The organism is Spirillospora sp. NPDC052269 (genome assembly GCF_040679435.1).
GTDB lineage: Bacteria > Actinomycetota > Actinomycetes > Streptosporangiales > Streptosporangiaceae > Spirillospora.
On the sequence record NZ_JBFAUU010000006.1, the window covers coordinates 372,033 to 429,703 of the forward strand.

Here is a 57,671-nt window from a genome sequence, read left to right on the forward strand (position 1 = left end):
CCCCCGAACCGACCTCGGCCAGTTCGTCCTCCAACCGCGCCCGGACGGACGGATCGGTGCCGGGGAACTCCATCTCGTCCAGCGCCGCGCGCACGTATAGGCCGGACCCGCCGACCAGCACCGGCACCCGCCCACGCCCGCGCACCTCGGCGAACGCCTCGGCGCTGAGCCGCTGGAACTCGGCGACGCTCGCGGTGACCGTGACGTCCCAGATGTCGAGCAGGTGGTGCGGAACGCCGCGCATCTCGTCCGCCGACAGCTTCGCGGTGCCGACGTCCATGCCCCGGTAGAACTGCATGGAGTCGGCGTTCACCGCCTCGCCGGGCAGCCGCAGCGCCAGTTCGACGGCCAGATCGGACTTCCCGGCGGCGGTCGGGCCGACCACGGCGATCACATCAGGAGAGCTCACGGGCTAATTCTGGCAACTCAGTGGGTATGGATCGGACTGTACGGGCGCCGCAGGCCGCCTCCCACCACTTGGGGGCCGCGACGCCGGACGACCTCGGGGGAGGATTCCCATGTCGATCATCGACAAGGTGAAGGAGATGCTCGGCCAGCATCCCGACCAGGCCAAGAAGGGCGTGGACAAGGCCGGGGACACGGTCGACGAGAAGACCGGCGGCAAGTACGCCGACAAGGTCGACAAGGGCCAGGAGAAGGCGGGCCAGTACATCGACCACTCGTCCGGTCAGGGCCAGCAGGGCCAGCGCCAGGACGGCGCGCAGGGCGACCAGGGCGGCCAGCAGGGGTCCTGACGCGCCACGCGGCCTTCCCGGCCGTCCAGAGGCGTTTCAAGGGCGTCCCGGTGAACCTGGGACGCCCTTGACGCACGCCTCAGACGAGGAGGGGGCTCACGGGCAGGTGGAGCAGCCCGTGGACGCCTCTGCCGGAGCCGCGGGACGCCCGATGGACGGCATGCCCAGCGCGACGCCCTTGGCGCCCTCCGGCTGGGCCTGACGGGCCTCCCAGGCGTCGCCCGCGCGCGTGCGGCGCACGGAGAACGACTTGTCGGCCACCAGGTGGTGCGGCGCGGCGTAGGTGACCTCGACGGTCACCATGTCGCCCGGGCGGACGGCCTCGTCCGGCACGGCGAAGTGGACGAGCCGGTTGTCGGCGGCCCGGCCGGACAGCCGCCGGGTCGCGTCGTCCTTGCGGCCCTCGCCTTCGGCGACCAGGACCTCCAGGGTGCGGCCGAGCTGCTTCTTGTTCTCCGCCCAGGAGATCTCCTCCTGGAGCGCGACCAGCCGCTCGTACCGCTCCTGGACGACCTCCTTGGGGATCTGGCCGTCCATGGTCGCGGCCGGGGTGCCGGGCCGCTTGGAGTACTGGAAGGTGAACGCCGAGGCGAACCGGGCCTCGCGGACGACGTGCAGGGTCTGCTCGAAGTCCTCCTCGGTCTCGCCGGGGAAGCCCACGATGATGTCGGTGGTGATCGCCGCCTCCGGCATCGCCGCCCGGACCTTCTCGATGATCCCGAGGAAGCGCTCCTGCCGGTAGGACCGGCGCATCGCCTTCAGGACGGCGTCCGAGCCGGACTGGAGCGGCATGTGCAGGGACGGAACGACGTTCGGCGTCTCGGCCATGGCCGCGATCACGTCGTCGGTGAAGTCCTTCGGGTGGGGCGAGGTGAAGCGGACGCGCTCCAGGCCCTCGATCCCCCCGCACGCGCGCAGGAGGCCGGCGAAGGCGCTCTGCCCGCCCTCGGTCATCGCCTTGACCTCGTCCGGGGCGGACGCGAGCGACCCGAAGCCCGAGCCGTAGGCGTTGACGTTCTGCCCGAGGAGGGTGACCTCGGTGACGCCCTCGGCGACCAGCGCCTCGATCTCGGCGAGGATCTCGCCGGGACGGCGGTCCTTCTCCTTGCCGCGCAGGGACGGGACGATGCAGAAGGTGCAGGTGTTGTTGCAGCCGACGGAGATCGACACCCACGCCGCGTAGGGGGACTCGCGCCGGGTCGGCAGCGTCGAGGGGAAGGTCACCAGGGACTCTTCGATCTCGACCTGCGCCTCCTCCTGGACCCGGGACCGCTCGAGCAGCACCGGCAGGGCGCCCAGGTTGTGGGTGCCGAACACCACGTCCACCCAGGGGGCGCGCTTGACGATGGTGTCGCGGTCCTTCTGGGCGAGGCAGCCGCCGACGGCGATCTGCATGCCCGGATGGGCGTCCTTGACCGGGCGCAGGTGGCCGAGATTGCCGTACAGGCGGTTGTCGGCGTTCTCCCGGACGGCGCAGGTGTTGAACACCACGACATCGGGCTCCACACCGTCCGCGCGGACGTATCCGGCATCCTCCAGCAGGCCGGACAGGCGCTCGGAGTCGTGGACGTTCATCTGGCACCCGTAGGTACGAATCTCGTACGTGCGGGAACCGCTCTCAGTAGGCGCACTCATGACGGTCCAAGGGTAATAGGCGGGAGGGGGCGCCCGGCGCGTCCCGAGTCGATCACCATCTGGTTACCGGCCGGTCACATTACAGCCGACACACCAGCTCCCACCAGCCTCGACGAACAGCCTGAGAACCCGCCATCCACGCGGTTACGTGGGCATTCGTGACCGGATCGGTACCGCCCACGTGCTTCTCCGCCGATAAGCATCACGTAAAGTCCGGGCTCATGGTGGACATCGGCAAGGGAGCTGGTGACAAGGGGACCTCTGACAACCCGCCCCTCGTCGTGCTCGAGAACGTCAACAAGCACTTCGGTGAACTGCACGTCCTGAAGGACATCAACCTCACCATCGACCAGGGTGAGGTCGTCGTCATCATCGGCCCGTCCGGCGGCGGAAAGTCGACCCTGTGCCGGTCGATCAACCGGCTCGAGCCGATCGACGGCGGAACGATCCTCATCGACGGAAAGAAACTCCCCGCGGAGGGCCGCGACCTCGCGCGGCTTCGCGCCGACGTCGGCATGGTCTTCCAGTCCTTCAACCTCTTCGCCCACAAGACGATCCTCGAGAACGTCACGCTCGGGCCGATGAAGGTCCGCAAGGTGAGCAAGGCGGACGCCGAGCGGACCGCGATGGAATTGCTGGAGCGGGTCGGCATCGGCGCCCAGGCCGGCAAGTACCCGGCGCAGCTCTCCGGCGGCCAGCAGCAGCGCGCGGCGATCGCCCGGGCCCTGGCGATGAAGCCGAAGGTGATGCTGTTCGACGAGCCGACCTCCGCGCTGGACCCCGAGATGGTCAAGGAGGTCCTGGACGTCATGACCGACCTCGCGCACGAGGGCATGACCATGATCGTGGTGACCCACGAGATGGGCTTCGCCCGCCGCGCCGCGCAGAAGGTCGTGTTCATGGCCGAAGGGCAGATCGTCGAGGAGAGCACTCCCGACGAGTTCTTCACCAACGCGCGCACCGACCGCGCCAGGGACTTCCTGTCCAAGATCCTCACGCACTGACGCACGGATCCGCGCCCGCCGGTCCGCTCCGCGCGACCGGCCACAGGCGCACCGACACGACGTAGCAAGATCCCCGTACGAGATCCGCGTACGCGGAACGACGCGCCGGCGGCGCACCCCCTTGGGCTTACCCAAAGGCGCACTAGGGGACGCACCAAAGGACAACGCGACAGAGTTTGAGTTGCGGGCCTTCCGCACCGGGCAACGCATGAAAGAAGAGGGACGACAAATGCGAGCACGTCAGATCGTGGCCGCCCTGGCCGCCGCCTCCCTGGCGCTCACCATGAGCGCCTGCGGCAGCGACTCCTCCAAGAAGAAGGCCGAGTCGACGAGTGTCGCGGACAAGGCCAAGAACGACAAGAAGCTGGTCATCGGCGTCAAGTTCGACCAGCCGTCGCTCGGCCTGAAGAAGCCCGACGGCTCCATCGACGGATTCGACGTCTCCGTCGCCAAGTACATCGCGCAGCAGCTCGGTGTGCCGGAGAGCGGGATCACCTTCAAGGAGGCCCGTTCGGAGAACCGCGAGACCTTCCTGCAGACCGGTCAGGTCGACCTGGTCGTCGCGACCTACTCCATCACCGACTCGCGCAAGCCCAAGGTGACCTTCGGCGGCCCGTACTACGTGGCCCACCAGGACACCATGGTCAAGGCCAGCAACACCGACATCAAGAAGGCCGCCGACCTCAAGGGCAAGAAGATCTGCAAGGCGGCCGGCTCCAACTCCTGGAAGCGCGTCGTGCAGGGCCCGCCGGACGGCAAGCTGAACATCAAGGCCACCACCGTGGACGCCACCGGCTACGCCGACTGCGTCGCCAAGCTGTCGGCCGGCGCGGTGGACGCGGTCTCCACCGACGACCTGATCCTGGCCGGGTTCGCCGCCCAGCAGCCGGGCAAGTTCAAGGTGATCAACGACCCCTTCACCGACGAGAAGTACGGCGTCGGCATCAAGAAGGGCGACACCAAGGGCTGCGAGGCGGTCAACGCCGCCATCACCAAGATGTACTCGGACGGCACCGCCAAGACGCTGCTGGAGAAGTACTTCAACGGCACCGGTCTGAAGCCGACCACGACCGTTCCGCAGTTCGAGGGCTGCTCCTGATCGTCTGACGCCGCCGGCCGCGCCGCGCCCCCTGCCGAGGGGGCGTCGGCGCGGCCTCCTACAGGTGGGAATCCATGGGCCAACTCTTCGACTTCACCGAGGTCATCAAGAACCTCGACAAGATCGCCATCAGCTTCTGGGCGACGATCCGGCTGGCCGCCGTGACCGCGGTCCTGTCCATGATCCTCGGCACGGTGTGGGCGAGCTTCCGGGTGTCGCCGACACCGGTGCTGCGGGGCGTCGGCACGTTCGTGGTGAACCTGCTGCGCAACACCCCGCTCACCCTGCTGGCGGCGTTCTGCATCTCCGCGCTGAGCGACATCCTGAAGCTCCACTTCTCGGAGACGCCGACCGTCAACGGCTACTGGTGGGCCGTGACGGCGCTGTCGGTGTACACCTCGGCCTTCGTCGCCGAGGCGCTGCGGTCCGGCATCAACACGGTCCCGCTCGGCCAGGCCGAGGCGGCCCGCTCCATCGGGCTGACCTTCACCCAGTCGCTGCGCATGATCATCCTCCCGCAGGCGATCCGGTCGGTGATCGGGCCGCTGGGCAGCGTGCTGATCGCCATGATCAAGAACACGACGGTCGTGGCAGCGGTCGCCTACGGCGTCGACGCCGTCTCGGAGATGAAGCAGCTGTTCTTCGACCTGGGCGCCACGCTGCCGATGTTCATCGGCTTCGCCATCGGCTACCTGGTCCTGACCCTCCCGACCGGCTTCTTCTTCGGCTGGCTCTCCAAGCGAATGGCGGTGGCGCGATGAGCCGCGAGGCGACCGTCCTGTTCGACGCGCCCGGGCCGCGCGCCCGGCGGCGCAACCTGGTCCTGACCGTGATCGCCGCGCTGGTGATCCTCGGGATCATCGCGTGGATCGTCTACGCGCTCGCCGACAAGGGTCAGTTCGACAAGGTTCTGTGGCACCCGTTCACGCAGTGGGACGTCTGGCGGACCTACTTCATCCAGGGCACCATCAACACCCTGAAGGCCGCGGCCGTCGGCACCGTCCTCGCGCTGGTCTTCGGCGCGATCTTCGGCCTCGCCCGCCTGTCGGACCACTGGTGGATCCGGGTCCCGGCGGGGGCGGTCGTGGAGTTCTTCCGCGCCATGCCGCTGCTGATCCTGATCTTCCTGGCGTTCTTCGTGCCGGCCACGGTCAGCCCGATCATCGCCGACGGCCCGCTCGGCAACTTCCAGCGGGTCATGGTGGAGAACGTCTTCTCGATCTTCGGGGTGACGATCAACAACGGCACGGTGACCGTGCCCGCGTTCGCCGCGGTGGTCTTCGGCCTCACCCTGTACAACGGCTCGGTGCTCGCCGAGATCGTCCGGGCGGGCGTGCAGTCGATCCCGCGCGGGCAGTCGGAGGCGGCGTTCGCGCTCGGCATGCGCAAGAACTCGGTGATGCGGCTGGTGCTGCTGCCGCAGGCCGTCACCGCGATGCTGCCCGTGATCGTCAGCCAGATCGTGGTCCTGCTGAAGGACACCTCGCTCGGCTTCATCATCGGCTACGAGGACCTCACGTCCTACGGGTTCAAGATCGAGCCGGCGAACTTCTCCAACCTGCTGCAGGCGGCGATCGTCTGCGCGGTCATCTACATCACGATCAACCTCATCGTGAGCCGGATCGCGACCATGCTGGAGGCGCGCATCAGCCGCAGCAAGAAGTCGATCACGACGATGAGTGCCGGGTCCAGCCTCCCGGCCGCAGGCATGGCCTCCGGCGGCGCGGACGCCGCCTGACGGCCGTCCCGCCCTGTGGTGAGGGGCGTCTCCGGGGAATCCGGGGGCGCCCTTCCGGGTTTTCGGGGACGTGACGAACGACGGGATTCCAGCGGGCGTGACCGCCGTGGACGTGGCGGTCGTGGGGGCCGGGCAGGCGGGGCTGTCGGCCGGGTACCAGTTGCGGCGGGACGGGCTGGACTTCGTGATCCTCGATCACGCGCCGCGTCCGGGCGGGGCCTGGCAGTACCGGTGGCCGACGCTGACGCTGGGGAGGGCGCACCGGATCGCCGATCTTCCGGGGATGCCGCTGGGGACGCCCGATCCGGCTCGTCCGGCGTCCGAGGTCGTTTCGGAGTACTTCGACCGCTATGAGCGGGAGTTCGGGCTCGACGTGCGCCGTCCGGTGGACGTGACGTCCGTGCGGGACCTGCCGGACGGACGGCTGCTGCTCTCGACCTCCGAGGGCGACTACGCGGCCCGGTACCTGATCAACGCGTCCGGGACGTGGGAGAAGCCGTTCTGGCCGCGCTATGCCGGAATGGAGACGTTCCGGGGGCGTCATCTACACACGCACGACTACCGGGGGCCGGACGAGTTCGCCGGGAAGCGGGTCGTGGTCGTCGGCGGCGGGGCCTCGGGCGTCCAGGCACTCCTGGAGATCGCTGAGGTGGCCGCTGGGACGCGCTGGGTGACCCGGCGTCCCCCTGAGTGGGTCGAGGGGCCGTTCGACGAGGAGCTGGGACGTGCGGCCGTCGCGAAGGTGGACGAAAGGGTCCGGCGCGGACTGCCGCCCGCCAGCGTCGTCTCGGTCACCGGACTGATGCTGACCGACGAGGTGAAGGCCGCGCGCGCGTCGGGGGTCCTGCACCGGCTGCCGATGTTCGAGCGGATCACCCCGGACGGCGTGGAGTGGGCGGACGGCTCGTCCTTCGACGCGGACGTCATCCTGTGGGCGACGGGCTTCCGCGCGTCGCTGGCGCACCTCACGCCGCTGGGCCTGCGGGGGCCGGGCGGGGGCATCGTGATGGACGGGACCGTGGTCGCCGCCGATCCTCGCGTGCATCTGCTGGGGTACGGGCCGTCCGCGAGCACGATCGGGGCGAACCGGGCGGGCCGCAGCGCCGCCCGGGCCGTCCGCCGTGCGCTCCGGGGAACGGGACAGCCCCAGGGAGATACCGGACGGACCACCACAAATCCACCCAGTGAACGCCCGGAATCTCCGCGTGACGACCGACATGCGTCGATCGCCCCCGTCGCCTGAGTTCTCCCCGCTGAGCGGCTCGTATCTTTCCGGCGGCAACTGCCCCGTCATGGCCCCAACCGATCCTCCGATGCGGGACGATTCGCATATGACCGCTCGTGCGACCCTTCCCTACGGCTCCTGGCCGTCACCCATCTCCGCCGCCGATGTCGCCCGCGCGCGGCTGCGGATCGGCTTTCCCACCGTGGCGGGCGACGACGTGTGGTGGCAGGAGACCCGGCCGGAGGAGGGCGGCCGGACGACGGTCGTCCACCTGGCCGAGGGCCACCGCACCGAGCTGCTCCAGGCCCCCTACGACGCCCGGACGCGCGTGCACGAGTACGGCGGGCGGTCATATCTGCCGGTGCCGTCCGGCGAGGGCCACGCGATCGTGTTCTCCAACTACGAGGACCAGCGGCTCTACCGGCTCGACCCGGGTGAACCCAAGCCGTACGCGCTGACGCCCGAACCGGCCCAGCCGGGTGGGCTGCGCTACGCCGACTACGTGCTCTCCCCCGACGGCACGCAGGTGTGGTGCGTCTGCGAGGGGCACACCCCGGACGGCATCCGGCGCGCGATCGTCGGCGTCCCGCTCGACGCGTCCGCCGCCGGGGACGCCTCGGCGATCCAGGAGCTGGTCAGCGGCGCCGACTTCTACGCCTCCCCCACGCCGTCGCCGAGCGGCGGACACCTCGCGTGGGTGCAGTGGAACCACCCCCGGATGCCCTGGGACGGCACCGAGCTGCGCGTCGCCGCCCTCGAGGGCGGCACGGCCGTCGCGCCGCGCACGCTCAAGGGCGGGCTCACCGAGTCCGCGCTCGCGCCGCTCTGGCGGGACGACGAGACCCTGTACGTGATCTCCGACTGGCCGGGCTGGTGGAACATCTACCAGGTCGGGCTGCACGGCGAGTCGGCGCAGGCGCTCTACCCGGCCGAGGAGGAGTTCGCCGGCCCGCTGTGGACGCTCGGCGGCAAGCCCTACGCGCTCCTCGAGGACGGGCGGCTGGCCGTCCTACACGGTGAGGGCGACCTGCGACTCGGCGTGTACGACCCGGAGACCCTGGAACTGACCGACCTGGACCTGCCGTACGCGGACTGGCGTCCGGCGCTGTCGGCGGACGGGTCGACGGTGCTGGGCATCGCGGGCGCGCCCGAGGTGCCGACCTCGGTCGTCCGGGTGGACATGGGCACCGGGCGGGCCGAGAGCCTGCGGCGCGAGCTGGCCGAGCCGCCGAACGCCGCCTACCTGTCGATGCCGCGCGCCGAGCGCCTGGAGGGTCCGTTCGGGCGTCCGGTGCACGCGCTGGTGTACCCGCCGTCCAGCCCGGACGCCGAGGGCCCGGCGGGCGAGAGGCCCCCGTACGTCGTGTTCGTCCACGGTGGCCCGACCGGACGCACGTCCAGCACGCTCGACCTTGAGCACGCCTACTTCACCAGCCGTGGCATCGGCGTCGTCGAGGTCAACTACGGCGGGTCGTCCGGATACGGGCGCGCGTACCGCGAGCGGCTGCGGCGCCAGTGGGGCGTCGTGGACGTCGAGGACGCCGTCGCCGCCGCGCGGGCCCTGGTCGACCTCGGCGTCGCGGACGCGAAGCGGCTGGCGATCCGGGGCGGCAGCGCGGGCGGCTGGACGACCCTCGCCGCGATCACCACGACCGACCTGTTCGCCGCCGGGACGTCCTACTTCGGCATCAGCGACCTGGCGTCGTTCGCCGCCGCCACGCACGACTTCGAGTCGCACTACCTGTTCGGGCTGATCGGGCCGCTGCCGGGATTCGAGCGCGCGTACGAGGAGCGCTCCCCGCTCGGGCACGCGAACCAGGCGTCCTGCCCGGTGCTGCTGCTCCAGGGCCTGGACGACCCGATCGTCCCGGCCGACCAGTCCGAGCGGTTCGCCGAGGCGCTGGCGGAACGGGAGGTTCCGCACGCGTACCTGACGTTCGAGGGCGAGTCCCACGGTTTCCGGCGAGCCGAAACGGTCATCACCTGCCTGGAGTCGGAGCTCGCCTTCTACGGCCGCACGCTCGGATTCGAGCCGGTCGGGGTCCCGAGCATCGAGCTGTCCTGACGCTGCTGGGATATGAGAACTGCGGCGTGCCGAAGGGCACGCCGCAGTTCTCGTTCTCGTAGGGATCGGCGTCAGGCGCGACTGTCAGCGGCCTTCCGCAGGTTGTAGACGTCCCCGTCGAAGTACGGCGAGTAGGAACGCCAGGAAACGTTGCCGCCCTCCTGGTAACCGCCGATGACACCGTTGACGTAGCCGGTGTGCGACTTGGTGTTGTACCAGAGCAGCCAGGGGCTTCCGCTGGTGCCGCCGTAGAACCCGCTGCAGTCCATCCGGATCTGGTACTTGAACGCCTTGACCGTCTTGGTCTTGCAGTAGATCGGACGGTTGCTGCGGCTCGGGTAGCCCGAGACGTTCACGTACTTGCCCGCGCCCTGGTTGATGGCGAGCTTGTTGTAACCGACCACCTGCTCGATCTTCCGGCCGCTGTGCGAGTTGACCGCGATGAAGCCGTAGTCGAGGTCGGGGTCGCTCTTGGACACCCAGCGGTTGTCCACCAGCAGCATCTTGGCGGTCCAGATGCCGTAGGGACGCTTGCCGTTGTCGAACTTCGGCACGAACGCCACGTTGCGCGCGTAGTGCCCGCCCTTGCCACCGTGAATGCAGTGCGCCGCCGTCAGCAGCAGGCTCTTGGAGTAGCTGTGGACGACGCTGGCCGTGCAGTAGTGGTTGCCCTGGCCGTTGTTGAAGAATACCGCCCCGAGCGTCGGGATCCCGCCGAACGCGGCCGACTTCGGGACGCTCTGCGCCGTCACGCTCTGCTTTCCCATCTGGGGGGCCCCAGAGGGGCTCGCCGAGGGCCCCGTCGTGGGGGCGGCCGCCTTCGGGCCGCCCACCGGGGTCGCCGAGGCGAGCCGCTGCGGGGTCCAGTACTTCTCGGCGTCCTGCGCCTCCACCGAGCTGATCTGCTGGCTCGTGGAGGTGTCGACCACCGTGTGCGTCTTCGCGTGGCCCTGGCTGACCAGCACCCCGCCGGTGGCGACCGCCGCGGTCCCGGTGACCGCCACGACCGCATAGGTAACCCGCATCCGACCCTTTCGCATTCGCCCGAAAATACCGACTCTTCCGTCACGCCACAACGCGAATGATCAGTCTGGTCCGGAAATCTGACCAGCCGATCAGGATCGGCTGGGCGGGGGCACCGGATGGTGACCCGCTCCATGCCCGCCCTTGGTGGCACGTCGTGCCAGGGTGCCGGGACGCCCGGCCGTTCGGTACGGCCGAAACCCTTCCGGCATGGACGAGCGCCGTGCCGGGCGTGCCGGCCGGCCCCGGTCCGGACGGTCACGGACGTCCGGACCGGGGTCCGCCACACGGTCGCGCGGCTTGTCGCCGAGGCCCACGTGCGCCCTGGCCTGCGGTTCTCTCACGGAGTGGAGGCCGTAGGTCAGCGGGCGAACTCGGTGGCCCGGGACTCGCGGACGACCGTGACCCGGATCTGGCCGGGATAGGTCAGCTCGTCCTCCACCTGCTTGGCGATGTCGCGCGCGATCACCTGCGCCTGGATGTCGTCCACGGAGTCCGGGCGCACCATCACGCGGATCTCGCGGCCCGCCTGCATGGCGAACACCTTGTCCACGCCCTCGTGCTTCTCCCGGGCGATCTGCTCCAGCCGCTCCAGCCGCTTGACGTACGCCTCCAGCGACTCGCGGCGCGCGCCCGGCCGGCCGCCGCTGATGGCGTCCGCCGCCTGGGTGATGACGGCCTCGACCGTCCGCACCTCGACCTCGTTGTGGTGCGCCTCGATGGCGTGCACGACGTCCTCGTGCTCGCCGTAGCGGCGGGCGATCTCCGCGCCGATCAGCGCGTGGCTGCCCTCCACCTCGTGCGTGAGCGCCTTGCCGATGTCGTGCAGCAGCGTCCCGCGCTTCACCACGTCCGCCGGGAGCCGCAGCTCGTGCGCCATGATCCCGGCGAGGTGCGCCGACTCGACCAGGTGCTTCAGCACGTTCTGCCCGTAGGACGTCCGGTACCGCAGCTGCCCGAGCAGCGCGATCAGCTCCGGGTGCATCTCGGTGATGCCCAGCTCGACCAGCGCGTCCTCGCCGGACCGCACGCACAGCTGCTCGACGTCGGACCGGCTGCGCTCGTAGACCTCCTCGATGCGGGACGGGTGGATGCGGCCGTCCAGCACCAGCTTCTCCAGCGTCAGCCGCGCCACCTCGCGCCGCACCGGGTCGAAGCAGCTCAGCAGCACCGCCTCGGGCGTGTCGTCGATGATCAGGTTGACCCCGGTCGTGGACTCGAAGGCGCGGATGTTGCGGCCCTCGCGACCGATGATCCGGCCCTTCATCTCGTCCCCGGGCAGGTGCAGGACGCTGACCACCGACTCGGCGGTCTGCTCGCTGGCGACCCGCTGGATGGCCAGCGTGACGATCTTGCGGGCGCGCTTGTCGCCCTCCGCCCGGGCGGCGTTCTCGATCTCCCGGGTGATGGGCACGGCCTCCCGCTTGGCCTGGTTCTCGATCGCCGCGACCAGCTCCGACTTGGCCTGCTCGGAGGTGAGCCCGGCGGTCCGCTCCAGGACGGCCTGGCGCTCGTCGTCCAGCTTCGTGAGCTCCCGCCGGCGGGTCTCCAGCGACTTCTTGGTCTCGTTCAGGCGGCCGGACCACTCCTCCAGCCGCCGCACCTCGCCGTCGAGCCGCTGCTCGCGCTCGGCGAGCCGCGCCTCGCGGCGCTCCAGGTCCTCGCGGAACGTCCGGAGGTCCTCGCGCAGCTTCCCGGCCTCCTCCTCGAGCTCGGCGCGCGCCGAGCTCGCCTGCTTCTCGGCCTGCGCCTCGGCCTTCGCGACGATGCCGCGCGCCTCGTCCCGGGCCGTCCGGCGGATCTCCTCCGCGCCCTCGCGGGCCGTCCGGCGGATCTCGTCCGCCTCCTCGCGGGCCGTCCGGCGGATCTCCTCCGCCCCGTCCCGGGCGCGCTCGGCCTCCTCCGGGTCCGGGCCGGGCGGCGGGCCCGGCCGCCGCACCACCATGACCACGAGGACGACCAGGGCCGCGACCGCGATCAGGGCCACCAGGAGCGCCGCGACCGTCAGTCCCGTCCCGCCCATCAGCGCCTCCCCTCAGGGGAGGCCGTACGGATCGCCGGGCGGTCCGTTCGGCGATCCGGGTGGTCCGCGGAGGCGTGGCGTCCCGGCGGGGCCGCCGCGTGTCGTCCGGTCCTCATCGCCGCACCCCGCGTCCCGCGTCAGCGGCTCCGCCCGACATGGCGGCTCCGCGCGCGTCCGCAGGACGCCTCCGTCCATGCTCTGTCCCGCTTCCGCGGACGCGTGGCGAACGCATGACTATCGACAAACTCACGGCACGCATAGGGATCACCGCTATCTGTTCGTGAAATACCGGCACCCCGGCGCGGGCCCGTGCCGGGGTGGGCGGCCTTGGCCGTCCGGGCGCGGGTGGCGTCGGGGTGCGCGAGGGGAAACGGGGCCGGAGCGTCGTCCGTCCGGTCCCGGTGACAAGGAGTGGCCCGGCTCTCCGGGCGAAGGGCCGTCCGGCCGGTGGGGTGAGGCGGCGCCTGCCGGCCGGGTGGACGGGTGGCCGTCCGTCGTGGGGGCGTCCAGGCGCGGGGGTGGGCGGACGGGTGCTCGGCGTGACCACTGGCGGGTGGAGTCACGAGGCCGATCCTTCCTCGCCCGCGGGCCCCTGACGGGGTTCTGGAGCCCTGCCTTGCGAGGACCTACCCGCACCCGAGCGAACCGTCGGGTACGCGACATCGCCCGGCCGCCGTCGTGACGGCACCGGGCCGGCCGATCCGCTCCGGACCGGTTCCGGTCGCTGCCCCTCCCGCCTCTCGCCTCTCGCCTGCTAGAACACGCTCAGTCGTATGGCAATCCGCTGGTGCGCGGAGTAACTCCTCACTGCCGTAACGGTAAGCGGCATCCAGGTGATGAGCAAGCAAAGCCAGGGCATTCCGGACAGCCATCAGAGCCGTTTCGCTGCCGTCCACCCCGCTCACCTGCCGCGACGCTGACCGTCGCTCAAGTGCCGGCGAGACGGCCCGGCGTGTCGTCCGGTGCGGCCCGTTTCGACGTCTTGGACCGCCCTGCGGCACGGCTCTTCGCCCTCGCGACGCGCGGACCTCCGCCGCCCGCGGCGCCGGGCCGGATGGACGCGCTCGCCTCTGGGGGCGATCAGTGGCTGAGGCCGCGTTCGCCCATGTCGATGTCCCAGGCGTCGGCGAGGACGATGTCGATCTCGGCGCCCTCGAACGCGCCCGACCCGTACCTGCGGTAGGCGTCCTCAAGGGACTCGGCCTCGACGTTGTCGTAGTAGGTCCGGCCGTCGGCCGTCCGCGTCCGCATGGAGTAGGTCTTCAGCCGCGCCTTCTCACCGCCCATCGCCTCAAACTAGCGCGGGTCGCCGCCGTCCAGGAGGAGACGGAGGGAACGGACGAAACGCTCGCCCTCGGCGTCCCCGAGCGGGGCCAGGAAGTCGCCCTCCATGCGGCGGCGCGCGTCCTCCGCGCGGCGGAGCAGGTCCTCGCCCTCCCCGGTCAGCGCGACGACGTTCTTGCGGCGGTCCTGCTCGCTGCGGCGGCGCTCGACGAGGCCGCGGTGTTCGAGCCGGTCGACGAGCCCGACCATGGTCGTCCGGTCGACGCCCAGCCGGCCCGCGCCCTCGAGCTGCGAGATCGGCCGGCTCTCCCCCAGGACGGCGAGGACGGCCAGCTCCCGTCCGGTGATCCCGAACGGCTCCAGCGCACGCGCAGACTCCTCGGCCAGCCGCGCCTGGACGTGTTTCAGCAGGTAGCCCAGGCGATCGGTGAGGACGTCCGCCTCAGCCCGCGATCCCGATTCCGCCATGTCGGAGAATCTACCCTCCTCCAGATCGTCAGCAAGACTGATGATCATCTACTCTGACGCCTCGTTCGTCACCGAGACACGGAGCGACCCATGACCGAGATCAGGTTCGGCCTCAAGACCAGCCCGGCCCATGTCGGCTACGACGACATCCTGCGCGTCTGGGAGGAGGCCGACGGCATCCCCGAGATCGACGACTGCTGGCTCTGGGACCACCTGCTCCCCCTCATGGGCCCGCGGGACGGCGCCGCCTTCGAGGGCTGGACGCTGCTCGCGGCCCTCGCCGCCCGCACCGAGCGCGTCGGCCTCGGCATGCTCGTCACCAACAACCGGATGCGGCACCCGGCCGTCCTCGGCAAGATCGCCACGACCGTGGACGTCATCTCGGGCGGACGGCTGGTCATGGGCCTCGGCGTCGGCGGCACCCACCAGCCCGCCGGCGCGGGCGGTGTCCCGGGCCCCAACCCCGCGCTCGCCGAGTACGCCGCCTACGGCCTGTCACTGGTCAGCCCCGGCGAGGGCGTGTCACGGCTGGCCGAGACCATCGACATCCTCACCCGCATGTGGACGGAGGACGTCTTCGACTTCGACGGCCCGCACACCGTCCTGCGCGGCACCCGCAACAACCCGCGCCCCGTCCGCCCGTCCGGCCCGCCCCTCCTGATCGGCGGCTGGGGCGACCGCGTCCTCCGCCTCGTCGCCGCCCACGCCGACATCTGGAACATCCCGGGCCCACCCCACAACCCGGTCCCCCACATCGCCGAGCGGGCCCGCGTCCTCGACGCCCACTGCGCCGCCCTCGGCCGCGACCCCGCCGAGATCACCCGCTCGACCCAGATCGTCGTCTCCTACGACGACCTCCCCGCCGCCCGAGCCACCGTCCGCGACCTGGTGGACATCGGCGTCACCCACATCGTCCTCGGCCTGCGCGCCCCCTACCCCGAGAACGCCGCCCGCCTCCTCACCGACGAGATCATCACCCCCACCCGAGCCACCCTCTGACCCACCCCGCGTGGTGGGTGGGCGGGGCTGGTGGTGTTAGTCGAGGTCCCAGGTGTCGGGGAAGTCCTCGGTGTCGGCGCCTTCGGATTCGAGGGCGTCCTTCACCACGCGGTAGGCCATGCCGGCCGGGTAGCCCTTGCGGGCGAGCATGCCGACGAGTCGCCGGACGCGCTTGGTGCGCTCGACGCCGCGCGTCGAGGAGAGCTTGCGCATGACGAGATCACGCGCGCGGCGCTCCTCCTGTTCGGAGTCCAGCGTTTCCACGGCCTCGCTGACGATCTCGTTGTCGACGCCGCGACGCCGCAGCTCGGCCGCCAGCGCCCGCCGTCCCAGGCCCCGCCCGGTGTGCCGCGACTGAACCCACATCTGCGCGAAGGCCTCGTCGTCGATCAGGCCGACATCGGTGAACCGCCCGAGCACCTGCTCCGCGACGTCGTCCGGGATGTCCTTGCGCCGCAACGCGTCCGCCAACTGCGCCCGGGTGCGCGGCGACCCCGCCAGCAGCCGCAGGCAGATCTCGCGGGCCCGCGCCTCCGGGTCTCCGCCACCCTGCTCTCGCGCACCGTCGTCGTCGCTCCGAGCCCCCGACCCGGATTCCCCGCTCGAACGCTCGCGCCCTTCGCCACCCGGCTCATGGTCGCGTCCGTCCTCGCCCCAGGATCGCCGCCGCGACCCCTTGCGTCCCCGACGGCGGCCCTCGGACGCGTCCTCTTCACCCCAGGACGCCCCCGTGCCGCCGAACGGCTTCTCAGCCTTCCGCTTCCCCGAGTCGCGCCGACCTCGACCACGTCGGCCGCCCGCCGTCGCAGCAGCCCCGTCGGCGGACTGTCCCTCCACGGACGACCTGTCCGCAGAGCCGTTGCGCGCCTGGAATGCCAGGGGCGAGGCGTCTCCCCCCGCGTCCCCCTGGACTGGCGCGCTCTCCGCAGAGGTGTCCCCCGCCCAGGCCCCCTGGGGTGAGGCATCTTCCGCAGGGTCCTCCTGCGCGAACACGCTCTCCGCAGAGATGTCCCGCACGAGCGGGTCATCGGGAGAAACACTTGGTGCTGTGGCCCCTTCTTCGGGAGCCTCGGCAAGGAGCGCGTTCTCGGCGAGCGCTTTGGAAGCGTCCTTCCCGGGGGTGGGCTCGGGACGTGGTGTCCCGTTGGACTCCGCCTCGTTCGGCGCTCTCTCCCCACCGCTGTCAGCCACATGGGCTGGCCGGCTGTTCTTCGTGGCTCCGCGCTGGTCGTCGGCGGCGGCCTTTGGACGCCCGGTCGACGGGCGTGGCCGCACGTCGGAGGCCGTGGCGCGACTCTTGGACGACGCCCTGCGTGGTCTCTTGGTCGTGGCGGCATCCGGGGCGGAGTCGGCCGAGCCGGAATCCGGCCGGGCCGCATCATCCGTTCCCGGAGCCGGGGGCGCTTCGTCCTGCGATGCAGGTGAGGTGCTCAGGGGAGCTGGAGGTCTGCTCGAAGTCCGCGTGCCGCCCTCGCCGGTTCCCTGGCCACGGCCTGTGGACGCGGCGTCGGGTGGGGTGGGGGTCTCAGTCGGGGATACGGGAGTGGCGGTCTCGCCCCACGGGTTGCTGGACGAGCCCGCCCATGGAGCCGGCGCGGGCGTGCTCTGCTGGTTCCAGGGCAGCTCGCTTGCGTCCACCCGCGGGGTGGGGACGTTCCATGGGAGAGGAGCCGCTCCCCCGGTGTCGGTCTCCTGCTCGTCGGCCGTGTTCGGCTCGTCGGGTTCGTCGGACGCGCCCGCGGTGTCGCCGGGAGGCGTCCAGGAGACGGCGGACGAGGTGAGCCAGGGCGGAGCGCCGTCCGGTGGGGTGGTCATGTGAGGCACCCGGGGACGGCGGCGCCGATGGGGAAGAACCGCGCACCGGCGAGCCGGTGACGGTGGAGGCGCCGCCGCCCTGCATACGAGATCATCGCTCAGTCTTCGTCAGGAGTCACCCGATTCGACGGATTCGCCGTCAGGAATCTCCGGCCTTGGCCTTGACCGACTTGCGCGCGGACGCGGTGGCGGTCGCCGTGGTGGCGGGCTTGCCGGCCGCCGCCGCAGCGGGCTTGGCCGGGGCCTCGGCGGGCTTGGCCGCGGTGTCGGCGGCCTCCTTGTCGACGCGCGGCCCGACGCCGAGCTTCTCCTTGATCTTCTTCTCGATCTCGTCGGCGGTGTCGGGGTTGTTCTTGAGGTAGTTGCGGGCGTTCTCCTTGCCCTGGCCGAGCTGGTCGCCCTCGTAGGTGTACCAGGCGCCGGACTTGCGGACGAAGCCGTGCTCGACGCCGAGGTCGATCAGGCCGCCCTCGCGGGAGATGCCCAGGCCGTAGAGCAGGTCGAAGTCGGCGACCCGGAAGGGCGGGGCCATCTTGTTCTTGACGACCTTGACCCGGACGCGGTTGCCGACCGCCTCGGTGCCGTCCTTCAGGGTCTCGATGCGGCGGACGTCGAGCCGGACGGAGGCGTAGAACTTCAGCGCGCGGCCACCGGTGGTGGTCTCCGGCGAGCCGAACATGACGCCGACCTTCTCGCGGAGCTGGTTGATGAACAGGACCGTGGTCTTGGTCTGGTTGATCGCGCCGGTGAGCTTGCGCAGCGCCTGGGACATCAGCCGGGCCTGGAGGCCCACGTGGCTGTCGCCCATCTCACCCTCGATCTCGGCGCGCGGCACGAGCGCGGCGACCGAGTCGATGATCACGATGTCGACCGCGCCGGAGCGGATCAGCATGTCGGTGATCTCCAGCGCCTGCTCGCCGGTGTCGGGCTGGGACACCAGCAGGGCGTCGATGTCGACGCCGAGCTTGGAGGCGTACTCGGGGTCGAGCGCGTGCTCGGCGTCCACGAATGCGGCGATGCCGCCCTGCTTCTGCACGCTGGCCACCGCGTGCAGCGCGATGGAGGTCTTACCGGACCCTTCAGGGCCGTAGACCTCGACGACCCGGCCGCGCGGCAGGCCGCCGATGCCGAGCGCGATGTCGAGGGAGATCGCGCCGGTCGGGATGACCTCGACCGGGGCGCGCGCCTCCTCGCCCATCCGCATGACCGAGCCCTTGCCGAACTGCCGCTCGATCTGGGCGAGCGCGGTCTCGAGAGCCTTCTCCCGGTCGTTCGGTGCCATGTCTGCCCCTTGTCTTGGTTGCGGTCGCCGGGTCTGCCGGCTCTCGGCTTCTCGATGTCGAGGGCGACGTTACGAGGTGCCTCCGACAGTTTTCGAGCCCTCACCGGAACTGTGGATAACGTCGCTCGCCGGGCACAGCCTACCGAACATCCGTTCGATCATGGACGCGCGTCCCGATTCGCCCCGGATTATCCGTGCGCCGAACGCCCTCGACACCGTACGCTGGCGGCCTCGGAGGGTTCCCATCATGACGCTGACCGTCCTCTTCTGCGTCGATCCGCTCCACCCCCGGCGCGTTGATCCCCACTTCGCCCGCGAAGCCGCGGCCGTGCGCGACCACTACGGCGAGATCGGCCTCATCGACCACGACGAGCTGCGGCGCGGCGACGCCGACGCGGCCGCCCAGGGCGTCCCCCGCGACCTCGGGGCCGCCTGGTACCGCGGCTGGATGCTCACCGGCGCCGAATACACCGCCCTGGCCGCCGCGCTGAAACGGCGCGGCACGATCCTGCTCACCCACCCGGACGATTACAGGCGTGCGCACGAGCTGCCGGGATGGCACGACACGTTCGCGGGCCTGACCCCGAACAGCGTGTGGCAGGAGCTCTCCCCAGGGGACGACCCCGGCGACCTGGCCGAGTTGGTGCGTCCCCTGCGCGGCGGGCCGGGCGTCGTGAAGGACTACGTCAAGTCCCGCAAGCACGAGTGGGACGAGGCGTGCTTCGTCCCGGACGTCCACGACCTCGCGCGCCTGCGCGCCGTCGCCACCAAGATGATCGCCCTGCAGGAGGAGTTCCTGGCAGGCGGCCTGGTCGTGCGCGAGTACGAGCAGCTCGACGGGGACGGCGAGGCGCGCGTGTGGTGGGTGGACGGCGAGCCGGCGCTCGTGGGCCCGCATCCCGACACCCCCGAGACCGAGCCCGAGCCCGACCTCTCCGGGGTGGCCCCGGCCGTCCGGGCGCTGGGCTGCAGGTTCATCACCACCGACCTCGCGCGCCGCGCGGACGGCGCCTGGCGCGTGGTGGAGGTCGGCGACGGACAGGTGAGCGATCTTCCGGCGACGGTCGACCCGATGGATCTGTACGCTCACCTGCCGGTTCCTGATTGACGGCGGCGAAACCGTATTCGATACGGTTTCGTCTCAGAAACGACCGTGAACGTCGTCTTATAAGGACGTGTCCTCGTTGCCCCCTCAGGAACCCGCACGCCGCCTCAGCTCCCGTGCCGTGAAGATCGGCGTGGTGAGCATGCTCTCCATCGCCGTGACCTCCGCCTGCGGCACCAAGTCCACGACGGCTTGGTGCGTCGACCGGATGGCCCCGCCCACAGGGCAGACCAAGGGCGGTTACAAGGTCGTCCCGGACTCCTACTGCGACACGCGGGAGATCGAGAACGGGACCGTCGGCTACGGACGGTACTTCTGGTACTACGGCGGCAAGCGGGACCGGTACGGGTACGTGCATGGCGGCGGCTACAGCGCCCCGCACAGCCACCGGATCAAGTCGAGCGGCGGTCATTCGCTGATCCGGGGCGGGTTCGGCGGGCACGGACGGAGCGGCGGCTGAGATGCGGCGCGAGTACAGCGACCCGCGTCCGGACTGGGCCGCGCGCGTCGAGGCGCAGGGCCTGGCGTACCACCGGACGGCGCATCCCGAGTACCTGAAGCGGCCCTACTGGGACGAGTCCGTGCACTACGTCTTCGAGATGGACGAGGTGCTGGCCCTGGAGGAGACCGTCGAGGAGCTGCACCGCATGTGCCTCCAGGCGGTGGAGCACGTGGTCACCACGGGCCGCTACAACGTGCTGGGCATCCCCGACTGGGTGGCCCCGCTCATCGAGGCGTCGTGGCGGCGCCGCGACCCGCACCTGTACGGGCGGTTCGACCTGAGCTACGACGGCAAGGGCCCGGCCAAGCTGCTCGAGTACAACGCCGACACCCCCACCTCGCTGGTGGAGAGCTCGATCGTCCAGTGGTACTGGCTGCGGGACGTCTACCCGGACGACGACCAGTGGAACTCGATCCACGAGCGGCTGGTGGCGCGCTGGAAGGACATCGCGGGGACCGTCCCGGGCGGGCGCGCGCACTTCGCCTGGACGAACGAGGACGAGACCGGTGAGGAGGTCATGACGATCGCCTACATGCAGGAGACCGCCGAGGAGGCGGGCCTGCCGGGCGAGGCGATCGCCATGGAGGACATCGGCTGGGACCCCGTGCGCGCGCGGTTCGTGGACCTGAGCGAGCGCGAGATCACCATGGCCTGCAAGCTCTACCCGTGGGAATGGATCGTCGCCGAGCCGTTCGGCCGGAACCTCGCGCACGCGCCCACGAGGTGGATCGAGCCGATCTGGAAGATGATCCTCTCCAACAAGGCGCTCCTGGTGCTGCTCTGGGAGCTGTTCCCCGGCCACCCGAACCTGCTGCCCACCTACCTGAACACCCCGGGAAACCTCACGTCCTACGTGCAGAAGCCCCTGCTGGGACGCGAGGGCGCGAGCATGCGCATCGTCACCCCGGACGGCCCCGAGGTCAGCACCGAGGGCGAGTACGGGCGCGAGGGATTCGTGTTCCAGGAGTTCTGCCCGCTGCCCGACTTCGACGGGGAGCACCCCGTCCTCGGCGCGTGGGTGGTGGAGGACGAGTCCGCCGGGCTCGGCATCCGCGAGACCTCCGGCCTCATCACCGACGACACGTCTTCGTTCGTCCCGCACCGCATCCCGCTGTAACCCTCGAGGAGAACCATGACCCCGCTCGCCGCCGCCTCTGGCGACGACAGCCTCGGCCATGTCCTGCTGCACGGCTCCGGAGCCCTGCTCGCGTACGCGGCCGTGGGCCTGGTCCTGTTCGTCGCCGGTTTCTACATGACCGACCTGGCGACGCCCGGCCGCCTGATCCACGTGATCCGCCGGGACCGCAACCCCAACGCCACGCTGCTGGCCTGCGCCTCCACGGTCGGCGTCGGCCTGATCGTGGCCGTGTCGATCTTCGCGGCGGGCGGGAACCTGCTCGAGGGCCTGACCCGGACGCTGGTGTTCGGCCTGGTCGGGATCGTCGCGCAGACGGCCGCGACGATGGCGTTCAACCGGCTCGTCGGGATCAACGTCCGGGAGATCGCGGACGGCCCGGAGGACAAGCTGGAGCCCGCCGGGATCCTGCTGGCCGTGGCGAACCTGATGATCGGGTTCGTGACCGCCGTCGCGGTCTACTGATCCGCGGATGGGAGTGCCTCCTGGGCACTCCCAGCGTCGCGGGCGCGCGAGAGGCCACCTAGCCGAGACGCGAGGGTGCTTCTAGCGGAGGGTCGAGGGGACGTCGAAGGTGGCGACGACCGCCTGCCAGACCCTTTTGGCCGGTTCGCCGTCTGCCAGAGCCTGCTCGATCGTGCGCCCGCCGAGCTCGGCCAGGACGTAGTCCTTGGCGACGCTCTCGGCGTAGCCCTTGCCGAACTGCTCGGCCATCCGCTGCCAGAACTCTGTGAGACGCACGCCGACACGCTATCCGACGGACTCGTCCACCTCGTCCGGTGTGGGAGGACGCCTTCTCTGGTTGTACTGCCCGTGCAGGTCGGACAGGTGGCGTCCGATGCCTTCGACCACCCGGGCCGTCCGGTAGGACGGGAACACGTCGAAGGCGTGTTGCGCACCCTGCAACTCGGCATACAGGACGGGTGCGTCCGAGGCGTCCCGCAGCTTGTCCACGAAGCGGCGTGCCTCCAGGACGGGGATCAGCGAGTCGTGGCTGCCGTGGATGACGAGGAACGGCGGCGCGTCCGCGCGCAGGTAGGTCACCGGAGACGCCTTGGCGAAAGAGTCCCGGTCCTCGGCGAAGGACCGTTTCAGCACGCGTTTCTGGAGAAGCGCGGTCTTCCCGAAGGGAACCGGCCAGGGGCCGGGTTCCAGGAAGTCGTACACGCCGTAGATGGGCACAGCGCCCTGGACGGAGGTGTCCACGTCCTCGAACCCAGGCTGGAACTCGGGGACGTTCGCCGTGAGCGCGACCATGGCCGCCAGGTGCCCTCCAGCCGATCCTCCTGTCACGCACAGGAAGTCCGGGTCGGCCCCGTACTCCTCAGCGTGCGCGCGGTACCAGCGCAGGAACTGCTTCAGGTCGAGCAGGTGGTCGGGCCATGTGGCGCGTGGGCTCAGCCGGTAGTTCACGTTGAACCCGATCCACCCCTGGAGTGCCATGTGGTTCAGCAGTGGCAGCCCCTGTTCGCGCTTGTCGCCGATGACCCACGCGCCGCCGTGGATCTCCATGAGGCCGGGGCGTAGGCGCCCGTCCGGCTGGGGCTCCTTCGGGCGATACACGTCCAGCTTCAGGCGCAGGCGGCCGTCCTGGCGGAAGACGACGTTGCGGTCCACGTGGACGCCGCGCCTGGGGATCAGGCACAGCGGGGGCAGGACGAGGTGACTCAGCGGATAGCGAGAAGACACCTGCGGGTCCGGATCCGTGGGCACGCCACTCGCACGGAGCGTGGCGGCCGTCCTGCGGGATGCCGTGATCGTGCCGATCGTCCCGGTGAGCCCGGCCAGGCCGAGCGCGAGGCCGATCCAGCCGGCCCAGTCGTCCAGGCCCCCGGCGGCGGCCGCCCAGCCGAGCCCGACGATCTCCAGAACCAGCAGGTGGGGGGCCATCTCGATGCTGAGCCAGCCGGCGAAGAAGCCGGGGACGGCCGACATCGCCCCGCGGGGCGGGCGGCGGGCGTTCACGGCGAGCAGCAGGCTCACCGCGCCCACCGCGAGCAGGACGTGCGGCATCGGGGCTCCCGGGGTCGCGCCTGCCCTCCAGGGTGCCTGGGCAAGCGATCACTTACAACGTGACGCGGACCACCCCCGCGCGGTTTTGTCGGACCCGCGAGGCAGGATGGGACGCATGACCGGACTGCCGCACGACAGCACCGCTGACGTGCTCGAACGCTTCTCCCCGGCCACCCGCGCGTGGTTCACCGGGGCGTTCGCCGCGCCCACCGCCGCGCAGGCGGGCGCGTGGCGGTCCATCGCGGCGGGCGACCCGACGCTCGTGGTCGCGCCCACGGGCTCCGGCAAGACCCTCGCGGCGTTCCTGTGGTCCCTCGACCGGCTGGCCTCCGAACCCCTCCCGGACGACCCGAAGCACCGCTGCCGGGTGCTGTACGTGTCGCCGCTGAAGGCGCTGGCCGTCGACGTCGAGCGCAACCTGCGCGCGCCCCTGACGGGCATCCGGCAGGCGGCCCGCCGCCTCGACCTCCCCGAGCCCGACGTGCGGGTCGGCATCCGCTCCGGCGACACCCCCGCCGACGAGCGGCGGCGGCTGGCCACCAAGCCCCCGGACATCCTCATCACCACGCCCGAGTCGCTGTTCCTGCTGCTCACCTCGCAGGCGCGCGAGGCGCTGCGCGGCGTCGAGAGCGTCATCATCGACGAGGTGCACGCGGTGGCGGGCACCAAGCGCGGCGCGCACCTGGCGCTCTCCCTCGAACGGCTCGACGCGCTGCTCGACCGGCCCGCGCAGCGGATCGGGCTGTCGGCGACGGTCCGTCCCGCGGCGGAGGTCGCGGCGTTCCTGGGCGGCGCGCGACCGGCGGCCGTCGTGCAGCCGCCGTCGGAGAAGGTCTTCGAGCTCGACGTGGTCGTCCCGGTGGAGGATCTGGGGGAGATCGCCCAGTTCGTGGACGGCTCCGGCGACACCGACCCGCGCCAGCGCAGCATCTGGCCCCACGTGGAGGACCGGCTGCTCGACCTCATCGAGGCGCACCGCTCCACACTGGTCTTCGCCAACTCCCGGCGGCTCGCCGAACGCCTCTGCGGCCGCCTCAACGAGCTCGCCTTCGAACGCGCCTCACGCGCGCAGGAGGAACAGGCGGAGCCCGACGAGGGCGACGGGCTCCGCAGGATCAGCCCGGACGACATCGAACGCGCCCTCAACCTCGGTCAGCGGCCCGGGCCCGCGCACGCACGTGAGGAGAGCGCCGTCGCGCGGACCGGCGGGGGGACGCCCGCGCAGATGATGGCGCAGGCGGGGGCGGCCAAGGGCGTCCCGGCGGAGATCGCGCGGGCGCACCACGGGTCGGTGTCCAAGGAGGAGCGGGCCGGCATCGAGAACGCGCTGAAGGAGGGCCGGCTGCCCGCCGTGGTCGCCACGTCCAGCCTGGAGCTGGGCATCGACATGGGCGCGGTCGACCTGGTCGTCCAGGTGGAGTCTCCGCCGTCGGTGGCCAGCGGCCTGCAGCGGGTCGGGCGCGCGGGGCACCAGGTCGGCGCGGTGTCCAAGGGCGTGATCTTCCCCAAGTACCGGGGCGACCTCGTGCAGACGGCCGTGGTGGCCGAGCGGATGCGCGGCGGCGAGATCGAGGAGCTGCGCTACCCGCGCAACCCCCTCGACGTGCTCGCACAGCAGATCGTCGCCATGGTCGCCATGGACGAGTGGACCGTGGACGACCTGGATTCCCTGGTCAAACGGGCCGCGCCCTACGGCACGCTCCCCCGGTCCGCGCTGGAGGCGACGCTCGACATGCTCGCCGGGCGCTACCCCAGCGACGAGTTCGGCGAGCTGCGCCCCCGCCTGGTGTGGGACCGGGTGACCGGCGTCCTGCGCGACCGTCCGGGCGCGCAGCGGCTCGCCGTGACCAGCGGCGGCACCATCCCGGACCGGGGCCTGTTCGGCGTGTTCCTCGTGGGAGAGAAGTCCTCGCGCGTGGGCGAGCTGGACGAGGAGATGGTCTACGAGTCGCGGGTCGGCGACGTGTTCGTCCTGGGCGCGAGCTCCTGGCGCATCGAGGACATCACGCCCGACCGGGTACTCGTCTCCCCCGCGCCCGGGCAGCCGGGCAAGCTACCGTTCTGGCACGGCGACTCGCCGGGCCGTCCGGCCGAGCTGGGCAAAGCACTGGGCGCGTTCACCCGCGAGCTGGCCGCGCTCCCCGAGCAGCGGGCCCGCGCACGCGTGACCGACGCCGGCCTGGACGAGTGGGCCGGCGAGAACCTGGTGTCCTACCTGGGCGAACAGCGCGAGGCGACCCGGCACGTCCCGGACGACCGGACGATCGTGGTCGAGCGCTTCCGCGACGAGCTCGGCGACTGGCGCATGGTCGTCCACTCGCCGCTCGGCGCCCGCGTGCACGGGCCCTGGGCGCTCGCCATCGCGGGCCGCCTCCGCGAGCGCTACGGCGTGGACGCGCAGGCCATGCACGCCGACGACGGCATCGTCATCCGCATCCCGGACATGGACGACCCGCCGAGCATGGACCTGTGCGCCTTCGACGCCGACGAGATCGAGCGCGTCGTCGTCGACGAACTCGGCGGTTCGGCCCTGTTCGCGGCGCGTTTCCGCGAGTGCGCGGCCCGGTCCCTGCTGCTGCCGCGCCGCCGTCCCGACAAGCGCATGCCACTGTGGCAGCAGCGGCAGCGGGCCGCGCAACTGCTGAGCGTGGCCAGCAAGTACCCGTCGTTCCCGATCGTCCTGGAGACGATGCGCGAGTGCCTTCAGGACGTTTTCGACGTCCCGGGGCTCGTCCAGCTCATGCGCGACCTGTCGGGCCGCAAGGTACGCATGGTCGAGGTCGAGACGAACGAGCCGTCCCCCTATGCGCGGTCCCTGCTGTTCCACTATGTGGGCGCGTTCATGTACGAGGGCGACTCGCCGCTTGCGGAGCGTCGCGCCCAGGCGCTCGCGCTCGACACGGCGCTGCTGTCGGAGCTGCTCGGCCAGGCCGACCTGCGCGAACTGCTCGATCCCGAGGTCGTCGCCGACACCGAACGCGAGCTCCAGCGCCTCGCGCCCGAGCGCCGCGCGCACGATCTGGAAGGCGTCGCCGACCTCCTGCGCACGCTCGGGCCCCTCACCACGTCCGAGATCGGGCTCCGCCTCACGCAACCGCACGATGCCGCTCCCTACGCCACCCGGCTCGAGGAGGAACGGCGGGTCATCCGCGTCCGCGTCGCGGGCGAGGAGCGGTGGGCCGCGATCGAAGACGCGGGCCGCCTTCGTGACGCGCTGGGCGTTCCCCTTCCTGTGGGCGTGCCCGAAGCGTTCCTCGAACCGGTGGGCGATCCGCTCGGCGACCTGGTGTCCCGGTACGCGCGCACGCACGGGCCGTTCCGCGCCGACGCCGTGGCGGAGCGGTTCGGGCTCGGCACGGCGGTGGCGACCGAGGCCCTGCGCAGGCTCGCCGCCGACGGACGCGTGGTCGAGGGCGAGTTCCTGCCGGTCGAGGCCGTTTCCGGGCCGCTGACGTCCGAGTGGTGCGACAGCGGCGTGCTGCGCACGCTGCGCCGCCGGTCCCTCGCGCGCCTGCGCGCCGAGGTCGAACCGTCCCCGCCCGAGGCGCTCGGCCGGTTCCTGCCCGCCTGGCACGGCATCACGGGCGGCTCGCGCCTGCGCGGTGTCGACGCGCTGGTGCAGGCGATCGAGCAGCTCCAGGGGTCGGCCGTCCCGGCGTCGGCGCTGGAATCGCTGATCCTGCCGTCCCGCGTGCCCGGCTACTCACCCGCGATGCTGGACGAGCTGACCTCCTCCGGCGAGGTCGTCTGGGCAGGTCAGGGCAGCCTTCCGGGCGGGGACGGCTGGGTCTCGCTCTACCTCGCCGACACCGCGCCGCTGCTCATGCCCGAGCCCGCCGAGATCACCGTCACGCCCGTCCACCAGGCGGTGCTCGACCTCCTCGAAGGCGGCGGCGCGCTGTTCTTCCGGATGCTCTCCGACCGGGTGAACCAGCAGGTCAGCGTCAACGACCCCGACCTGGTCACCGCCCTCTGGGACCTGGTCTGGGCGGGCCTGCTCACCAACGACACCCTCGCCCCGCTGCGCGCCGCGCTCGGATCCGGCCGTCCCGCGCACCGCGCCCGCGCGACCCGCCGGGGCCGTCCCGTCCTGCCGTCCCGCACGGGCCCGCCCACGGTCGCGGGGCGCTGGTGGCCGCTCCCCGAGCGCGAGACCGCGTCCACATTGCGTTCCCACGCCCTGGCCGAGTCCCTGCTCGACCGCTACGGCATCGTCATCCGCGGCGCCGTCGCCGCCGAACGCACCCCGGGCGGCTTCTCGGCCGTCTACCCCGTGCTGCGCGCGTTCGAGGAGTCCGGCCGCTGCCGCCGCGGCTACTTCGTCGAAGGCCTGGGCGCCGCCCAGTTCGCCCTACCCGGCGCCGTCGACCGCCTGCGCGCCCTCCGCCCGTCCCCGCAGCCTGCGCCCGAGCCCCCCGCGTCCCTCTGGGACTCGCGGGGACCTGGCGCTCCCGCCGACCGCTGGGATTCGCCCAGGCAGGAGGCGTCCGGCGAGCATCGGGGTTCGCCTGCAGCAAGTGCATCGGACGCGCGTTGGGAGCCGTCCACGGAAGACACATCGAACGAGCGTCCGGAGCCGTCCACGCAGGACGCATCAAGCGACCGTTGGGGGGCGTCCGCACGGGAGCCTGATCGGTGGGACGAGCCGGACACTTCTCGCGGTCACCGCGAGGTGGCCGGTCGAGGCGGTCCTCCGGGAACGCGGCATGGACGGCCTGCTTCGCTGGGCGGGCCCGTCGCGCCCATGGCGTCCACGCGCGGGCACGAGACGGGCGAGCGTGCGCTCGTCCTCGCAGCGGCGGACCCCGCGAACGTCTACGGGGCCGCGCTCCCCTGGCCCGAGCGTCCGGGGGGCGAGGTGGCGAGCGGGCACAAGCCCGGCCGGAAGGCGGGCGCGCTGGTCGTCCTGATCGGGGGCCGCCTCGTCCTGTACGTCGAACGCGGCGGCAAGACCCTCCTGACCTGGGACGACGATCCGAACGTCCTGCAACCCGCCGTGGACGCGCTCGCCCTCGCCGTCCGGGAGGGCGTGCTCGGCAAACTGACCGTCGAACGCGCCGACGGCGAGTCCATCAACGACTCCCCGCTCGCCGCCGCTCTCGAGGCCGCAGGCTTCCACCCGACTCCGAGAGGCCTCCGCCTCCGCTCCTGACCGCGCCCTCCTCCCACGTGGGGCCGCCCAGGCAGGGCACATCGCGGCCAGGCCGCCGCCGAGCACGCCTGACCCGCCACACCCCCGGCCGTCCGCCCCTCTCAAGGGGCGGACGGCCGGGCCACGCCTGCCCCACAGAGCCGCCCTGCCCAAACCATTCGAGAGCGCGCCCAGCAAGCACGGCCCTTCCCCGGCAGTGCGCCGCAAGGCGCCCTGCCACGCCGTCCGAGAAGGCGTCCAGCGAGCGCGTCCGCCGTCCTGCCCGCCCTCCACCCCGTCCCGGACACCGACGGCGCAGTGCACCGCGATCTCCTCCGGAGGCAGCCACACCGCTTCGGCGCTCTCGCTGTCCTTTTGGCAGGGCGCCGCAGGGTCGCCCGCCCAACCCGTCCCGGGAGGGTGGGCTCGGCCCTTTGGCCGGGGCTGTGGTTCATGCGTTCTGGGACGTTTCGCGGCGGCCGGTCAGGCGCCGCGTTACGCGCCAGGTGGGCCAGAGGGCGCCTGCCACGAGGGAGACGACGGCGACCGGGGCCAGGAAGGCGAAGCGCAGGCCGATGGAGGCGTGCACGTCCACGCTCGGGGCGCCATCGAGGCGCAGGACGGCGACGGACCATGCACCGTGGGTCTTGTCCCAGGTCAGAGTGCGTGGTCCGACACCTGAGGAAGACGCGACCCAGAACGTCTGGCGGGTCGGATCCGCGACGGGACCGGCCCCCGGGACGCGCCGGAAGTGCGCCCGGAGGGGGTTCAGCTCAGCCGAGACGAAGTCGTCGTAGGTGGCGCCTCGGAGGAACGCCTCGACCTCGTCCTTGGGCCCGACGCCCACGAAGACCGGGACGTTCGGATCGACGGCCTCGACCTTGATGCGCACACGCGCCCACTCACCGATGTCCGGATTCGGGTCGGCGGCGTGCGCGGAGGACGAGCCGACGTCGATCTCGTCGGTCTTGAACGCCACGGCCGAGGTGGTGAACCGGTGCCGGCCGGTGGAGAAGTAGCCATCGGTGTCCGCCTGCATTGTGGCGAGGATCCCGGCGGCCGCGCCAAGAAGGAGCAGCAGGGCCGAAGCGATCCAGGCACCCACGCGAGCCGCCGTGGCGGCTGGTCCGATTTTATTTAGCATGACCGTGCGACGAACGGGACCCGCCCATCGGCCTCAAAGGATCAAGACCGGATCCGGCCAGGTCGGAAGAAACGTCGCCGCCCGCCCTCACCGTTCACAGCCTGAGCAGCCCCTGAGCAGCACAACGGGCTTTCCCCCGTGTCCGCCCGAGCCCGCGCAGCGAGTGCGCTACCAAGCGTGTGGGGCGACGCCGGAGGCGAGCCCCGCACGCTTGGTAGCGAAGCGATGCCGCGCTCGCACGAGCTTCCGGGCCGCCAGGCGAGCCCGGCGGAGCCGGAGGCTCAATCAACACAGTGGGCGACGCCGGAGGCGAGCGCCGCAGGCTTGATCGCGAAGCGATGCCGCGCTCGCACGAGCTTCCGGGCCGCCGAGCGAACCGCCAGGCGAGCCCCGGCGGAGCCGGAGGCTCGATCAATGCAGCTCGATCAACTCCGGCGGCCCTTGAAGAGGGCGATGACGCCGCGGAGGGTGCGTTCGTCCAGGGAGCCGAAGGGGTTGTCGTGGACGAGGTAGGTCCAGGTGGCGGAGGGGCGCTGGAGGCCCGCACCGGCCAGGTCCAGGGTGCCGTCGTCGGCGATCTTGAGGTTCTCGAAGGCGGCGACGGCGGCGGTGACGGCGTCCGGGAGGAGGCGCCTGCCCGCTGGGACGGCCTCGCTGTTGAACTCGATGAGCGGGTCGAGGCCGCGGGCGAGGGAGCGCAGGTGGATGCCCTCGCGGACGTCGGTGAGGAAGGCGAGGTGGTCCGACCAGCGGCGGTCGAGGTGGAACAGGAGGAGCTGCCGGGCGGCCTGGGCGACCTCCTCCGCGCCGGCCGCCTCGACCAGCTCGGCGTGCCTGGCGGGGGTCTTGTCGGACATCGCCCGGTCGGCGGTGTCGCCGGTCAGGACGGCGTCGCGTTCGGCCAGGAGCTCGGCGCGCTGGAGGCCGATGAGGTGGTTGTAGCGCCAGGTGTTGCGGTGGAGCTCCAGGTCGACGCCCTCGGCGACGCGCTGGGCGTGGCCGACGATCCAGTGCGCGGCCTTCGCGTCGATCCCGCCGTCGTCGCCGGTCTCGCCCTTGTACTCCTCGTCGGGGGCGTACCGGGTGACCAGGTCGTCCTGGAGGCTGGTGAAGAACACCGACGCGCCCGGGTCGCCCTGGCGTCCGGAGCGTCCGCGGAGCTGGCCGTCCAGGCGGCTGCTGTGGTAGCGGCCGGTGCCGATCACCAGCAGGCCGCCCGCCTCGACGACCTCGTCGTGCGTCCCGGCGGCGGGGTCGTCCAACGGGGCGGTGCCGGGGGTCTTCTCCACCGTGGGGCCGCCGAGCCGGATGTCGGTGCCGCGCCCGGCGATCTGGGTGGACACCGTGATCGCGCCCGGCGCGCCCGCCCGCGCGATGATCGCGGCCTCCTCGGCGTCGTTCTTGGCGTTCAGCACCACCGGCTCGAAACCGGCGCGGGCCAGGCGGCGCGCCAGCCGCTCGGACTCGGCGACGTCGCCGGTGCCGACCAGGACGGGACGCCCGCCCGCGTGCGCGGCGGCGATCTCCTCGATGACCGCGACCTCCTTGTCGGCGGACGTGGCGTACAGCCGGTCGGGACGGTCGTCGCGGACGCACGGGCGGTTCGGCGGGACGACCGTGACGTCCAGGGCGTAGAACTCGCGCAGCTGCCCGGCGACGGCCATGGCGGTGCCGGTCATGCCGCACCGCACCGGGTACCGGCCGATCAGCTCCTGCACGGTGACCGAGTCGAGGATCTCGCCGCTCGGCGACGCGTCCAGGGCCTCCTTGGCCTCGACGGCCGCCTGCAGGCCGTCCGGCCAGCGCTGGAGCAGCGCGACCCGGCCGCGCGACTCGTTGATCAGCTTCACCGCGCCGTCCCGGACGATGTAGTCGACGTCGCGCTGGAGCAGCACCTCGGCGTGCAGGGCGACGTTCACGGCGGTGAGGACGGCCAGGTTGTCGGCCCCGTACAGGTCGATGCCGCCGAGCGCCCGCTCGACCTCGCGCGCGCCCGCGGACGTCAGCTGGACGTTGCGGGCCTCGGTGTCGGTGCCGTAGTCGCGGCCGGGCCGCAGCCGCCGCACCAGGTCGGCGTAGGACGGGTCGGCCCCGGCGGTGTCGGCGGCCCCGGCGAGGACGAGCGGCACCATCGCCTCGTCCACCAGCACCGAGTCGGCCTCGTCGATCAGGGCGACCTCGGGCTCGGGCAGCACCCGGTCGTCCGCCGAGGTCGCCATACGGTCGCGCAGCAGGTCGAAGCCGATCTCGCTGACCGGCGCGTAGGTGACGTCCGCGGCGTAGGCGGCGCGGCGCTCGTCCGGCGTGGAGGTCTGCCCGACCCACCCCACCGACACGCCGAGCAGCTCGTACAGCGGGCCCATCCACTCGGCGTCGCGGCGGGCGAGGTAGTCGTTCACCGACATCACGTGGACGCGCCGTCCGCGCAGCGCGTACCCGGCGGCGGCGATCGCCCCGGCGAGCGTCTTGCCCTCGCCCGTGGCCATCTCGGCGACCTGGCCGCGCAGCAGCGCCAGCGTCCCGACCAGCTGGACGTCGTACGGACGCTCCCCCAGCGTCCGCCGCGCCGCTTCCCGGCCGAGCGCGCACAGCTCCGCGAGGTCGATGTCCGCGGCGGCCTTCTTGGAGGCCCCGCCCTCGGCCGGCTTGGACGGCGAGCGCTTGGCATCCCCCTCCCGCCCACCGCGTTCGGCGGCGGGAAGGCGGAGGGCCTTGGCGGCCGCGGTCAGCTCAGCGTCGCTGAGCGCGCGGACGCGCCGTTCGCGCTCCCCGGCCCCGGCGACCACGTCACGCAGCGGCGCGAGGTCGGCGCTGCCAGGTTTCTGCACCAGCCTCTTCAACCGGTCCCGCAGCGCCATGGCATCCCCCCGAAGTCGGTCACGTGTCTCCAACGGCCCCGTCCCCGGGTCCGTTCCCCATCATGATCCACCCTCGACCTAGGCTGAAGGTCTGACCGGCGTTTCATCCCGTGGGTGGATCCGATTCGGGCTTCCAGGTGACAGCATTGCCGTATATGGGGTTGCGGTGGCTCTGGGGATGCGGGGTCGCCGCGGAACGGGGGTCAGCATGACACCGACGGCACGGTATGCCGCCGCGCAACGGCGGAGGCGGCACGTGATCAATCAGGTCGTCCTCGAGCGCGCGTTGCGCGATCCGCGCAGGCACGAGGAGCCAGAGCCACAGCCCGCGAGCAAATAGGAGCCCTCCTCCCACGCAGGCGCCGCCGCACCCCTCCGCGGCGGCGCCTGCCTTTGCCCGTGCCGACACCGTCCGCCCGTGCTGACACCGTCCGCCCGTGCTGACACCGTCCGTTCGTGCTGACACCGTCCGCCCGCGCCAACGCTTTCCGCCCGTGCTGATGCTTTTCGCCTGTGCCGCCGGGGGGCGGACGGCGGCGGATCAGCTGGAGAAGACCTCGTCGCGGGCCTTCTCCAGGGCGGCGTAGAGGGCGCCCCGCAGGACGGGGTTGCCGTCGATCTCGGTGACGGTCACGGCGGGACGGGTCGGGCTCAGGCGTCCGACGGCGCGTTCGATGCGCTCGGCCAGCGGTCGTCCGCCCGCGCGTCCGAGGTCGCCCGAGAGCACGACCAGGCCCGGGTCGAGGACGATGTTGACCGAGGTCACGCCGTAGGAGATGCGGACGGCCAGCTCGTCCAGGAAGTCGCCGCCGCGGGCCTCGTCGGCGGCGGCCGCGCGGACGCACTCGACGGCGGTGGGCTCGGTGATGCCGTGCCGGTGGGCCAGGTCGCGGACGGCGTCCGCGCCGACCAGTGAGCCGTAGCCGCCGGCGAGGGCGGGGATGCCCCAGGACGTCGACTCGGTGACGCCCTCCTCGCCGTCCATGGGGGCGCGGCGGGCGGTGCCGAGGGCCAGCGGCGCGCCGGGGACGGGCAGGTAGCCGATCTCGCCCGCGCCGCCGAACCGGCCGCGGATCAGGCGTCCGCCGAGCATGACCGACAGGCCGATGCCGCGGTCGAGCCACATGAGGGCGAAGTCCTCGTGCTCGCGGGCTCCGCCGTAGGCGCGTTCGGCGAGGGCGGCGAGGTTGACGTCGTTCTCGATGACGACCGGGCGGCGCAGGTCGTGGCGGAGGGCCGAGAGGACGCCCTCGTGCCAGTGCGGCAGGTCGAAGGCGAACTGGACGTCGCCGGTCTCGGGGTCGACGACGCCGGGCGTCCCTATCACCAGGACGGTCAGCTTCTTCAGCGCGACGCGGGCGGACCGGGCGGCCTTCACCACGGCGTTGTGGACGGACTTGACCGGATCGCCGCCGTTGTTCGGGTCGACGGTAACCTGGGCCGCGATACTCCCGGTGATGTCGGCGACGCCCGCCGTGACACCCTCCGGGCCGACCGACAGGCCCGCGACGTAGGCGGCCCCGGCCACGACGGAGTAGAGGGCGGCGTTGGGTCCGCGTCCGCCCGCCTGCTCCCCCACGACCTCGACGAGCCCGCGCTCCTCCAGCCGGGCCAGCAGCTGGGAGGCGGTGACCTTGGACAACCCCGTGTGCGCGCCGATCTGGGCGCGGGTCAGCGGACCGCGCGCGACCAGCAGGTCCAGGGCGGCCCGGTCGTTCAGCTCGCGCAGCAGGCGCGGCGTCCCGGGGCGGCTCTCCATGCTCGTGTCGTCCCCTCGAAGTCTCAATCCGCTAACGGGCGGTTTTGTTTAGGAAAGTTTCTTGTTAGTTTACGCGCAAGCGTCCCACCGCCCCAGGCGAACGGAGCAGGACGCGAGCGTTGCACCGACTCGCGGACCACCCCCCGCGGCCGGTGCGCGGAACACCGGGCATGGCTGGACCCTAAACGGTCCGGCACCGGTTTCCCGCATCGCGCCGTGAAGTCCCGCCCGCGAGGGGCGGCCGGAAGAAGGAGAACCCCTTGAAGATCGCGAAAATCGCGGCCGTGAGCGCCGCACTGGCGATCGGGCTGACCGCCTGTGGCGGCGGCGGCGACAAGAAGGACAAGGACTCGGGAGCCGAGCCCGCGAAGCTGACCGCCTGGTTCATGGGCGCGGCCAACAAGGAGGAGGACGGCGTCCTCGCCCAGGCCAAGGCCGACTTCCAGCAGAAGCACCCCAAGACCCAGGTCGAGGTCGTCTACGTCCCGTGGCCGGACGCGACCAAGAAGCTCCAGGACGCGCTGAACACCGGCCAGGGCCCGGACGTCGTCGAGATCGGCAACGACCAGGCCGTGACCTGGGCCGGGCAGAGCGCGCTCGCCGACATCACCGAGAACGTGAACGGCTGGTCGGAGGGCAAGGACCTGGTCAAGGGCTCCCTGGACCTCGGCCAGCTGGACGGCAAGACCTACGCCGTGCCGTGGTACGCCGGCGTCCGGGTCGTCTGGTACCGCAAGGACCTGTTCCAGAAGGACGGCGTCCAGGTCCCCAAGACCTGGGACGAGCTGAAGGCCGCCGCCAAGACGATCCAGGACAAGGAGGGCGGCAAGGTCGACGGCATCGCCGCCCCGTCCGACTTCACCAACGGGTTCGCCAGCTTCCTGTTCGGCGCGGGCGGCGACATCGCCGCCAAGGAGAACGGCAAGTGGGCCGGCAAGCTCGACACCCCCGAGGCCAAGAAGGCCGTCGAGTTCTACACCGGCCTGGTCAAGGACGGCGTCGCCCCCAAGAAGTACATCGGGGTGAACGAACTGGCCGGTCCGCAGAAGGACTTCGCCAACGGCAGGCTCGGCATGTACATCGACGGCGCCTGGACGCTGCCGCAGATCGAGAAGATCAGCGCGAAGCACACCAAGGAGATGGGCGCGTTCACCATCCCGACGCCGACCGGGCAGGTCGGCCCGGCGTTCTCGGGCGGCTCGCACCTGGCGGTCTGGCGTGACTCCAAGGCCAAGGGCGTCGCGTTCGACTACCTGGCCTCGGTGGCCGGCAAGAAGAACGCCAAGGCGTTCGCCGACCAGCTGAAGTTCTTCCCGCAGTTCACCGACCTGCTGAAGGACGACTCCTACGCCAAGGACCCGATCCAGGGCCCGGCCTCGCAGCAGATGGCCAACGTCAAGGGCGCGCCGAAGACCCCGAACTGGACCGAGGCGGACCAGAACAAGAAGATCATCCCCACCCTCCTCAAGGAGGTCATGAACGGGGGCTCGATCGACTCCGCGATCGCCAAGGCCAACAAGGACATGACCGACACGCTCAACCAGAGCTGACCCGAGCCAGGCGGGCCGGGACCGCTGCCCGGCCCGCCGCCGACGTCCCGGCCGGCGACGCGTCCGCACACGCGTCGCCGGCCGGGGCCTCCAGCTCTTTGTGGACCGGGCCCCAGAGCCCGCCCGCGACCAGTTCCCCCGCCCGCAGAGTCCCCGAGGGATAGGCCAGCCCCATGGCGAACACCGCCTCCACGGCGAACACGGCGGCCCCGCGCGCTCCCGGCAAGGCCGCCGAGCAGCCCGGTGCGCGCGGCGAGCCCGGCGCCCCGCGCGCGCGCCGCCGTCGCCCCGTCCGGTTCCGGCCGGGCCCGTACCTGCTGATCGCGCCGACCGTCGCGACCATCGCGGTGCTCATCCTCTACCCGATCGGCCAGCTCGTCTGGATGTCGTTCCACAAGATCGGCACCCGCGAGGTCCGCGGCCTCGACCCGGCCGAGAACGTCGGGTTCAAGAACTTCAGCACGGTCCTCAAGGACGACTTCTTCTGGAAGGTCTTCCTCAACACCGTGCTGTCGGCCGCCGCGATGGTCGTCCTCACGATGATCTTCGGCACCCTGGTCGGGCTGCTGCTGAACCGGCTCGGCAAGAAGATGTCGCTGCTGGTGTCGACCGGCGCGCTGCTCGCGTGGGCGACCCCGGCGATCTCGTCCGCGATCGTCTACAAGTGGCTGTTCACGCCCGGCGGCGGCCTGGTCCCCTGGTTCCTGGACCTGCTGCCGGACTGGCTCGTCGGCGGCGGCTGGAACGACTACAACTGGTTCTCCGAGCCGCTGACCACCTACGTGGTGCTGGTCCTCTGCGTCGTCTGGCAGTCGTTCCCGTTCATCGCGGTGTCCGTCCTCGCCGGGCTGAAGAGCGTGCCCAGCGAGCTGTACGAGGCCGCGCGGGTGGACGGCTCGTCCGCCTGGACGACGTTCTGGCAGATCACCTTCCCGCTGCTGAAGCCGGTGTTCCTGGTGCTCACCGTGCTGTCGATCATCTGGGACTTCAAGGTGTTCACCCAGCTGTACTTCCTGTCCGGCGGCACCGCCAACCGGGACTCGTTCAACCTCGCCATGTACGCCTACTCCGAGGCCGTGGCGTTCCCGGCCAAGTACGGGCTGGGCGGCGCGATCGCGCTGGTCCTCACCGCCATCCTGCTGGTCTTCACCGGCTTCTACGTGCGGGTCATGGTCAAGCAGGGGGAGGTCGCGTGAGCGCGACGGGCTCGGGCGGGCGCGGCACGCGCATCGCCCTGAACACCGCGGGGGTCCTGGTCTTCCTGTTCGCCGTCTTCCCCGTCTTCTGGATGGTGTCGTCGGCGTTCAAGACCGACGAGGACATCAACTCCGAGACGCCGCTGCCGGTGCCGGTGCACTGGACGCTGCACCACTTCAAGGCCGTGATCAACGGCCAGGGCCTGGAGTACGGCCTGTTCCACTTCTTCCTGAACAGCCTGATCGTCGCGGTCGTCACGGTCGTGGCGGGGAGCGTGGTGTCGGTCCTGGCCGCCTACGCGGTCGCCCGCACCCGGTTCCGGGGACGGGTCGCGTTCCTGCTGATGCTGATCGTCGTGCAGATGGTGCCGCTGGAGGCGCTGATGCTGCCGCTGATGCTGAACGCGCAGCGGCTGCACCTGCTGAACAGCCTGGCCGGCGTGATCATCGTGTACGTCGGGTCGATGCTGGCGTTCTCCGTGCTGATGCTGCGCGGGTTCGTCGCGGCCGTCCCGAAGGACCTGGAGGACGCCGCGTCCATCGACGGCGCGTCCCAGTTCACCACCTTCTGGCGGATCACCTTCCCGCTGGTCGCGCCCGGCCTGGTCGCCACCAGCATCTTCTCCTTCGTGAACGCGTGGAACGAGTTCGTCATCGCCTTCGCGTTCCTGAAGGACCAGGACAAGTACATGCTGCCGCTGACGCTGTCCTACAGCTTCGGACGGACGCAGGTGGAGTGGGGCTCGATCATGGCGTCCTCCACCCTGTTCACCATCCCGGTGATGGTCTTCTTCCTGATCGTGCAACGCCGGATGGTGTCCGGCCTGGTAGCGGGGGCGGTCAAGGGATGAGCATGGGAAACGACGAGGTCGGACGGCTCGCCCGGAGCGCCCTGCTGCCGTCCTTCGACGGCGCCACGGCACCCCGCTGGGTCCTGGACGAGCTGGAGCGCGGCCTCGGCGGCGTGACGCTGTTCGCGCTGAACGGGAACGTCCCCGGCACGGAGGAGCTGGCGGCGCTGACCGCCCGGATGCGCGACGCCGGGACGCCCCTGGTGACCATCGACGAGGAGGGCGGCGACGTCACCCGCCTCGGCGGGCACAAGGAGGCCAGCCCGTACCCGGGGAACGCGGCGCTCGGCGCCGTGGACGACGTGGCGCTGACCCGCCGCGTCTACCGGTCGCTCGGCGCGGAGCTGGGCGCGGTCGGCGTGAACCTGAACTTCGCGCCGTCGGTGGACGTCAACACCGCCGCCGACAACCCGGTGATCGGCACCCGCTCGTTCGGGCCCGACCCGGAGCTGGTGGCGCGGCACGCGGCGGCGGCCGTCGCGGGCATCCAGGAGGCGGGGGTCGCGGCCTGCGCGAAGCACTTCCCCGGTCACGGGGCCACCGTGGAGGACTCGCACCTGGGCGTGCCCGTCGTCGACGCCGACCTGGAGCTGCTGGACCGGCGCGAGCTGGTGCCGTTCCGGGCGGCGATCGAGGCCGGGACCCGGGCGGTGATGACGGCGCATCTCGACCTGCCGAAGATCACCGCCGGGGTCCCGGCGACCCTCTCGCACGCCGTGATCACCGGGCTGCTCCGCGAGCACCTGGGGTACCGGGGCGTGATCGTGACGGACGCGCTGGACATGAAGGGCGCGAGCGGCGCGATCGGCATCCCGGAGGCGGCCGTCCGGGCCCTGCTCGCGGGCGCCGACCTGCTCTGCCTCGGCCCGCGCGAGCACCACGGGTCGCTGCTGGCCGTGCTGGCCGCGATCGAGGGCGCGGTCGCGTCCGGACGGCTGCCGATCGAGCGGCTCGCGGACGCCGCCGCCCGCACCGGCGCGCTGAAGGACTGGCTGGACGGGAACGCTCCCGTCGCGGTGGACCGGGCCGCCGGCCTGGACGCCGCGCGCCGCGCCGTGCGGATCACCGGCGACCTGCCCGTCTTCCCCGCCGCGCCGCTGGTGGTGGAGCTGGCCTCGGACGGCAACATCGCGGTCGGCCCGACGCCGTGGGGCCTGTCCCCGTGGGCCGCCGACGCCGTCCGGGCCGAGGGGACCCTGGACGAGGCGGCCGACGTGCTGGAACGTGCCACCGGACGCGGCCTGGTCGTGGTCCTGCGGGACGCGCACCGGCACGCCGGGCAGCGCGTGCTGGCGTCCGCGCTGCTGGCGGCCCGTCCGGACGCGGTGCTGGTCGAGATGGGCCTGCCGGTGTGGCGGCCGGAGGGCGCGGTCCACGTCGCGACCTACGGCGCGGCGCAGGCCAACGCCCGCGCGGCGGCCGAGGTCCTCGGCCTCGCGAACTGAATCCGTAAGCGAGGTCTTACACGCCGGGGTCCCGCGAGGCGGGATCCCGGGCCGAGACCCTCGTGTGCCGGGGCCCTCGTGAACTGAGGCCCCGTGGACCGAGTGGGGTGGCAAGAGGGGCGGGCGTCGTGATCCGGCGTCCGCCCTTCTCCCTGTTCCCCCTGGTACGCGAGCCGGTCCAGGGACGAATGGGGGGCGAAAGCCCAACCAGTCCTATCGGCAAGGGATAATACGTTCATGCGATTGTCCGCCCGGGTCGACTACGCGTTGCGAGCCGCCGCGGAGCTGGCGGTGGCGGCGGGGAACCACCCCGTGACCGCCGTCCAGCTCGCGGAAGCGCAGCAGATCCCTCCCAAGTTCCTCGAGAACATCCTCGGCCAGCTGCGCCGGTCGGGCCTGGTGCGCAGCCAGCGCGGGCCCGAGGGCGGCTATTGGCTGGCGCGTCCGGCCGACCAGATCGCCCTGGCCGACCTGATCCGCGCCATCGACGGCCCGCTGCTCGGCGTCCGGGGCGAACGCCCCGAGCACGTCGGCTACGAGGGCCCGGCGGCGTCGCTCCAGGACGTCTGGATCGCGCTGCGGGCCAGCGAGCGCGCCATCCTGGAGCAGGTGACGCTGGCGCACATCGCGTCCGGTGACCTGCCCGAGCAGGTCCGCAAGCTCACCGAGGATCCGGCCGCCTGGGAGAGCCCCTCCCTGATCTAGGCCATGCCCGAGGGCGACACGATCTTCCTGGCCGCCCGGCGACTGCGCGACGCGCTCGCCGGGCGGCCTCTCACGCTCTCGGACTTCCGCGTCCCCCGCTACGCCACGCTCGACCTGCGCGGGCGGACGGTCGACGACGTGGTGCCGCGCGGCAAGCACCTGCTGACCAGGGTCGAGGGCGGGCTGACCGTCCACACGCACCTGAGGATGGACGGCGAGTGGCGGATCCGCCCGGCCGGGGCGCCTCCGCGCGACCACCGGGTGCGGCTGGTGCTGGCGAACGCCGAGTGGATGGCGGCGGGGTACTCGCTCGGCATCGTCGAGGTCCTGCGGACGGACGAGGAGGACCGCGCGGTCGGCGGTCTCGGCCCCGACCTCCTGGGCCCGGACTGGGACGCCGCCGAGGCCGTCCGGCGCCTCGCCCGCGATCCCGGCCGCGCCGTCGGCGAGGCCCTTCTCGACCAGACCCTGCTCGCGGGGATCGGCAACGTCTACAAGTCCGAGATCCTGTTCCTGCGCGGCGTGCACCCGTGGACGCCGGTCGGGGCCGTCCGCGATCCGGACGGGATGGTCGTCCTGGCCCGGCGGCTGCTCGAGGCCAACAGGCTGCGGCACGGCCACGTCACGACCGGCGACCTGCGGCCCGGACGGCGCAACTGGGTGTACGGCCGGGCGGGGCGTCCCTGCCTGCGCTGCGGCACCCGGATCCGGCGCGCCGATCAGGGCCCGGACGCCGGCGAGCGGGTCACCTTCTGGTGTCCCCGCTGCCAGCCCGAGCCCTGATCATCCGCGTCTAGACCGTCGCCGCGGCCTGCCCGTCGGGAACCGCGGGGCTCTCGGTGCGGCCGAGCAGGGCCGTCCCGACGACCATGGCGACCGCGCCGAGGCCCACGATGAGCGCCGCGATCAGCAGCGTGGACGACAGGCCGAGCACGCCGGTCACCGCGCCGAAGGCGAAGGGGGCGATCGCCGCGCCGGTGAACAGGCCGAGCTGGACCTGGCCGCCCGCCCGGGCCCCGTCGCCGGGCAGCACCCGCAGCACGGCCGCGAACATCAGGCCCGTCCAGCCCCAGCCGCCCGCGACGGTCAGCACCGCGCCGACGACGAAGCAGACCGGGTTCCCGGCGGCGGTGATCAGCAGGCCGATCCCACCCGCGAGCATCATGCCCGCGACGATCGCGGGGTTGCGGCGCGGCGCCCGGTCGGCGGCCATGCCCGCGACGAGCCGGACGGCGACGGCGAGCAGGCCCGCGACCGACTGCATGATCCCGGCGAGCCCGGTGGACATGCCCGAGTGCGTCCCGATCTGGATGAAGTACGAGGCCATGGCGTTGGAGCCGATCGTGGCGAGCGCCGCGCCGACCGTCCAGAAGACGAGCACCGCACCGATCCCGCGAACCGGCGCCGCGGCGGGCTTGCCGGCGGGCGCGGCGCCGCCCGGACGGGAGGTGTTCTCGGTCTCCGGGGCGCGGACCAGCGGGGTCACGGCGAGACCGAGCACCGGGCAGACCAGCGCGACCCAGAGCGCGGCGCGCCAGCCGTGCGGCCCGGCGACCAGGCCCGCGAGCAGGCCGGGCAGCAGGGGGCTCACGCCGAGCGCCGCGCTGACCAGCCCGGACGCCAGGGACAGCCGGTTCGCCGGGACGCGGCCCGCGATGAACCGCCCCGCGACCGGCTGGGTGAGCGCGTTGCCGGCGCCCGCGACGGCCAGCGCCGCGCCGAGCACGGCCGCGTTCGGGGCCAGCGCCGCGAGGACGAGCCCGACCGCGGCCAGGACGTTGACCAGCGCGAGCACCGTCGTCACCGGCAGTTTCGCGACGACGCGGCGGGCGAGCGGCGCGCCGAGGGCGCTCACCGCGAAGAAGCCGCTCAGGACGAGGCCGAACACGGTCCCGGAGACCGGAAGCCCGTGCTCGACGGGGGTGGCGAGCGCCGCGACGCCGAAGACCGGCGTCATCGCGGCGACGATGCTGAGGACGACGGCGGCCAAGCCCTTCCAAGTGTTCATACCGGGATGATCCGCCAGGCCGACGCCCCGCCGCCAAGACCCATGGTGATGCCCGATCGGCATGACCGTTCAGGCATCACCACTCAGACCGAAGGATTACCCCTTCCGGTCGCCCATCCACCACCGAGCCGGGCATTACCGTTCCAGCATGGACGTTTCGACGCGCTCGCTACGGTACTTCGTCGCCGTGGCGGAAGAGCTGCACTTCACCCGCGCGGCGGAGCGGCTGTACGTGGCGCAGCCCGCGCTCTCCAAGGCCGTCCGGCGGCTGGAGGAGGAGCTGGGCGAGGCGCTGTTCGTCCGCAGCCGGCACTCGGTGGCGCTGACCGAAGCCGGCCGTTCCCTGCTGCCGGTCGCCCGCACCGCCGTCGAGGCCCTGGACGACTGGGAGCGGCAGGCCCGGGCCGATCGGGACGCCGCCGCCCGGATGCTGCAGATCGGCTACCACACCGCGGTCTCTCCGGCGCTGCTGCACGACGTCACCGAGCGGTTCGCCGCGCTCCGCCCCGATCTGCGGGTCGAGCTGCGGCTGAACGACTGGAACGACCCGGCGGGCACCGTCCTGTCCGGGCGCGACCGCGCGGCGCTCCTGCGCCTCCCCGTCCCAGGGGCGAACCTGCTGGACCACGAGGTCCTCCTCCGGGAAGGACGCTGCGTCGCCCTGCCGGAGGGGCACCGGCTGGCCGAACGCGCGTCCGTCCGCCTCGCCGACCTGCGGGACGAGACGTTCGTGGCGCTGCCCGCGTCCTCCGGGCCGTTGCGCCAGTACTGGCTGGCCCTGGACGGCCTCGGAACGCTGCCGAAGATCGGCGCGGAGGTGCACAACTCCGAGGACTACTTCCTCGCCATCCAGTCCGGACACGGGATCGCGATGCTCGCGGAGATGTCGGCGCGCGTCTACCAGCGTCCGGGCGTCGTCTACCGGCCCGTCGAGGACGCGCCGGAGAGCGAACTCGCCGTCGTCTGGCCGCGCGGCGACACCGACCCGGTGCTGCGCGACTTCGTCCGCGCCTGCCTGGAGGCGTCCGAGAACCACTGAGCGCCCGGCGCCTACTGGTCGGCCGCCCCTGACCGGGCGTCCGAGACCCGGGCGGTGAGCCGTGCCCCGATGCCGTCCAGGATGACCGCGAGGCCCTGGTGGAAGCTCTCGTCCACCAGCATCTCCAGGTACGGCCCGTCGTGCTCGGGCGGCGGGGCGTCGCGGGACTCCAGCCAGGCCATGTCCGGGACGGCGTCGAGGAAGTCCGGCGCGATCTCCTCCAGCGCGGCGGCGCGGGCGTTCCACCACTCCTCGTCCGCGACGCCGGTCGTCCGGGCCGCCTGGCGCGCCTCGTTCACCGCGCGCACCGCGCCCTCCACATACCGGACGAGGACGGGCACGGTCGCGCGCGCCTCGTCCGGCCGCAGCCCCGCCCGGCGCAGGACCCCGGCCAGCGCGTTGTACGCGAGGTACTCGTTCGGCCCCAGGACGGGACGGGCCTGCGACACCTGCGACACCCACGGATGCCGCAGATGGAAGGCGCGCGTGGCCTCGGCCCAGGCGGCCAGCGCGTCCCGCCACCCGTCCTGCGGGAAGGACACGGGCAGCTCGCCGAGGACCTGGTCGTACATCAGGTCGAGCAGCTCGGCCTTGCCCTGGACGTAGGTGTAGAGCGCCATCGCGGTCCGGCCGAGCCGCTCCCCCACCAGCCGCATCGACAGCGCCACCGTGCCGACCTCGTCGGCGACCGCGACCGCCGCGTCCACCACGGCGTCCACCGACAGGGCGGGTTTCGGGCCGGGCGTGCCCGGCCTGGACGCCGGGGGCCGCGCCGTCCCGCGCCAGAGCAGCTCCATCGAGCGGCGCGGGTCACCCTGTCCCACGAAGACGGCCATACCCGGACTCCTTATGGCATAAGCTAATCGATCGGATCTCTTTATGCCCTAAAGATACCAATGGGAGGACGCCCATGACCCGGCACACCGCCGACAGCCACGACGTCATCGAGGTCCGCGGGGCGCGCGAGAACAACCTCGCGGACGTGTCGCTCGACCTGCCCAAGCGCCGCCTCACGGTGTTCACCGGGGTCTCGGGCTCGGGCAAGTCCTCGCTGGTCTTCGGCACGATCGCGGCCGAGTCGCAGCGGCTCATCAACGAGACCTACACGGCGTTCGTCCAGTCGTTCATGCCCAACGTCCCCCGCCCGGACGTGGACGGCCTGCGCAACCTGTCCGCCGCGATCGTCGTGGACCAGGAGCGGATGGGCGCGAACGCGCGCTCCACGGTCGGCACCGCCACCGACGCGTCCGCCATGCTCCGGATCGTGTTCAGCCGCCTCGGCGAACCGCACGTCGGGACGTCCAGCGCGTTCAGCTTCAACACCGCCGAGGGCATGTGCCCGCGCTGCGAGGGCCTCGGCAAGGTCTCCGACATCGACGTCGACCAGCTCATCGACCGGGACAAGTCGCTCAACGAGGGCGCCATCACCGTCCCGACCTTCGCCGTCGACTCCTGGTACTGGAAGAACTTCGCCGAGTCCGGCTTCGTCGACCCGGACGTCAAGCTGCGCGACTTCACCCCACAGCAGTGGGACGACCTCATGCACAAGCCCGCCACGAAGATCAAGCTCAACGGGCTGAACACCAACTACGAGGGCCTGGTCGTGAAGGTCCGGCGGCTCTTCCTGTCCAAGGACAAGGAGGCCACGCAGCCGCACATCCGCGCGTTCGTCGAGCGGGCCGTCACCTTCACCGCCTGCCCCGACTGCGGCGGCACGCGGCTGAACTCGGCGGCGCTCTCGTCCAAGATCGACGGTATGAGCATCGCGGACTGCTCGGCCCTGCAGATCAGCGACCTCGCCGCGTTCGTCCGCAAGCTGGACGAGCCGTCCGTCGCGCCGCTGCTCATCACCCTGCGCGAGACGCTGGAATCGCTGGTCGAGGTCGGGCTCGGCTACCTCAGCCTGGACCGCGGGTCCGGCAGCCTGTCCGGCGGCGAGGCCCAGCGCGTCAAGATGGTCCGCCACCTCGGCTCGTCACTCACCGACGTCACCTACATCTTCGACGAGCCGACGGTCGGCCTGCACCCGCACGACATCCGCCGCATGAACGACCTGCTGCTGCGGCTCCGCGACAAGGGCAACACCGTCCTGGTCGTCGAGCACAAGCCCGAGACCATCGAGATCGCCGACCACGTCGTCGACCTCGGCCCCGGCGCGGGCACGGCGGGCGGCCGCATCTGCTTCACCGGCGACCTCGCGGGCCTCCGCGCGTCCGGCACCCTCACCGGACGCCACCTGGACCACCGCGTCCGGCTCCGCGAGACCGTCCGCACGCCGACCGGACACGCGTCCATCACGAACGCGACCCGGCACAACCTCAGGAACGTCAGCGTGGACGTCCCGCTCGGCGTCCTCACCGTCGTGACGGGCGTCGCCGGATCCGGGAAGAGCTCGCTGATCCACGGCTACCTGGCCCGGCGCGACGGCGTCGTCTCCGTCGACCAGTCGCCGATCCGCGGCTCGCGGCGGTCCAACCCGGCGACCTACACCGGCCTCCTCGACCCGATCCGGACGGCGTTCGCCAAGGCCAACGGCGTGAAGCCCGCCCTCTTCTCGGCGAACTCCGAAGGCGCCTGCCCCAACTGCAAGGGCCTCGGACTCGTCTACACCGACCTCGCGATGATGGCCGGAGTCGCGACGCCCTGCGAGGAGTGCGAAGGCCGCCGCTTCACTCCCGAGGTGCTCGAATACACCCTCGACGGCCGGAACATCAGCGAGGTCCTCGCCATGTCCGTGGACGAGGCGCGCGGCTTCTTCACCAGAGGCCAGGCCAGGACGATCCTCGGCCGCCTCGGCGACGTCGGCCTGGGCTACCTCGGCCTCGGACAGCCGCTCACCACGCTCTCCGGAGGCGAGCGGCAGCGGCTCAAGCTCGCGATCCACATGGCGGAGAAGGCCTCGACCTACGTCCTGGACGAGCCGACCACCGGCCTCCACCTCGCCGACGTCGACCAGCTCCTCGCCCTCCTGGACCGGCTCGTCGACGCCGGGAACTCGGTGGTCGTCATCGAGCACCACCAGGCCGTGATGGCCCACGCCGACTGGATCATCGACCTCGGCCCCGGCGCCGGGTCGGACGGCGGGGAGGTCGTCTTCACCGGCACGCCCGCCGACCTCGTCGCGCACGGCGACACGCTCACCGCCGTCCACCTGCGGGAATACGTCGCCTGATCCCCGCACCGCGATGCGAGGCGGCGATGCCCGGATGCGACAGTGGAGGCATGAGCGGTACCGATGATCCGGCCGGTGACCTGGGCGTGACCGGCAGGATCGACCGGCTGGCGGACGATCTGACCGCGCTCGGCAGGATCGCCGACCAGCGCTGGCGGACGGCGCTGCACGCCGTGCCCCGGCACCGGTTCGTCCCGCCGGCCGCCTGGGCGGTGCCGGACCGGCCCGGCGGGACCGGCTTCCGCGTCGACCGCGACGCCGACCCCGCCGCCTGGTGGGACGCGGTGTACGCCGACACCGCGATCGCGATACAGGTGGACGAGGGCGCGGGCGACCCGGCGGCGCCCACCGCGCCCTGGACGTCGTCCTGCTCGGCACCCGGCGTCGTGTTCACGTTCCTGGAGGCGCTGCGCCCGCTGAACCACCACCGCGTCCTGGAGATCGGCACCGGCACCGGCTGGACGGCGGGCCTGCTCACCTCGCGCCTCGGGCCGGGCCTGGTGACGTCCGTGGAGATCGACGAGGCGCTCGCCGCCGGCGCCGCCCGCAACCTCGCCTCGCTGGGCCTCTCGCCCCGCCTGGTCGTCGGCGACGGGGCGGAGGGCGACCCGTCCGGCGCGCCCTACGACCGCGTCCATGTCACCTGCGGCGTCGACCGGGTGCCGCCCGCGTGGGCCGCGCAGACCCGGCCGGGCGGCATGATCGTCCTGCCCTGGTCGCCGGGCTGGGGCATCGGGCACCTCGCCGTCCTCACGGTCACCACGGACGGCGCCGCGCTCGGACGGCTCGCCGGTCCGGCCGGGTTCATGATGCTCCGCTCCCAGCGCCGCCCGGACGGCCCGCCCCGGGCGTCCGCCACCGGCCCGAAGGCCGTCGCGTCCGTCACCCGCACCGACCCGCGCGGCCTGCTCGGAGCGTCCCCCGGCGCGGAGGTCGTGATCGCCGCGCTCGTCCCCGACGTCCGGGCGCACGCCGAGATCGCCGTGGACGGCTCGTGCCGCTTCTGGGCCGTCGAGAACCGCGCCGACGACCCCTCATGGGCGTCCGTGGAGTTCCTTCCGGGCCACGACGACTACCCCGTCCAGCAGTTCGGCGACCGCCGCCTATGGGACGAGGTCGAAACCGCCTACCAGCACTGGATCGCCTGGGGCCGCCCCAATCGCGACCGCTTCGGCCTCACCGCCGCACCATCCGGCCAGCAGATCTGGCTGGATCGCCCCGACCAGCCCCTGACCCTCTGACAGGCTCACGCGCACGCGGTAGTGATACCGCCCAACCACCGGGAGAGCACAGAACCCCGTCCCGGGCATCCGGGGCGGGGTTCGGCACGACGATTTCGTCAGGGATTCGTCAGGCGTCAGGACTGCGCCTGGAACATCCAGTGCTGCTTCTCGAGATCGGCGGTGATGCCGATGAGGAGGTCCTGGGTGACCGGGTCGGGCTCGCCGGTCGCCGCGATGCGCTCGCGGAACCGGCCGATGATCTCGAACAGCGTGTCGGTCACGGCGAGGACGACCTTGTCGTCGGCCAGGTAGCCGGGCTCGAGCTGCTGGATCTCGGTGCGCTGGGCGACGGTGCCGGACCGGCCGTCCGGGTTCACGCCGATCGCGACCGCGCGCTCGGCGACGTCGTCCTGCGCCTGCCGGGCCAGGTCGACGATCTCGTCCAGGTGCTCGTGGACCACCTTGAAGCGCGGCCCGACCAGGTTCCAGTGCGCCTGCTTGGCGTACAGGGAGAGGTCGACGAGGTCGACCAGCGCGCCCTGCAGGGCCGTGCCGGTCACCTTCTGAGCCGCCTCGGAAAGGGGGCTCTTCACCGCTGCCATTCTGAGCTCCTTCCGCGTCGTACGTCCGATGATCGTTACAACACGGAAACCCGCCCCGAAATGCCATCTCGTGACCGTGACCCGGCGCACACCCCGGGGCCGGAAGGGGCGTGGGCACAGGTGATCGCGGCGGGGCGACCGCGGGGGCGGTCGCCGTTCCGGACCGCCGTCAGGCGGCCACCATGTCGGCCCGGAACTCGCCCGCGATCTCCTCCGGCGAATCCGGCACCGTGTCGGTGCTGATCCGCTCATGCTGCGGCGGCGGGCCGGCCATGACCGGCTCGTGCTGGAGTTCGGCCAGCGCCAGCTGGTCGGCCACCTCACGCAGAACGTGGCTCAGCGGCACCCCGAGGGCCTTGCAGATCGAGGACAGCAGCTCGGAGGACGCCTCCTTCTGCCCACGCTCCACCTCGGACAGGTAGCCCAGCGACACCCGGGCGGCCGCCGACACCTCGCGGAGGGTGCGCCCCTGGCGCAGCCGCAGCGCCCGCAGGACGTCACCGAGCAGGCTGCGAAGCAGGACCATCGTCTCGCTCCCTCCCTCAGTTCGGACCATCTGCCGGTTCCACCGTACCCGCCCGGAGCACGGGCGTGGCAGACCGTCGATTTCGTGTTCGCTCGGAACGTAACGCTGTAATCAGCCCGACTCTTCCCGATCATTCCGAGCGTCCCCGGACACGGGCTCCGCGTCAAGTCCGAGCAGGACGCGTCGCAGCAGGTCAAGGGCGTGGACGACGGTCATGCGGCGCAGCGCGGCCCGGCTCTCGTCACCCGGGCCGGGCACGGGGAGTCGCGGCCTGGTGACACTGAACGTTTTTCCGGGTCCGGCCACCGACACATAGACCGTTCCCACCGGACGGCCATCCTGGGGTTCCGGTCCGGCCACACCGGTCACCGCGACGCCGTACGAGGCCCCCAGCCGATCACGGACGCCCTCGGCCATCTGCCGGGCCACGTCCGGATGGACGGCCCCCTCCGCGGCCAGCAGCGCCTCGTCCACGCCGAGCAGCCGGTGCTTCAACTCGGTCTCGTAGGTGACCACACCGCCCAGATAGGTCGCGGACGATCCGGGCATCTTGGTCAGTTCCGCACCGATCAGCCCGCCCGTCAGCGACTCGGCCGTCGCGACCGTCGCGCCGCGCTCGGCCAGCAGCCGGTGGACGACCCGGTCGAGCGGCTCGCCGTCCATGCCGTAGACCGCGTCGCCGAGCAGCTCGCGCACGCGCGCCTCGGCCTTCTCCAGCAGCTCGGACGGCTTCTCCCCCGCCGCCGTGACGCGCACCCGCACCTCGGACGGGTCGGGCAGGTAGGCGAGCGTCACGCCCGGCATGGCCTCGACCGGGGCGAGCCGCTCGGCGACGACCGACTCCCACAGCCCGGCCGTGCGCAGCGTGCGGCGGGCGACCGCGGGCAGGCCCGCCCGCTCGGCCAGCTCCGGCAGGACCACGTCGTCCATGATCGTGTGCATCTCGAACGGCACGCCGGGCAGCGCGTACACCGGACCGCCCGGCAGCTCGACCCGCAGGCCCGGCGCGCTGCCCGCCGAGTTCGCCAGCGGGAGGGCGCCCTCGGGGAGGTCGGCCATGCGCAGCGCCATCGGCAGGAGCGTGCGCCCGGCCGCCGCCACCCGCTCGCGCAGCCGCCGCTCCAGCTCCGCATCGCGGATGATCTTCACACCGGCGGCCTGCGCCAGCGCCTCGCGGGTCAGGTCGTCCGACGTCGGGCCGAGGCCGCCGGTGGTGATCACCGCGTCCGCGCGCCCCAGGCCCTCCTCGACCGCCTGGACGATCTCGTCCAGCACGTCGCCCACCACGACGCTGCGGGTGAGGTCCACGCCGCGCTCGGCGAGCCTCTGGCCCAGCCAGGCGGCGTTGCCGTTGATGGTGTCGCCGAGCAGCAGCTCGTCCCCGACCGTTACCAGTTCCACTCGCAGCACGGCCCGTCCCCTTCCGTCTGCTGAGCAACCTACCTTCCGGCGCCGACAGTCTCCACGCCGCGGAGAACGCCGCTCACGCCCGCCCACACGCCGCTCAGAGCGCCCAGCACCGCCCAGGAGGCCCGGGGGCGGCTCCAGGACGCCTCAGCCCTTGAGAGCCGATCTCCGCAGCCGCCACGCCTGGAACAGGTAGTCCACGCCGGTCACGACCGTGATGATCAGCGCGGCCGCCATCGCGACCCACGCGACCGGCTGGAGGAACCCCGGCAGGGGCAGGATGTACAGGCCGATCGCGAGGATCTGCAGAGTGGTCTTGAGCTTCCCGCCCTTGCTGGCCGGGATCACCCCGTACCGGATCACCACGAACCGCAGCAGCGTGATCCCGATCTCGCGGACCAGGATCGCGATGGTCACCCACCACCACACCTGCCCGAGCACCGACAGGGTGACCAGTGCCGCGCCGGTCAGCGCCTTGTCCGCGATCGGGTCGGCGATCTTGCCGAAGTCGGTGACCAGGTTCCGCTTGCGGGCCAGATCGCCGTCGATCTTGTCGGTGACGGACGCGGCCGCGAACACCGCGAACGCGGCGAGCCGCCACGCCGTGGTGTCCTTCAGCAGCAGCCACACGAACAGCGGCACCAGCAGGATGCGCACCATCGTGAGCAGGTTGGCGATGTTGTACGGGCTCGCGGCCGGCGGCGGGGGCGGCGGCGGATCCGCCACCGGTCCCGGCGCGCCGGAGGTCATGAGAGTTCCGCCACGAGATCCACGCCGTCGCTGTCCACCACGGTCGCGGTGACGAACTCGCCGATCGTCAGGCCCTCGCCCCGGACGAGCACCATGCCGTCCACCTCGGGCGCCTGGTGCTCCGCGCGGCCCTCGTAGCCGTCGTCGGTCTTCTCCTCGACCAGGACGGAGATCTCGGTGCCGATCCGGTCCTCGGCGCGCTGCGCGGTGAGCTCCTCGGCCAGCGCGGAGACCTCCTCCACGCGGCGGGCGACCTCGGCCGGGTCGACCTTGCCGTCGAAGGTGGCGGCCTCGGTGCCGTCCTCGTCGGAGTAGCCGAACACGCCGATGGCGTCGAGCCGGGCGTCGGTGAGGAAGGCCATCAGCTCTTCCAGGTCGTCCTCGGTCTCACCGGGGAACCCGACGATGAAGTTGGACCGGACGCCCGCCTCGGGGGCCAGCTCGCGCACGCGCGTCAGCAGGTCGAGGAACCGCTCGCGGTCGCCGAACCGGCGCATCGAGCGCAGCACGGACCCGGAGGCGTGTTGGAAGGACAGGTCGAAGTACCGCGCGACGCCCGGCGTCTGGCACAGCACCTCCAGCAGACCCGGACGGAGCTCCGCGGGCTGCAGGTAGGACGCGCGCACCCGCTCGATGCCGTCCACGGCCGCCAGCTCCGGCAGGAGCTTCTCCAGGGCGCGCAGGTCGCCCAGGTCCTTGCCGAAGGACGTGGAGTTCTCCGAGACCAGGACCAGCTCGCGGACGTCGTGCCCGGCGAGCCAGCGGGCCTCCTCGATCACCTCGACCGGGTTCCGGGACACGTAGGCGCCGCGGAAGGCCGGGATCGCGCAGAAGGTGCAGCGGCGGTCGCAGCCGGACGCCAGCTTCAGCGGCGCGACCGGTCCCCCGCCGAGGCGGCGGCGCAGCACGCGCGGCCCGGACGCCGGGGCCAGGCCCTCGGGCAGGTCGGCCGGGGCGTCCTGGCCGGGCTTCGCGCCGTGATCATGCCCGCCGTGTCCGGGGATCGCCACGGATCCGGCGGAACCGGACCGCTCCACCGGCGAGATCGGCAGCAGGGTGCGGCGGTCGCGGGGCTTGTGGGCCTCGTGCCGGCGCCCGGCCATCACGTCGTCCAGCCGGTCGCCGATGCCCGCGTAGTCGTCGAAGCTCAGCACCGCGTCGGTCTCGGGCAGCGCCTCGGCCAGCTCCGCGCCGTACCGCTCGGCCATGCACCCGGCGGCGACGACCTTCGCGCCGGAGTCCTTGGCGGCGAGCAGGGTGTCGATGGAGTCCTTCTTGGCCGCGTCGATGAACCCGCAGGTGTTCACCACGACCACGTCGGCGCCGTCGGCGCTGTCGGACAGGTCCCAGCCCGCGCCCTCGATCCGGGCGGCGAGCTCTTCGGAGTCGACCTCGTTCCGGGCGCAGCCGAGCGTGACGAGCGAGACCTTGCGGCTAGTGGACATGTATCCAAAGGTAATGGGCTCCGGGCCCTCGCCGGACCACCGGGATGCCCGGCCCGGCCTGGTCCGCCCCGGGATGTTCCGGTCCGGCGTCGGACGTCTGCCGAGCGTGGCGTACGCCACTCGGCCCCGCGTGCGCGGGAGGCCGTCAGGTGGGCTTCTCGTCCTTCGGCTTCGGGTCGGACGGGATGAACTTCAGCGTCATCACGTGCCCGTCCGTGCCGGGCGAGCCGATGTCGTGGCCGTTCACGGTCAGCCGGACGCCACCGCCGTTCCCGATCACGATGCTGATCACCTTGTGGGCCGACCAGTGCCGGGCGGCGCCGCGCGACAGGGTGCCGGTGAACAGCGGCCTGCCCTTGTCACCCCGGACGTCCACCCAGGTCGCCCGGCGCGCCGTCAGCTTGACCTGGACGCCCTTGTGCGGCTTCCCGCTCGGCGAGGGCGACGGGGTGGGCGCGGGGGTGCTCGCGGCCGGCTTCGGCGCGGCCGGCGTGCCCGCGACCTGCTGGGCGTCGTGGCGCTCGCCGCCGCCGTGGTTCAGCACCTGGAAGATCCCGTATCCGACGACCAGGACCAGCGCGAGCGCCATCGCGGCCGTCCAGTTCGGGGACCGCCGCCCGCGCAGCGAGACCTGCTGGTCGGGCTCGAAGACCACCACCGCGGACGCCGGCTGCGGCGCCCCGCCGTGCGTCTCGTCGAACTCCTGGACGAGCGGCTCCGGGTCGATGCCGATCACCCGGGCGATGCTCCGGATGTGCCCGCGGGCGTAGAAGTTGCCGCCGCACGGGGAGAAGTCGTCGTGCTCGATCGCGCGGACGACCGATTCGCGGATCCGGGTGCGCAGACTCACCTGGGTCACGCTCAGTCCGGCCCGCTCGCGCTCCCTCGCCAAGGTCTCACCGATGCTCACGCGAGCCTCCCTCAGACCGCACCGTCAGGCGACCGACCCCCCACGCCGGAGATTCCAGTCTAGGAACCGCCATGCCCCTGGGGCGATGGTCAACACTTGGGAAACGAGGCAAGATTTCGCATCAATCCGTCCATGCTCCGGCCATCGGCCGCCGCCGTTCACGGCCCGTACTACCCGCGCGCGAGTGGATCATGCACGGAGAGTGAACCGGACACCAGGCACATCCGTGCCTTTCCGGACGCGCGGATACCGCTCGTCCCGTCGAGCGTCCCGCGTCAGGCCACGCCCCGGATGTCGGCGAGGACCCCGGCCAGATCGTCCGGCTTCACCAGGACGTCGCGCGCCTTGGACCCCTCGCTCGGGCCCACGATGTCGCGGCTCTCCATCAGGTCCATCAGGCGGCCCGCCTTGGCGAACCCGACCCGCAGCTTGCGCTGGAGCATGGACGTCGACCCGAACTGCGTGGTCACGACGAGCTCGACGGCCTGGACGAGCAGGTCCATGTCGTCGCCGATGTCCTCGTCGATCTCCTTCTTCGGGCCCGCCGCGGCGGCGACGTCCTCGCGGTACACCGCCTCCATCTGCGCCTTGCAGTGCTCGACGACCGCGTGGATCTCCTTCTCGGCGACGTACGCGTTCTGCAGCCGCATCGGCTTGCTCGCGCCCATCGGCAGGAACAGCGCGTCGCCCTGGCCGACCAGCTTCTCCGCGCCGGGCTGGTCGAGGATGACCCGGCTGTCGGCGAGGGAGGACGTCGCGAACGCCAGCCGGGACGGCACGTTCGCCTTGATCAGGCCGGTCACCACGTCCACCGAGGGGCGCTGCGTCGCCAGCACCAGGTGGATCCCGGCGGCGCGGGCCAGCTGGGTGATCCGGACGACCGAGTCCTCCACGTCGCGGGGGGCGACCATCATCAGGTCGGCCAGCTCGTCGACGATCACCAGCAGGTACGGGTAGGTCTTGTAGACGCGCTCGCTGCCGGGCGGCGCGGTGAGCTTGCCCGCGCGGACCGCCTTGTTGAAGTCGTCCACGTGCCGGAATCCGGACGCGGCGAGGTCGTCGTAGCGGCGGTCCATCTCGCCGACCACCCAGTCCAGGGCCTCGGCGGCCTTCTTGGGGTTGGTGATGATCGGCGTGATCAGGTGCGGGATGCCCTGGTACATGGTCAGCTCGACCCGCTTGGGGTCGACCAGGATCATCCGGACCTCGTCCGGCGTCGCCCGCATCATCACCGAGGTGATCAGGCCGTTGATGCAGGTGGACTTGCCCGCGCCGGTCGCGCCCGCGATGAGGATGTGCGGCATCTTCGCCAGGTTCGCCACCACCGTGCGGCCCTCGACGTCCTTGCCGAGGCCGACGACCATCGGATGGTGCTCGTTGGTCGCGGCGGGCGAGCGGAGCACGTCGCCGAGGCTGACGATGTCCTTGTCCACGTTCGGGATCTCGACCCCGATCGCCGACTTGCCGGGGATCGGGGAGATGATCCGGACCTCGGCCGACTTGACCGCGTAGGCGATGTTCTTGGTCAGCGCGGTGATCTTCTCGACCTTCACCGCCGGGCCGAGCTCGATCTCGTACCGCGTGATCGTCGGGCCCCGGGTGAACCCGGTGACCTGCGCGTCGATGTTGAACTGCTCGAGCACCTCGGTGAGCGAGGCGACCACCGTGTCGTTGGCCTTGGTGCGCGGCTTGGCGACGCTGCCGGGCCGGAGCGTGGCCGGGTCGGGCAGCTCGTAGATCTCGCCGGACGACGACAGCGGCAGCTGCTCGGTGCGGGACGGGGCGGGCGTCGGGTCCGGGACGTCCCGGTCGTCCGGGGGCGTGTCCTGGTACTCCTCGGGGATGTCGTCCTCGGGGAGCGGCGGGGGCGGGCCGGTGTCCGGGACGCCGTCCGCGCCGAGCGGATCGGGGCCGAACAGGTCGTCGGCCAGGTCCCGGGTCTTGCCGGCCTTGCCCTTCTTGGCGGGCGTGTCCTCCAGGACGGGCGTGTCGTACGGCCGGGAGTGCTCCCCGACCTCGAGCGCCTCGTCCTCTCCCTCGTCCTTCTTCTTGCGGCGGCGCTTGGGCTTGGCGTCCTCGTCGTCGAGCTCGTCCAGGCGCGCCGGACGGCCCTGCAGCGTCGCGAGCGCCCACAGCTCAGCCAGCCGGTCCGGGACGCGGGCGATCGGCGTCGCGGTCACGACCAGCAGCCCGAACGCCGACAGCAGGAGCAGCAGCGGAACCGTGACCCATGCCGACAGCGTCGCCCGCAGCGGAGCGGCGACCAGCCAGCCGACCACGCCGCCCGCGCCGCGCACCCCGGCCATGTCGTGCGCGGGGGCCGGGTGGCCGGACGCGATGTGGACGATGCCGAGCACTCCGACCCCGAGCGCCGTCATGCCGATGACGACGCGTCCGGTCTCCTCGTTGTGCTCGGGGTGCCGCAGCGTCCGCCAGGCGAGCACGGCGAGCACCACGGGAAGCGCCATGGCGAGCACGCCGAGCGCACCGCGCACCACCCGCTCGATCGCGACCGTGACGACGCCCTCGGGCGTCCACCACAGCACGGAGGCGAGCACGATCGCCCCGCCGAGCAGCGCGAGGCCGAGCCCGTCCCGGCGGTGCTGCTCGTCCAAGTCACGCGCTCCGTTCCCGTACGCGCGGAAGACCGACCCGACCGCCACGGCGGCCAGATGGTAGAGCTTGAACAGGAGCTTGAACAGTCCGAGCACGAGCTGGGGGATCGGATCCGGCTGGCTGGGCTGCTGCTTGCGCGACTGGTTGCGCCCCTTGCCGCCGCCCTGCCCGGACTTGCGCGGCGCGGGCGCCTTCCCGCCGGGCCGCCCGCCGCCGGAGGACTTGCCCCCGGACGACCGTCCCGACCCGCCGCCGGATGCGCCGCCGCCCCCGGAACGCGAGGACGACGACGACGCGGTCTTCGCTCCCCCGGACGGACGTGTGGCCATGATGCAGAGATTAACCAAGACCGACCGGTGTTCCCAGGATCGCACCGGCGTGTCAGCGCGACCCACGCAATCCCGATATGTCTGGTCGGCCCCATGTGTCCGGACGGACGCGACCCGAGGGACGCGGGAACGCGACGGCCCCGGACGGGCGTGCCGTCCGGGGCCGTGGCGATCGCGCCGGCGCGTCAGACCTCGACGACGACCGGGATGATCATCGGGCGGCGACGGTAGTTGTCGCTGACCCACTTGCCGACGGTGCGGCGGATGATCTGGTTGATCTGGTGGTGGTCGTTGACGCCGTTGGAGGCGGCGTCGCGCAGGGCGTCCTCGAGGCGATCGATGATCACGTCGAAGTCGGTGTAGACGATCCCCGCGCCGCGCGCGTGGATCTCCGGCCCGGCGACCATCTTGCCGCTGCTGGAGTCGATCCCGACGACGATGGAGACGAAGCCCTCCTCGCCGAGGATCCGGCGGTCCTTCAGCGAGGTCTCGGTGACCTCGCCGACCGACAGCCCGTCCACGTAGACGTACCCGGCCGGGACCGCGCCGACGATCTTGGCCTGGCCGTCCACCAGGTCGACCACCACGCCGTCCTCGGCGATGACGATGTTCTCGTCCGGGACACCGGTCTGCGCGGCGAGCTTGGCGTGCGCCCGCAGGTGCCGCCACTCGCCGTGGATCGGCATGAAGTTGCCCGGCTTGGTCATGTTGAGGACGTACAGCAGCTCACCGGCCGAGGCGTGCCCGGACACGTGCACCAGGGCGTTGCCCTTGTGCACGACGCGGGCGCCCCAGCGGGTCAGTCCGTTGATCACCCGGTTGACCGAGGTCTCGTTGCCGGGGATCAGGGACGAGGCGAGCATGACGGTGTCGCGCTCGGTGATCCGGATCTGCTGGTGGTCGCGGGCGGCCATCCGGGACAGCGCCGACATCGGCTCGCCCTGCGACCCGGTGCAGATCAGCACCAGCTGGTCCGGCGGGACGGTGTCGAGGTCCTTGACGTCCACCATGATCTCTTCGGGGACGTCCAGGTAGCCGAGCTCGCGCGCGACGCCCATGTTGCGGACCATGGAGCGGCCCACGAAGCAGACCTTGCGGCCGTTGGCGACGGCCGCGTCCAGGACCTGCTGGACGCGGTGCACGTGCGAGGCGAAGCAGGCGACGATGAGCCGCTCCTCCGCCGTGCGGAACACCTCGTCCACGACCGGGCCGATGGCCCGCTCGCTGGTGACGAACCCGGGCACCTCGGCGTTGGTCGAGTCGGACATCAGCAGGTCGATGCCCTCGGCGCCCAGCCGGGCGAACCCGGGCAGGTCGGTCAGCCGGCCGTCCAGCGGCAGCTGGTCCATCTTGAAGTCGCCGGTCGCCAGGACGAGCCCGGCGGGCGTCCGGATGGCGAGGGCGAGGGCGTCCGGGATCGAGTGGTTGACGGCGAGGAACTCGACGTCGAACGGCCCGTACCCGTGCCGGTCACCCTCCTTCACCTCCCGGAGCACCGGCCTGATCTTGTGCTCCTGCAGCTTGGCGGCCAGCAGCGCGAGGGTCAGCTTCGAGCCGACCAGCGGGATGTCCGGCCGCTCGCGCAGCAGGTAAGGCACGGCCCCGATGTGGTCCTCGTGGCCGTGCGTGAGCATGATCGCCTCGATGTCGTCCAGGCGATCGCGGATGTAGTCGAAGTCGGGCAGGATCAGGTCGATCCCAGGCTGCTCGGTCTCCGGGAAGAGAACGCCGCAGTCGACGATGAGCAGCCGTCCGGCGTGCTCGAACACCGTCATGTTGCGGCCGATCTCCCCCAGGCCGCCCAGCGCGACGATGCGCAGCCCGTTGGCCGCCGG

Annotated in this window: 46 protein-coding genes (2 of these 46 cut by a window edge); 23 read left to right on the forward strand and 23 right to left on the reverse strand. The window is 71.9% G+C overall.

The genetic code is table 11. The features are described 5' to 3' along the window. On the reverse strand, window positions 1-394 hold the 5' portion of the coding sequence (gene miaA, locus AB0L06_RS15550) for a tRNA (adenosine(37)-N6)-dimethylallyltransferase MiaA (RefSeq protein ID WP_500231770.1). Its footprint begins 494 nt before the window's first position; only the first 394 of its 888 coding nucleotides appear in the window; its start codon is at window positions 392-394; the stop codon falls past the left edge of the window. 124 nt (window positions 395-518) lie between these two features. Here miaA and AB0L06_RS15555 point away from each other — a divergent pair, with 124 nt between their 5' ends. Then, window positions 519-755, forward strand: coding sequence for an antitoxin (locus AB0L06_RS15555; RefSeq protein ID WP_500231656.1), 237 nt, complete (start codon window positions 519-521; stop codon window positions 753-755). Between the two features lie 96 nt (window positions 756-851). On the opposite strand, the gene miaB is transcribed toward AB0L06_RS15555, so the two are convergent. Continuing rightward, complete coding sequence (gene miaB, locus AB0L06_RS15560) at window positions 852-2,390, reverse strand: tRNA (N6-isopentenyl adenosine(37)-C2)-methylthiotransferase MiaB (protein WP_500231657.1); 1,539 nt, start codon at window positions 2,388-2,390, stop codon at window positions 852-854. 221 nt (window positions 2,391-2,611) lie between these two features. Here miaB and AB0L06_RS15565 point away from each other — a divergent pair, with 221 nt between their 5' ends. From AB0L06_RS15565 to AB0L06_RS15590, 6 genes are all read left to right on the forward strand, one after another. Beyond that, entirely contained in the window at window positions 2,612-3,394 is a 783-nt protein-coding gene (locus AB0L06_RS15565; protein ID WP_500231658.1) for an amino acid ABC transporter ATP-binding protein, read from the forward strand. A 229-nt stretch (window positions 3,395-3,623) separates the two neighbouring features. After that, window positions 3,624-4,493 carry a glutamate ABC transporter substrate-binding protein gene (locus AB0L06_RS15570; RefSeq protein WP_500231659.1) on the forward strand — a complete coding sequence of 290 codons (870 nt, stop codon included), beginning with the start codon at window positions 3,624-3,626 and terminating at the stop codon, window positions 4,491-4,493. 74 nt (window positions 4,494-4,567) lie between these two features. Beyond that, window positions 4,568-5,254, forward strand: coding sequence for an amino acid ABC transporter permease (locus AB0L06_RS15575; RefSeq protein ID WP_500231660.1), 687 nt, complete (start codon window positions 4,568-4,570; stop codon window positions 5,252-5,254). After that, window positions 5,251-6,231 (forward strand): amino acid ABC transporter permease, encoded by a 981-nt coding sequence (locus AB0L06_RS15580; RefSeq protein ID WP_500231661.1) that lies wholly within the window; start codon window positions 5,251-5,253, stop codon window positions 6,229-6,231. The genes AB0L06_RS15575 and AB0L06_RS15580 overlap by 4 nt, the downstream gene beginning before the upstream one ends. 70 nt (window positions 6,232-6,301) lie before the next feature. Beyond that, a complete protein-coding gene (locus tag AB0L06_RS15585; protein WP_500231662.1) occupies window positions 6,302-7,474 on the forward strand; it encodes an NAD(P)-binding domain-containing protein in 1,173 nt (390 codons plus the stop codon). Between the two features lie 88 nt (window positions 7,475-7,562). Further along, the gene (locus AB0L06_RS15590; protein WP_500231663.1) at window positions 7,563-9,521 is read left to right on the forward strand and encodes a S9 family peptidase; all 1,959 of its coding nucleotides are present in this window, start codon (window positions 7,563-7,565) and stop codon (window positions 9,519-9,521) included. Between the two features lie 71 nt (window positions 9,522-9,592). On the opposite strand, the gene AB0L06_RS15595 is transcribed toward AB0L06_RS15590, so the two are convergent. From AB0L06_RS15595 to AB0L06_RS15610, 4 genes are all read right to left on the reverse strand, one after another. Beyond that, window positions 9,593-10,546, reverse strand: coding sequence for a trypsin-like serine peptidase (locus AB0L06_RS15595; protein ID WP_500231664.1), 954 nt, complete (start codon window positions 10,544-10,546; stop codon window positions 9,593-9,595). Window positions 10,547-10,905: 359 nt separating this feature from the next. Continuing rightward, window positions 10,906-12,567, reverse strand: coding sequence for a ribonuclease Y (gene rny / locus AB0L06_RS15600; protein ID WP_500231665.1), 1,662 nt, complete (start codon window positions 12,565-12,567; stop codon window positions 10,906-10,908). 1,080 nt (window positions 12,568-13,647) lie between these two features. Then, window positions 13,648-13,854 carry a hypothetical protein gene (locus tag AB0L06_RS15605; protein ID WP_500231666.1) on the reverse strand — a complete coding sequence of 69 codons (207 nt, stop codon included), beginning with the start codon at window positions 13,852-13,854 and terminating at the stop codon, window positions 13,648-13,650. 9 nt (window positions 13,855-13,863) lie between these two features. Continuing rightward, window positions 13,864-14,319: a MarR family winged helix-turn-helix transcriptional regulator gene (locus AB0L06_RS15610; protein WP_500231667.1), complete on the reverse strand. Its 456-nt coding sequence runs from the start codon at window positions 14,317-14,319 to the stop codon at window positions 13,864-13,866. A 90-nt stretch (window positions 14,320-14,409) separates the two neighbouring features. Here AB0L06_RS15610 and AB0L06_RS15615 point away from each other — a divergent pair, with 90 nt between their 5' ends. Beyond that, window positions 14,410-15,318 carry an LLM class flavin-dependent oxidoreductase gene (locus AB0L06_RS15615; protein ID WP_500231668.1) on the forward strand — a complete coding sequence of 303 codons (909 nt, stop codon included), beginning with the start codon at window positions 14,410-14,412 and terminating at the stop codon, window positions 15,316-15,318. A gap of 36 nt (window positions 15,319-15,354) precedes the next feature. On the opposite strand, the gene recX is transcribed toward AB0L06_RS15615, so the two are convergent. Beyond that, window positions 15,355-16,155: a recombination regulator RecX gene (gene recX / locus AB0L06_RS15620; protein ID WP_500231669.1), complete on the reverse strand. Its 801-nt coding sequence runs from the start codon at window positions 16,153-16,155 to the stop codon at window positions 15,355-15,357. Between the two features lie 706 nt (window positions 16,156-16,861). Here recX and AB0L06_RS15625 point away from each other — a divergent pair. Then, the gene (locus AB0L06_RS15625; protein ID WP_500231670.1) at window positions 16,862-17,137 is read left to right on the forward strand and encodes a hypothetical protein; all 276 of its coding nucleotides are present in this window, start codon (window positions 16,862-16,864) and stop codon (window positions 17,135-17,137) included. A gap of 135 nt (window positions 17,138-17,272) precedes the next feature. Here the strand turns inward: AB0L06_RS15625 and recA are convergent, their stop codons facing one another. Then, the gene (gene recA / locus AB0L06_RS15630) at window positions 17,273-18,415 is read right to left on the reverse strand and encodes a recombinase RecA (RefSeq protein WP_500231671.1); all 1,143 of its coding nucleotides are present in this window, start codon (window positions 18,413-18,415) and stop codon (window positions 17,273-17,275) included. 247 nt (window positions 18,416-18,662) lie between these two features. On the opposite strand from recA, the gene AB0L06_RS15635 reads away from it, so the two are divergent. The 4 genes from AB0L06_RS15635 to AB0L06_RS15650 all read left to right on the forward strand — a co-directional run bounded on the left by AB0L06_RS15635 (window position 18,663) and on the right by AB0L06_RS15650 (window position 21,622). Next, entirely contained in the window at window positions 18,663-19,523 is an 861-nt protein-coding gene (locus AB0L06_RS15635; protein ID WP_500231672.1) for an ATP-grasp domain-containing protein, read from the forward strand. A 139-nt stretch (window positions 19,524-19,662) separates the two neighbouring features. Beyond that, window positions 19,663-19,980: a hypothetical protein gene (locus tag AB0L06_RS15640; protein ID WP_500231771.1), complete on the forward strand. Its 318-nt coding sequence runs from the start codon at window positions 19,663-19,665 to the stop codon at window positions 19,978-19,980. Between the two features lies 1 nt (window position 19,981). Next, window positions 19,982-21,139 (forward strand): glutathionylspermidine synthase family protein, encoded by a 1,158-nt coding sequence (locus AB0L06_RS15645; protein WP_500231673.1) that lies wholly within the window; start codon window positions 19,982-19,984, stop codon window positions 21,137-21,139. A gap of 15 nt (window positions 21,140-21,154) precedes the next feature. After that, window positions 21,155-21,622: a DUF350 domain-containing protein gene (locus AB0L06_RS15650; RefSeq protein WP_500231674.1), complete on the forward strand. Its 468-nt coding sequence runs from the start codon at window positions 21,155-21,157 to the stop codon at window positions 21,620-21,622. An 81-nt stretch (window positions 21,623-21,703) separates the two neighbouring features. On the opposite strand, the gene AB0L06_RS15655 is transcribed toward AB0L06_RS15650, so the two are convergent. Both AB0L06_RS15655 and AB0L06_RS15660 read right to left on the reverse strand, forming a co-directional pair. Beyond that, on the reverse strand, window positions 21,704-21,898 hold the full coding sequence (locus tag AB0L06_RS15655; protein WP_500231675.1) for a DUF3046 domain-containing protein: 195 nt from the start codon (window positions 21,896-21,898) through the stop codon (window positions 21,704-21,706). Window positions 21,899-21,907: 9 nt separating this feature from the next. Continuing rightward, window positions 21,908-23,170, reverse strand: a complete 1,263-nt coding sequence (locus AB0L06_RS15660; protein ID WP_500231676.1) for an alpha/beta hydrolase fold domain-containing protein — start codon at window positions 23,168-23,170, stop codon at window positions 21,908-21,910. Between the two features lie 115 nt (window positions 23,171-23,285). Here AB0L06_RS15660 and AB0L06_RS15665 point away from each other — a divergent pair, with 115 nt between their 5' ends. Then, window positions 23,286-28,322 carry an ATP-dependent helicase gene (locus AB0L06_RS15665; protein ID WP_500231677.1) on the forward strand — a complete coding sequence of 1,679 codons (5,037 nt, stop codon included), beginning with the start codon at window positions 23,286-23,288 and terminating at the stop codon, window positions 28,320-28,322. Window positions 28,323-28,752: 430 nt separating this feature from the next. Here the strand turns inward: AB0L06_RS15665 and AB0L06_RS15670 are convergent, their stop codons facing one another. From AB0L06_RS15670 to AB0L06_RS15680, 3 genes are all read right to left on the reverse strand, one after another. After that, a complete protein-coding gene (locus AB0L06_RS15670) occupies window positions 28,753-29,406 on the reverse strand; it encodes a hypothetical protein (RefSeq protein WP_500231678.1) in 654 nt (217 codons plus the stop codon). Window positions 29,407-29,870: 464 nt separating this feature from the next. Further along, window positions 29,871-32,303, reverse strand: coding sequence for an accessory Sec system translocase SecA2 (gene secA2 / locus AB0L06_RS15675; protein WP_500231679.1), 2,433 nt, complete (start codon window positions 32,301-32,303; stop codon window positions 29,871-29,873). Window positions 32,304-32,844: 541 nt separating this feature from the next. Further along, window positions 32,845-34,062, reverse strand: coding sequence for an ROK family transcriptional regulator (locus tag AB0L06_RS15680; protein ID WP_500231680.1), 1,218 nt, complete (start codon window positions 34,060-34,062; stop codon window positions 32,845-32,847). 260 nt (window positions 34,063-34,322) lie between these two features. Here AB0L06_RS15680 and AB0L06_RS15685 point away from each other — a divergent pair, with 260 nt between their 5' ends. From AB0L06_RS15685 to AB0L06_RS15710, 6 genes are all read left to right on the forward strand, one after another. After that, on the forward strand, window positions 34,323-35,612 hold the full coding sequence (locus tag AB0L06_RS15685; RefSeq protein ID WP_500231681.1) for an extracellular solute-binding protein: 1,290 nt from the start codon (window positions 34,323-34,325) through the stop codon (window positions 35,610-35,612). 173 nt (window positions 35,613-35,785) lie between these two features. After that, window positions 35,786-36,808 carry a carbohydrate ABC transporter permease gene (locus AB0L06_RS15690; RefSeq protein ID WP_500231682.1) on the forward strand — a complete coding sequence of 341 codons (1,023 nt, stop codon included), beginning with the start codon at window positions 35,786-35,788 and terminating at the stop codon, window positions 36,806-36,808. Continuing rightward, entirely contained in the window at window positions 36,805-37,659 is an 855-nt protein-coding gene (locus AB0L06_RS15695) for a carbohydrate ABC transporter permease (protein ID WP_500231683.1), read from the forward strand. Before AB0L06_RS15690 ends, AB0L06_RS15695 begins: the two co-directional genes overlap by 4 nt. After that, window positions 37,656-39,104: a glycoside hydrolase family 3 protein gene (locus tag AB0L06_RS15700; RefSeq protein WP_500231684.1), complete on the forward strand. Its 1,449-nt coding sequence runs from the start codon at window positions 37,656-37,658 to the stop codon at window positions 39,102-39,104. The genes AB0L06_RS15695 and AB0L06_RS15700 overlap by 4 nt, the downstream gene beginning before the upstream one ends. A gap of 237 nt (window positions 39,105-39,341) precedes the next feature. Then, entirely contained in the window at window positions 39,342-39,809 is a 468-nt protein-coding gene (locus AB0L06_RS15705; RefSeq protein WP_500231685.1) for an RrF2 family transcriptional regulator, read from the forward strand. A 3-nt stretch (window positions 39,810-39,812) separates the two neighbouring features. Further along, window positions 39,813-40,592, forward strand: coding sequence for an Fpg/Nei family DNA glycosylase (locus AB0L06_RS15710; RefSeq protein ID WP_500231686.1), 780 nt, complete (start codon window positions 39,813-39,815; stop codon window positions 40,590-40,592). Window positions 40,593-40,602: 10 nt separating this feature from the next. Here the strand turns inward: AB0L06_RS15710 and AB0L06_RS15715 are convergent, their stop codons facing one another. Continuing rightward, complete coding sequence (locus AB0L06_RS15715; RefSeq protein WP_500231687.1) at window positions 40,603-41,817, reverse strand: MFS transporter; 1,215 nt, start codon at window positions 41,815-41,817, stop codon at window positions 40,603-40,605. Window positions 41,818-41,965: 148 nt separating this feature from the next. Between AB0L06_RS15715 and AB0L06_RS15720 the strand changes: the two genes are divergently transcribed. Continuing rightward, the gene (locus AB0L06_RS15720; RefSeq protein WP_500231688.1) at window positions 41,966-42,856 is read left to right on the forward strand and encodes a LysR family transcriptional regulator; all 891 of its coding nucleotides are present in this window, start codon (window positions 41,966-41,968) and stop codon (window positions 42,854-42,856) included. Window positions 42,857-42,867: 11 nt separating this feature from the next. Here the strand turns inward: AB0L06_RS15720 and AB0L06_RS15725 are convergent, their stop codons facing one another. Then, window positions 42,868-43,692 (reverse strand): TetR/AcrR family transcriptional regulator C-terminal domain-containing protein, encoded by an 825-nt coding sequence (locus AB0L06_RS15725; protein ID WP_500231689.1) that lies wholly within the window; start codon window positions 43,690-43,692, stop codon window positions 42,868-42,870. Window positions 43,693-43,766: 74 nt separating this feature from the next. Here AB0L06_RS15725 and AB0L06_RS15730 point away from each other — a divergent pair, with 74 nt between their 5' ends. Beyond that, window positions 43,767-46,028 (forward strand): ATP-binding cassette domain-containing protein, encoded by a 2,262-nt coding sequence (locus AB0L06_RS15730; protein ID WP_500231690.1) that lies wholly within the window; start codon window positions 43,767-43,769, stop codon window positions 46,026-46,028. A 50-nt stretch (window positions 46,029-46,078) separates the two neighbouring features. Then, window positions 46,079-47,269 carry a methyltransferase domain-containing protein gene (locus AB0L06_RS15735; RefSeq protein ID WP_500231691.1) on the forward strand — a complete coding sequence of 397 codons (1,191 nt, stop codon included), beginning with the start codon at window positions 46,079-46,081 and terminating at the stop codon, window positions 47,267-47,269. 116 nt (window positions 47,270-47,385) lie between these two features. Here AB0L06_RS15735 and AB0L06_RS15740 read toward each other — a convergent pair whose 3' ends face one another. The 8 genes from AB0L06_RS15740 to AB0L06_RS15775 all read right to left on the reverse strand — a co-directional run. After that, window positions 47,386-47,853 (reverse strand): Dps family protein, encoded by a 468-nt coding sequence (locus AB0L06_RS15740; protein ID WP_500231692.1) that lies wholly within the window; start codon window positions 47,851-47,853, stop codon window positions 47,386-47,388. Window positions 47,854-48,022: 169 nt separating this feature from the next. Continuing rightward, window positions 48,023-48,379, reverse strand: coding sequence for a helix-turn-helix domain-containing protein (locus tag AB0L06_RS15745; RefSeq protein ID WP_500231693.1), 357 nt, complete (start codon window positions 48,377-48,379; stop codon window positions 48,023-48,025). A gap of 111 nt (window positions 48,380-48,490) precedes the next feature. Beyond that, window positions 48,491-49,789 carry a CinA family nicotinamide mononucleotide deamidase-related protein gene (locus AB0L06_RS15750; protein WP_500231694.1) on the reverse strand — a complete coding sequence of 433 codons (1,299 nt, stop codon included), beginning with the start codon at window positions 49,787-49,789 and terminating at the stop codon, window positions 48,491-48,493. 144 nt (window positions 49,790-49,933) lie between these two features. Continuing rightward, window positions 49,934-50,536 (reverse strand): CDP-diacylglycerol--glycerol-3-phosphate 3-phosphatidyltransferase, encoded by a 603-nt coding sequence (pgsA, locus tag AB0L06_RS15755; protein WP_500231695.1) that lies wholly within the window; start codon window positions 50,534-50,536, stop codon window positions 49,934-49,936. Continuing rightward, window positions 50,533-51,981, reverse strand: a complete 1,449-nt coding sequence (gene rimO / locus AB0L06_RS15760; RefSeq protein ID WP_500231696.1) for a 30S ribosomal protein S12 methylthiotransferase RimO — start codon at window positions 51,979-51,981, stop codon at window positions 50,533-50,535. Before rimO ends, pgsA begins: the two co-directional genes overlap by 4 nt. Window positions 51,982-52,126: 145 nt before the next feature. Beyond that, complete coding sequence (locus AB0L06_RS15765) at window positions 52,127-52,891, reverse strand: helix-turn-helix domain-containing protein (RefSeq protein WP_500231697.1); 765 nt, start codon at window positions 52,889-52,891, stop codon at window positions 52,127-52,129. Window positions 52,892-53,166: 275 nt separating this feature from the next. Beyond that, entirely contained in the window at window positions 53,167-55,836 is a 2,670-nt protein-coding gene (locus AB0L06_RS15770; protein ID WP_500231698.1) for a DNA translocase FtsK, read from the reverse strand. A 185-nt stretch (window positions 55,837-56,021) separates the two neighbouring features. Next, window positions 56,022-57,671: the 3' portion of a ribonuclease J gene (locus AB0L06_RS15775; protein WP_500231699.1), read on the reverse strand. 39 nt of this gene lie beyond the right edge of the window; 1,650 of the gene's 1,689 nt are visible here — the last part of the coding sequence; its start codon lies off the right edge, out of view; it ends in the stop codon at window positions 56,022-56,024.

What these genes read in the sequence shown, in the direction of transcription:
- AB0L06_RS15555 (WP_500231656.1), top strand. Translation starts at nt 519, where the DNA reads ATGTCGATCATCGACAAGGTGAAGGAGATGCTCGGCCAGCATCCCGAC.
- miaB (WP_500231657.1), bottom strand. Translation starts at nt 2,390, where the DNA reads ATGAGTGCGCCTACTGAGAGCGGTTCCCGCACGTACGAGATTCGTACC.
- AB0L06_RS15565 (WP_500231658.1), top strand. Translation starts at nt 2,612, where the DNA reads ATGGTGGACATCGGCAAGGGAGCTGGTGACAAGGGGACCTCTGACAAC.
- AB0L06_RS15570 (WP_500231659.1), top strand. Translation starts at nt 3,624, where the DNA reads ATGCGAGCACGTCAGATCGTGGCCGCCCTGGCCGCCGCCTCCCTGGCG.
- AB0L06_RS15575 (WP_500231660.1), top strand. Translation starts at nt 4,568, where the DNA reads ATGGGCCAACTCTTCGACTTCACCGAGGTCATCAAGAACCTCGACAAG.
- AB0L06_RS15580 (WP_500231661.1), top strand. Translation starts at nt 5,251, where the DNA reads ATGAGCCGCGAGGCGACCGTCCTGTTCGACGCGCCCGGGCCGCGCGCC.
- AB0L06_RS15590 (WP_500231663.1), top strand. Translation starts at nt 7,563, where the DNA reads ATGACCGCTCGTGCGACCCTTCCCTACGGCTCCTGGCCGTCACCCATC.
- AB0L06_RS15595 (WP_500231664.1), bottom strand. Translation starts at nt 10,546, where the DNA reads ATGCGGGTTACCTATGCGGTCGTGGCGGTCACCGGGACCGCGGCGGTC.
- rny (WP_500231665.1), bottom strand. Translation starts at nt 12,567, where the DNA reads ATGGGCGGGACGGGACTGACGGTCGCGGCGCTCCTGGTGGCCCTGATC.
- AB0L06_RS15605 (WP_500231666.1), bottom strand. Translation starts at nt 13,854, where the DNA reads ATGGGCGGTGAGAAGGCGCGGCTGAAGACCTACTCCATGCGGACGCGG.
- AB0L06_RS15610 (WP_500231667.1), bottom strand. Translation starts at nt 14,319, where the DNA reads ATGGCGGAATCGGGATCGCGGGCTGAGGCGGACGTCCTCACCGATCGC.
- AB0L06_RS15615 (WP_500231668.1), top strand. Translation starts at nt 14,410, where the DNA reads ATGACCGAGATCAGGTTCGGCCTCAAGACCAGCCCGGCCCATGTCGGC.
- recA (WP_500231671.1), bottom strand. Translation starts at nt 18,415, where the DNA reads ATGGCACCGAACGACCGGGAGAAGGCTCTCGAGACCGCGCTCGCCCAG.
- AB0L06_RS15635 (WP_500231672.1), top strand. Translation starts at nt 18,663, where the DNA reads ATGACGCTGACCGTCCTCTTCTGCGTCGATCCGCTCCACCCCCGGCGC.
- AB0L06_RS15640 (WP_500231771.1), top strand. Translation starts at nt 19,663, where the DNA reads ATGCTCTCCATCGCCGTGACCTCCGCCTGCGGCACCAAGTCCACGACG.
- AB0L06_RS15645 (WP_500231673.1), top strand. Translation starts at nt 19,982, where the DNA reads ATGCGGCGCGAGTACAGCGACCCGCGTCCGGACTGGGCCGCGCGCGTC.
- AB0L06_RS15650 (WP_500231674.1), top strand. Translation starts at nt 21,155, where the DNA reads ATGACCCCGCTCGCCGCCGCCTCTGGCGACGACAGCCTCGGCCATGTC.
- AB0L06_RS15660 (WP_500231676.1), bottom strand. Translation starts at nt 23,170, where the DNA reads ATGCCGCACGTCCTGCTCGCGGTGGGCGCGGTGAGCCTGCTGCTCGCC.
- AB0L06_RS15665 (WP_500231677.1), top strand. Translation starts at nt 23,286, where the DNA reads ATGACCGGACTGCCGCACGACAGCACCGCTGACGTGCTCGAACGCTTC.
- secA2 (WP_500231679.1), bottom strand. Translation starts at nt 32,303, where the DNA reads ATGGCGCTGCGGGACCGGTTGAAGAGGCTGGTGCAGAAACCTGGCAGC.
- AB0L06_RS15680 (WP_500231680.1), bottom strand. Translation starts at nt 34,062, where the DNA reads ATGGAGAGCCGCCCCGGGACGCCGCGCCTGCTGCGCGAGCTGAACGAC.
- AB0L06_RS15690 (WP_500231682.1), top strand. Translation starts at nt 35,786, where the DNA reads ATGGCGAACACCGCCTCCACGGCGAACACGGCGGCCCCGCGCGCTCCC.
- AB0L06_RS15700 (WP_500231684.1), top strand. Translation starts at nt 37,656, where the DNA reads ATGAGCATGGGAAACGACGAGGTCGGACGGCTCGCCCGGAGCGCCCTG.
- AB0L06_RS15705 (WP_500231685.1), top strand. Translation starts at nt 39,342, where the DNA reads ATGCGATTGTCCGCCCGGGTCGACTACGCGTTGCGAGCCGCCGCGGAG.
- AB0L06_RS15710 (WP_500231686.1), top strand. Translation starts at nt 39,813, where the DNA reads ATGCCCGAGGGCGACACGATCTTCCTGGCCGCCCGGCGACTGCGCGAC.
- AB0L06_RS15715 (WP_500231687.1), bottom strand. Translation starts at nt 41,817, where the DNA reads ATGAACACTTGGAAGGGCTTGGCCGCCGTCGTCCTCAGCATCGTCGCC.
- AB0L06_RS15720 (WP_500231688.1), top strand. Translation starts at nt 41,966, where the DNA reads ATGGACGTTTCGACGCGCTCGCTACGGTACTTCGTCGCCGTGGCGGAA.
- AB0L06_RS15725 (WP_500231689.1), bottom strand. Translation starts at nt 43,692, where the DNA reads ATGGCCGTCTTCGTGGGACAGGGTGACCCGCGCCGCTCGATGGAGCTG.
- AB0L06_RS15730 (WP_500231690.1), top strand. Translation starts at nt 43,767, where the DNA reads ATGACCCGGCACACCGCCGACAGCCACGACGTCATCGAGGTCCGCGGG.
- AB0L06_RS15735 (WP_500231691.1), top strand. Translation starts at nt 46,079, where the DNA reads ATGAGCGGTACCGATGATCCGGCCGGTGACCTGGGCGTGACCGGCAGG.
- AB0L06_RS15740 (WP_500231692.1), bottom strand. Translation starts at nt 47,853, where the DNA reads ATGGCAGCGGTGAAGAGCCCCCTTTCCGAGGCGGCTCAGAAGGTGACC.
- AB0L06_RS15745 (WP_500231693.1), bottom strand. Translation starts at nt 48,379, where the DNA reads ATGGTCCTGCTTCGCAGCCTGCTCGGTGACGTCCTGCGGGCGCTGCGG.
- pgsA (WP_500231695.1), bottom strand. Translation starts at nt 50,536, where the DNA reads ATGACCTCCGGCGCGCCGGGACCGGTGGCGGATCCGCCGCCGCCCCCG.
- rimO (WP_500231696.1), bottom strand. Translation starts at nt 51,981, where the DNA reads ATGTCCACTAGCCGCAAGGTCTCGCTCGTCACGCTCGGCTGCGCCCGG.
- AB0L06_RS15770 (WP_500231698.1), bottom strand. Translation starts at nt 55,836, where the DNA reads ATGGCCACACGTCCGTCCGGGGGAGCGAAGACCGCGTCGTCGTCGTCC.